Annotated in this window: 51 protein-coding genes and 2 tRNA genes (2 of these 53 only partly in view); 37 read left to right on the top strand and 16 right to left on the bottom strand. The window is 63.7% G+C overall.

Going from position 1 to position 57,387, the window contains the following annotated elements:
* The 8 genes from EP867_RS11610 to mraY all read left to right on the top strand — a co-directional run.
* Nucleotides 1-169: the final stretch of an Mrp/NBP35 family ATP-binding protein gene (locus EP867_RS11610; RefSeq protein WP_128489361.1), read on the top strand. Its footprint begins 899 nt before the window's first position; the window shows 169 of its 1,068 coding nt (coding positions 900-1,068); its start codon lies beyond the left edge, outside the window; the stop codon is at nt 167-169.
* A gap of 666 nt (nt 170-835) precedes the next feature.
* Complete coding sequence (locus EP867_RS11605; protein WP_128489359.1) at nt 836-1,348, top strand: division/cell wall cluster transcriptional repressor MraZ; 513 nt, start codon at nt 836-838, stop codon at nt 1,346-1,348.
* A gap of 51 nt (nt 1,349-1,399) precedes the next feature.
* Entirely contained in the window at nt 1,400-2,401 is a 1,002-nt protein-coding gene (rsmH, locus tag EP867_RS11600; protein WP_128489357.1) for a 16S rRNA (cytosine(1402)-N(4))-methyltransferase RsmH, read from the top strand.
* Nucleotides 2,402-2,405: 4 nt separating this feature from the next.
* Entirely contained in the window at nt 2,406-2,759 is a 354-nt protein-coding gene (gene ftsL / locus EP867_RS11595; RefSeq protein ID WP_128489355.1) for a cell division protein FtsL, read from the top strand.
* Nucleotides 2,756-4,543: a peptidoglycan D,D-transpeptidase FtsI family protein gene (locus tag EP867_RS11590; protein ID WP_128489353.1), complete on the top strand. Its 1,788-nt coding sequence runs from the start codon at nt 2,756-2,758 to the stop codon at nt 4,541-4,543. Before ftsL ends, EP867_RS11590 begins: the two co-directional genes overlap by 4 nt.
* Before the next feature lie 30 nt (nt 4,544-4,573).
* Nucleotides 4,574-6,058: a UDP-N-acetylmuramoyl-L-alanyl-D-glutamate--2,6-diaminopimelate ligase gene (locus EP867_RS11585; RefSeq protein WP_128489351.1), complete on the top strand. Its 1,485-nt coding sequence runs from the start codon at nt 4,574-4,576 to the stop codon at nt 6,056-6,058.
* Nucleotides 6,055-7,497: a UDP-N-acetylmuramoyl-tripeptide--D-alanyl-D-alanine ligase gene (locus tag EP867_RS11580; protein WP_128489348.1), complete on the top strand. Its 1,443-nt coding sequence runs from the start codon at nt 6,055-6,057 to the stop codon at nt 7,495-7,497. Before EP867_RS11585 ends, EP867_RS11580 begins: the two co-directional genes overlap by 4 nt.
* A 2-nt stretch (nt 7,498-7,499) precedes the next feature.
* Nucleotides 7,500-8,582: a phospho-N-acetylmuramoyl-pentapeptide-transferase gene (mraY, locus tag EP867_RS11575; RefSeq protein WP_128489346.1), complete on the top strand. Its 1,083-nt coding sequence runs from the start codon at nt 7,500-7,502 to the stop codon at nt 8,580-8,582.
* A gap of 123 nt (nt 8,583-8,705) precedes the next feature.
* Here mraY and gluQRS read toward each other — a convergent pair whose 3' ends face one another.
* The 3 genes from gluQRS to EP867_RS11560 are packed head-to-tail and all read right to left on the bottom strand — an operon-like array spanning nt 8,706 to nt 11,235.
* Nucleotides 8,706-9,545 carry a tRNA glutamyl-Q(34) synthetase GluQRS gene (gene gluQRS, locus EP867_RS11570; protein ID WP_128489344.1) on the bottom strand — a complete coding sequence of 280 codons (840 nt, stop codon included), beginning with the start codon at nt 9,543-9,545 and terminating at the stop codon, nt 8,706-8,708.
* Nucleotides 9,546-9,551: 6 nt separating this feature from the next.
* A complete protein-coding gene (gene trmFO, locus EP867_RS11565; RefSeq protein ID WP_128489342.1) occupies nt 9,552-10,892 on the bottom strand; it encodes a methylenetetrahydrofolate--tRNA-(uracil(54)-C(5))-methyltransferase (FADH(2)-oxidizing) TrmFO in 1,341 nt (446 codons plus the stop codon).
* A gap of 40 nt (nt 10,893-10,932) precedes the next feature.
* On the bottom strand, nt 10,933-11,235 hold the full coding sequence (locus EP867_RS11560) for a hypothetical protein (RefSeq protein WP_128489340.1): 303 nt from the start codon (nt 11,233-11,235) through the stop codon (nt 10,933-10,935).
* A 236-nt stretch (nt 11,236-11,471) separates the two neighbouring features.
* Here EP867_RS11560 and EP867_RS11555 point away from each other — a divergent pair, with 236 nt between their 5' ends.
* From EP867_RS11555 to EP867_RS11520, 8 genes are all read left to right on the top strand, one after another.
* Nucleotides 11,472-12,635, top strand: coding sequence for an isovaleryl-CoA dehydrogenase (locus tag EP867_RS11555; protein ID WP_128489338.1), 1,164 nt, complete (start codon nt 11,472-11,474; stop codon nt 12,633-12,635).
* A 30-nt stretch (nt 12,636-12,665) separates the two neighbouring features.
* Nucleotides 12,666-13,160, top strand: coding sequence for a lysozyme inhibitor LprI family protein (locus EP867_RS11550; RefSeq protein WP_128489336.1), 495 nt, complete (start codon nt 12,666-12,668; stop codon nt 13,158-13,160).
* Nucleotides 13,161-13,169: 9 nt separating this feature from the next.
* Nucleotides 13,170-14,774, top strand: a complete 1,605-nt coding sequence (locus tag EP867_RS11545; protein ID WP_128489334.1) for a carboxyl transferase domain-containing protein — start codon at nt 13,170-13,172, stop codon at nt 14,772-14,774.
* A 3-nt stretch (nt 14,775-14,777) separates the two neighbouring features.
* Nucleotides 14,778-15,743 carry an NAD(P)H-dependent flavin oxidoreductase gene (locus EP867_RS11540; protein ID WP_128489332.1) on the top strand — a complete coding sequence of 322 codons (966 nt, stop codon included), beginning with the start codon at nt 14,778-14,780 and terminating at the stop codon, nt 15,741-15,743.
* Between the two features lies 1 nt (nt 15,744).
* A complete protein-coding gene (locus EP867_RS11535) occupies nt 15,745-17,688 on the top strand; it encodes an acetyl/propionyl/methylcrotonyl-CoA carboxylase subunit alpha (protein ID WP_128489330.1) in 1,944 nt (647 codons plus the stop codon).
* Between the two features lie 88 nt (nt 17,689-17,776).
* Complete coding sequence (locus EP867_RS11530; RefSeq protein WP_174722322.1) at nt 17,777-18,442, top strand: glutathione S-transferase family protein; 666 nt, start codon at nt 17,777-17,779, stop codon at nt 18,440-18,442.
* A gap of 110 nt (nt 18,443-18,552) precedes the next feature.
* Nucleotides 18,553-19,596: a zinc-dependent alcohol dehydrogenase family protein gene (locus tag EP867_RS11525; RefSeq protein ID WP_128489328.1), complete on the top strand. Its 1,044-nt coding sequence runs from the start codon at nt 18,553-18,555 to the stop codon at nt 19,594-19,596.
* Between the two features lie 11 nt (nt 19,597-19,607).
* Nucleotides 19,608-20,354: a TIM barrel protein gene (locus EP867_RS11520; protein ID WP_128489326.1), complete on the top strand. Its 747-nt coding sequence runs from the start codon at nt 19,608-19,610 to the stop codon at nt 20,352-20,354.
* Here EP867_RS11520 and EP867_RS11515 read toward each other — a convergent pair.
* Entirely contained in the window at nt 20,351-21,259 is a 909-nt protein-coding gene (locus tag EP867_RS11515) for a carbohydrate kinase family protein (RefSeq protein WP_128489324.1), read from the bottom strand. The genes EP867_RS11520 and EP867_RS11515 overlap by 4 nt on opposite strands.
* Before the next feature lie 132 nt (nt 21,260-21,391).
* On the opposite strand from EP867_RS11515, the gene tpiA reads away from it, so the two are divergent.
* Together tpiA and EP867_RS11505 are read left to right on the top strand one after the other, a co-directional pair.
* Nucleotides 21,392-22,135, top strand: coding sequence for a triose-phosphate isomerase (gene tpiA, locus EP867_RS11510; protein WP_128489322.1), 744 nt, complete (start codon nt 21,392-21,394; stop codon nt 22,133-22,135).
* Between the two features lie 203 nt (nt 22,136-22,338).
* Nucleotides 22,339-23,541, top strand: a complete 1,203-nt coding sequence (locus EP867_RS11505) for a pyridoxal-phosphate-dependent aminotransferase family protein (RefSeq protein WP_128489320.1) — start codon at nt 22,339-22,341, stop codon at nt 23,539-23,541.
* Between the two features lie 106 nt (nt 23,542-23,647).
* Here the strand turns inward: EP867_RS11505 and EP867_RS11500 are convergent, their stop codons facing one another.
* Nucleotides 23,648-24,214 (bottom strand): LOG family protein, encoded by a 567-nt coding sequence (locus EP867_RS11500; RefSeq protein ID WP_128489318.1) that lies wholly within the window; start codon nt 24,212-24,214, stop codon nt 23,648-23,650.
* A gap of 94 nt (nt 24,215-24,308) precedes the next feature.
* Here EP867_RS11500 and EP867_RS11495 point away from each other — a divergent pair, with 94 nt between their 5' ends.
* From EP867_RS11495 to der, 5 genes are all read left to right on the top strand, one after another.
* Nucleotides 24,309-25,517, top strand: a complete 1,209-nt coding sequence (locus EP867_RS11495) for a LysM peptidoglycan-binding domain-containing protein (protein ID WP_128489315.1) — start codon at nt 24,309-24,311, stop codon at nt 25,515-25,517.
* 138 nt (nt 25,518-25,655) lie between these two features.
* Complete coding sequence (locus EP867_RS11490; protein ID WP_128489313.1) at nt 25,656-27,497, top strand: ABCB family ABC transporter ATP-binding protein/permease; 1,842 nt, start codon at nt 25,656-25,658, stop codon at nt 27,495-27,497.
* Between the two features lie 82 nt (nt 27,498-27,579).
* Nucleotides 27,580-28,251, top strand: coding sequence for a hypothetical protein (locus EP867_RS11485; protein WP_128489311.1), 672 nt, complete (start codon nt 27,580-27,582; stop codon nt 28,249-28,251).
* Between the two features lie 53 nt (nt 28,252-28,304).
* Nucleotides 28,305-29,651, top strand: a complete 1,347-nt coding sequence (locus EP867_RS11480) for an outer membrane protein assembly factor BamB family protein (RefSeq protein ID WP_128489309.1) — start codon at nt 28,305-28,307, stop codon at nt 29,649-29,651.
* Nucleotides 29,652-29,717: 66 nt separating this feature from the next.
* Nucleotides 29,718-31,208: a ribosome biogenesis GTPase Der gene (der, locus tag EP867_RS11475; protein ID WP_128489307.1), complete on the top strand. Its 1,491-nt coding sequence runs from the start codon at nt 29,718-29,720 to the stop codon at nt 31,206-31,208.
* A gap of 184 nt (nt 31,209-31,392) precedes the next feature.
* Here der and trpB read toward each other — a convergent pair whose 3' ends face one another.
* The 3 genes from trpB to EP867_RS11460 all read right to left on the bottom strand — a co-directional run bounded on the left by trpB (nt 31,393) and on the right by EP867_RS11460 (nt 35,591).
* A complete protein-coding gene (gene trpB, locus EP867_RS11470; protein WP_128489305.1) occupies nt 31,393-32,625 on the bottom strand; it encodes a tryptophan synthase subunit beta in 1,233 nt (410 codons plus the stop codon).
* A gap of 64 nt (nt 32,626-32,689) precedes the next feature.
* The gene (locus EP867_RS11465) at nt 32,690-34,345 is read right to left on the bottom strand and encodes an alpha/beta hydrolase (protein WP_128489303.1); all 1,656 of its coding nucleotides are present in this window, start codon (nt 34,343-34,345) and stop codon (nt 32,690-32,692) included.
* Nucleotides 34,346-34,385: 40 nt separating this feature from the next.
* Complete coding sequence (locus tag EP867_RS11460; RefSeq protein ID WP_128489301.1) at nt 34,386-35,591, bottom strand: MFS transporter; 1,206 nt, start codon at nt 35,589-35,591, stop codon at nt 34,386-34,388.
* A gap of 134 nt (nt 35,592-35,725) precedes the next feature.
* Between EP867_RS11460 and EP867_RS11455 the strand changes: the two genes are divergently transcribed.
* Nucleotides 35,726-37,414 carry a pilus assembly protein TadG-related protein gene (locus tag EP867_RS11455; protein WP_128489299.1) on the top strand — a complete coding sequence of 563 codons (1,689 nt, stop codon included), beginning with the start codon at nt 35,726-35,728 and terminating at the stop codon, nt 37,412-37,414.
* A gap of 5 nt (nt 37,415-37,419) precedes the next feature.
* Here the strand turns inward: EP867_RS11455 and EP867_RS11450 are convergent, their stop codons facing one another.
* Together EP867_RS11450 and EP867_RS11445 are read right to left on the bottom strand one after the other, a co-directional pair.
* Entirely contained in the window at nt 37,420-37,866 is a 447-nt protein-coding gene (locus EP867_RS11450) for a TadE/TadG family type IV pilus assembly protein (protein WP_128489297.1), read from the bottom strand.
* A gap of 13 nt (nt 37,867-37,879) precedes the next feature.
* On the bottom strand, nt 37,880-39,478 hold the full coding sequence (locus EP867_RS11445) for a pilus assembly protein N-terminal domain-containing protein (RefSeq protein ID WP_164888842.1): 1,599 nt from the start codon (nt 39,476-39,478) through the stop codon (nt 37,880-37,882).
* Between the two features lie 255 nt (nt 39,479-39,733).
* On the opposite strand from EP867_RS11445, the gene EP867_RS11440 reads away from it, so the two are divergent.
* The 8 genes from EP867_RS11440 to EP867_RS11405 all read left to right on the top strand — a co-directional run bounded on the left by EP867_RS11440 (nt 39,734) and on the right by EP867_RS11405 (nt 48,570).
* Nucleotides 39,734-40,474 (top strand): tetratricopeptide repeat protein, encoded by a 741-nt coding sequence (locus tag EP867_RS11440; RefSeq protein ID WP_164888841.1) that lies wholly within the window; start codon nt 39,734-39,736, stop codon nt 40,472-40,474.
* Between the two features lie 107 nt (nt 40,475-40,581).
* The gene (locus EP867_RS11435) at nt 40,582-41,445 is read left to right on the top strand and encodes an RcpC/CpaB family pilus assembly protein (protein WP_128489291.1); all 864 of its coding nucleotides are present in this window, start codon (nt 40,582-40,584) and stop codon (nt 41,443-41,445) included.
* Nucleotides 41,442-42,779 carry an AAA family ATPase gene (locus tag EP867_RS11430; protein WP_164888840.1) on the top strand — a complete coding sequence of 446 codons (1,338 nt, stop codon included), beginning with the start codon at nt 41,442-41,444 and terminating at the stop codon, nt 42,777-42,779. Before EP867_RS11435 ends, EP867_RS11430 begins: the two co-directional genes overlap by 4 nt.
* Nucleotides 42,779-44,179 (top strand): CpaF family protein, encoded by a 1,401-nt coding sequence (locus EP867_RS11425; protein WP_128489287.1) that lies wholly within the window; start codon nt 42,779-42,781, stop codon nt 44,177-44,179. The genes EP867_RS11430 and EP867_RS11425 overlap by 1 nt, the downstream gene beginning before the upstream one ends.
* 1 nt (nt 44,180) lies before the next feature.
* Complete coding sequence (locus EP867_RS11420; RefSeq protein ID WP_128489285.1) at nt 44,181-44,411, top strand: hypothetical protein; 231 nt, start codon at nt 44,181-44,183, stop codon at nt 44,409-44,411.
* A 19-nt stretch (nt 44,412-44,430) separates the two neighbouring features.
* Complete coding sequence (locus EP867_RS11415) at nt 44,431-45,117, top strand: type II secretion system F family protein (protein WP_164888839.1); 687 nt, start codon at nt 44,431-44,433, stop codon at nt 45,115-45,117.
* Nucleotides 45,118-45,120: 3 nt separating this feature from the next.
* Complete coding sequence (locus EP867_RS11410; protein ID WP_128489281.1) at nt 45,121-45,999, top strand: type II secretion system F family protein; 879 nt, start codon at nt 45,121-45,123, stop codon at nt 45,997-45,999.
* A gap of 69 nt (nt 46,000-46,068) precedes the next feature.
* A complete protein-coding gene (locus EP867_RS11405) occupies nt 46,069-48,570 on the top strand; it encodes a sensor histidine kinase (RefSeq protein ID WP_164888838.1) in 2,502 nt (833 codons plus the stop codon).
* On the opposite strand, the gene EP867_RS11400 is transcribed toward EP867_RS11405, so the two are convergent.
* From EP867_RS11400 to EP867_RS11390, 3 genes are all read right to left on the bottom strand, one after another.
* Nucleotides 48,554-48,943 carry a DUF1850 domain-containing protein gene (locus tag EP867_RS11400; RefSeq protein WP_128489277.1) on the bottom strand — a complete coding sequence of 130 codons (390 nt, stop codon included), beginning with the start codon at nt 48,941-48,943 and terminating at the stop codon, nt 48,554-48,556. The two genes, EP867_RS11405 and EP867_RS11400, sit on opposite strands and share 17 nt — an antisense overlap.
* Nucleotides 48,940-51,054, bottom strand: coding sequence for a TRAP transporter permease (locus EP867_RS11395; protein WP_128489275.1), 2,115 nt, complete (start codon nt 51,052-51,054; stop codon nt 48,940-48,942). The genes EP867_RS11400 and EP867_RS11395 overlap by 4 nt, the downstream gene beginning before the upstream one ends.
* A gap of 81 nt (nt 51,055-51,135) precedes the next feature.
* The gene (locus EP867_RS11390) at nt 51,136-52,092 is read right to left on the bottom strand and encodes a TAXI family TRAP transporter solute-binding subunit (RefSeq protein WP_128489273.1); all 957 of its coding nucleotides are present in this window, start codon (nt 52,090-52,092) and stop codon (nt 51,136-51,138) included.
* Nucleotides 52,093-52,370: 278 nt separating this feature from the next.
* On the opposite strand from EP867_RS11390, the gene EP867_RS11385 reads away from it, so the two are divergent.
* The 5 genes from EP867_RS11385 to EP867_RS11365 all read left to right on the top strand — a co-directional run bounded on the left by EP867_RS11385 (nt 52,371) and on the right by EP867_RS11365 (nt 54,757).
* A complete protein-coding gene (locus tag EP867_RS11385; RefSeq protein ID WP_128489271.1) occupies nt 52,371-52,808 on the top strand; it encodes a hypothetical protein in 438 nt (145 codons plus the stop codon).
* Between the two features lie 193 nt (nt 52,809-53,001).
* Complete coding sequence (locus tag EP867_RS11380) at nt 53,002-53,571, top strand: sugar transferase (RefSeq protein WP_128489269.1); 570 nt, start codon at nt 53,002-53,004, stop codon at nt 53,569-53,571.
* A 134-nt stretch (nt 53,572-53,705) separates the two neighbouring features.
* A tRNA-Phe gene (locus EP867_RS11375) sits at nt 53,706-53,781 on the top strand.
* Nucleotides 53,782-53,954: 173 nt separating this feature from the next.
* Nucleotides 53,955-54,030, top strand: a tRNA-Phe gene (locus EP867_RS11370).
* A 124-nt stretch (nt 54,031-54,154) separates the two neighbouring features.
* Entirely contained in the window at nt 54,155-54,757 is a 603-nt protein-coding gene (locus EP867_RS11365; protein WP_128489267.1) for a COG3650 family protein, read from the top strand.
* A 3-nt stretch (nt 54,758-54,760) separates the two neighbouring features.
* Here the strand turns inward: EP867_RS11365 and EP867_RS11360 are convergent, their stop codons facing one another.
* The 3 genes from EP867_RS11360 to dnaG form a co-directional block, all read right to left on the bottom strand.
* Entirely contained in the window at nt 54,761-55,072 is a 312-nt protein-coding gene (locus EP867_RS11360; protein ID WP_128489265.1) for a c-type cytochrome, read from the bottom strand.
* A 95-nt stretch (nt 55,073-55,167) separates the two neighbouring features.
* Nucleotides 55,168-57,168, bottom strand: a complete 2,001-nt coding sequence (rpoD, locus tag EP867_RS11355) for an RNA polymerase sigma factor RpoD (protein WP_128489263.1) — start codon at nt 57,166-57,168, stop codon at nt 55,168-55,170.
* Nucleotides 57,169-57,260: 92 nt separating this feature from the next.
* On the bottom strand, nt 57,261-57,387 hold the end of the coding sequence (gene dnaG / locus EP867_RS11350; protein WP_128489261.1) for a DNA primase. Its footprint extends 1,829 nt past the window's final position; the window shows 127 of its 1,956 coding nt (coding positions 1,830-1,956); its start codon lies beyond the right edge, outside the window; it ends in the stop codon at nt 57,261-57,263.

Genomic DNA, 57,387 nt, shown 5'->3' with positions numbered 1-57,387 from the left:
GCGCGCTGAGGCGGAGCGTGAAGGGCTGCCCTTCCTTGGCGAAATTCCGATCAGCCTTGATGTGCGTCTGGCCGGTGATGCCGGAACCCCGATTGCCGCAGGCGACGGGCCGGTGTCGCGTGCCTATGCGCGGCTTGCACAGCGCCTGATCGCGGATGGGGTTGCCTGACTACCGGTTACCCCCGCTCTTGGGATTTCATGGAACTCTGATCTGAATTTGCGCCCGCAGTGCTCTCATGAGCCTGCGGGCGCAGCTCATTCTGCCCGTCAGGTCGGATCACCGCGCCGTGTCCGGGAGTGATTCGGATGTGATCCCCGGCGTGTTCCTGTTCTGATCCGACGCGAGCGCCGCTTGCCTGTGACAGATTTGCAAGTCCGTGGAAATTCTTGGAACTTTTTTATCCACAGGAAGCGCCTGGATATTGTGTTTCTTCAGAGCGGCTTCGCCTGGAAATTCTGAAACGACTCTCTCCCGAGTCGGAATGTCGCGGCAGTTTTCCCCGCATAGTTCCATGCAGGTCCATAATCCCCCTTGTCGGTCCGTGGTGATCCATGGCATCCATAGGTCAACCGGAGACGGGAGCAGTGATTAAGGGGAGCCGAATAACCCCGAACCTGAGGCAGGTTTCACAGGCGCCCCCATTTTCCGGGCAAGAACAAGAACCCGACGGGCCAGCGAGCAGAAGACCCCCCCCAGGTGCGGCCCAGCGGGTCTCCCCGGAAACGGGACAGAAGACGGCGGATCGGGCAGTGGCAGCGGCTCGGTCCGCTGTTTTATTTCCAGGTTGCCAAACGCCCTGAGGCGTGCGGCAGGTGAGGGACGAAGGGACAGCGCGTGCATTTTTCCGGCACGATCACCCAGCGGATTGACGGGAAGGGGCGCGTCTCCATTCCCGCTGATTTTCGCAGGGTGCTGGAAAGCGGCGATCCTGACTTCACCCCGGAAGGTAAACGCGTGCGGATGCGCGTGGTCTATGGCAACCCCGAGCGGCGCTGCCTCGACATCTATCCGATCAAAGCTTTTGATAAACTTCTCAACCGGATCGCGCTGCTGCCTGAGGGCTCGGATGAGCGCGAGATCCTTGAGCTGTTTTATGTTGCAGGCTCTGAGGTTGTGGAAGTGGACGGCGATGGCCGGACCATTCTTGCCCAGCGTCTGCGCGATCACATCGGCCTGCCCCGCGAAGGGGGCGAGGCCGTTTTTGCCGGTTCACTGGATCTGTTTCGCCTCTGGTCACCGGAAGAATTTGAAGCTGAACGGGGCCGCAAGCTGGCCGCCGCACGGGCCCGTATGGCCGGTGGCAGCGGCAATATCCTCAGCATGCTCCCGCCTGCGGCAGAGAGCTGAGCCGATGCGCCCCTCTTGTCCCATCGCAGGCTTGCACCCCGGAGGGGCAGCATGACGGATACGTCACCACATATTCCGGTTCTCATTGAGCCGATCCTGAAACTCTGCGCGCCGATCAAAGGCGTCTGGCTCGACGGCACCTTTGGTGCGGGCGGCTACAGCCGTCGTCTGCTGGAAGCCGGCGCGGATCAGGTGATCGGCGTTGACCGCGATCCGCTGGCCCATGAAATGGCCGCGCCCTGGATCGGCGAATATAACGGCCGTCTGCGGCTGGTGCAGGGCACCTTCTCGGATCTGGATGAACACGCGGGCGAAAAGCTCGACGGTGTGGTGCTCGATCTGGGCGTCTCGTCGATGCAGCTTGATCTGGCGGAGCGCGGATTTTCCTTCCTGCGCGATGGTCCCCTGGACATGCGGATGAGCAGCGAAGGTCAAAGCGCGGCGGATCTGGTCAATGAGGCCGAAGAAGAGATGATCGCCGACATTCTTTATCACTACGGCGAAGAACGTGCCTCGCGCCGTATTGCGCGGGCGATTGTGGCGGAACGCGGCAAGGGGCCGATCACGACGACGGCGCATCTGGCGGCGATCGTCTCCTCCTGCCTGCCGCGCCCGAAGCCGGGGCAAAGCCATCCGGCGACCCGCAGCTTCCAGGCGCTGCGCATTGCGGTGAATACGGAATTTGAGCAGCTGGTCGAAGGGCTGATGGCGGCGGAACGCGCGCTCAAACCCGGTGGCCTTTTGGCGGTGGTGACCTTCCACTCGCTGGAAGACCGCATCGTGAAGCGCTTTTTCCAGGAGCGCTCAGGCCGTGACGGCGGGGGCAACCGCTATGCGCCCGGTGGTCCTTCCGAGGCCGCGCGCTTTGACATTCTGACCCGCAAGGCCGTCGGGGCCGATGACGATGAGCTGGAGATGAACCCGCGCTCGCGTTCGGCGCTTCTGCGCATCGGGCGGCGGACCGAGGCTCCGGCGGGTCCGGTTGATCCGGCAACCATCGGCGTGCCGGGGCTGAAATCGGGTGCAACGGGCGGCAGGCGGAAAGGGCGCTGATCACATGCGGACGCTGGTGGTTATTGTTTCGCTTCTGGCTATGCTTGCTTCCGGCTTCTGGGCCTATCGTGAAAACTACGCCACCAAGCTTTCGGTGCGCGAGGCGAACCGTCTGACCCGCGAAATCCGCCGTCTGCAGGAAGCCATTGCGCTGCAGAACGCGGAATGGGCCTATCAGAACCGCCCCGACCGGCTGGCCGAACTGGTGGCTGCCAATTTCGACCGTCTCGGGCTTTTGCCGATGCAGCCCGAGCAGTTCGCCCGGGCAGCCCAGCTTCCCATGCCGCCCGAGCCGCCGCTTGAAGACACCACGCTCGTCTCTGAACAGCCTGACACTTCCGGGGAGATCCTGCCGTGATCCGCACGCCGCTTCGCCCGCTTGCCCGTATCCTGCGCGCCCGTGAGACGGGCGAAAACCCGGATGTGATTGAGGCCGATAACCTGCGCGCCCGCCATGAGGTGCTGCGCGACAAGGCCCGCAAGCGCGCCGAGGGGCGGCTTTTGCTGCTGGTCATGGCCTTCTGCGCGGCCTTTATGACCGTGGGTATCCGCATGGCCGTGCTGGCGGGCACCGAGCCGGAAGAGCCCCGCGCCTCTGTCGCGGGCAAGGGTATCCAGGCGCAGCGCGCCGATATTGTCGATCGCAACGGCCATGTGCTGGCGACCAATATGGTCACCCATGCGCTTTATTCGCATCCGCGCGATATGGTCGATGCGCCGCGCGCGGCCCGAGAACTGGCAAAGATTTTCCCCGAGATGGATGAGGAGAAACTCCTCAAGCAGTTCACCTCCGGCTCCGCCTTCCTCTGGCTCAAACGCACGCTCTCGCCCGAGCAGGTTCAGGCGGTCCACGACATCGGTGAGCCGGGTCTGCTTTTTGGCCCGCGTGAGATGCGCCTTTACCCCAATGGCAAGCTGGCCGCCCATGTGCTGGGCGGCACCCGTTTTGGCGATGAGGGGGTGCATTCCGCCGAAGTGATCGGGGTTGCCGGCATTGAAAAGACGCTGGATGAGCGCCTGCGCGATCCCGCGCTGCTCGATCAGCCGCTGCAGCTGTCGATTGATCTTTCGGTTCAGGCCGCTTTCGCCGAGGTGCTGCATGCGGGGATGAAGCTTCTCAACGCCAAAGGCGCGGCCGGGATTTTGATGGATGCGAAGAACGGCGAGATCATCTCCATGGTCTCGCTGCCGGATTTCGACCCCAACAACCGTCCGCCGCTGCCGGTCAGCGGGGATCCGGCTGACAGCCCGCTGTTCAACCGGGCGATCCAGGGCGTCTATGAGCTGGGCTCGGTGATGAAAGCCTTTCCGGTGGCGCAGTCGCTGGAGCTGGGGCTGACCAATCCCAATACGATGATCAACACCCAGGGGCCGATGCAGCTTGGCCGCTTCCGCATCCGGGATTTCCGTAACTACGGCCCGGCGCTGTCGGTGACGGACATCATGACCAAATCCTCCAACATCGGCACCACGCGGCTGATCCAGCAGATCGGCGCGACCCGCCAGCAGGCGTTCCTGAAAGAGCTGGGCTTTCTGGATGTAACGGGGGTTGAGGTGTCTGAGGCCGGGCGGGCGCGCCCGCTGGTGCCCAAGCGCTGGTCCGACATCCATTCGGCCACCATTTCCTACGGGCATGGTCTGTCCGCCAGTGCGATCCACCTGGCAGCAGGCTATGCGACCCTCGTCAACGGCGGATATGCCGTGCAGCCGACGCTTTTGAAGCGCGAGGGGCCCGCGCCGCAGATGGCGCAGGTCATATCCGCGCGCACGTCGGATCAGATGCGCGAGATTCTGCGCCAGGTGGTGGTGCGCGGCTCGGCCAAAATGGCGGAGGTGCCGGGCTATCTTCTGGGCGGTAAAACCGGCACGGCAGATAAGCAAAAGCCGACGGGCGGCTATTACAAAGACAAGGTTATGGCGAATTTCGCCGGTGCCTTCCCGATGGATGATCCGCGTTATGTCATCATCATCTCGCTTGATGAGCCGGTGGAAACCAGCGGCACCATTGCGCGCCGCACGGCGGGCTGGACCGCTGTTCCGGTGACCGGCGAAGTTGTGCGCAGAATTGCACCGCTGCTGGGTCTGCGTCCGGCAGAGGTTGAAGCCCCCGCACCAACCGCTGTAACAGCGGTGCGTAACTGAAACTGATCTGCGCGCACGCAGGAGGGCCTTATGACAGCCGAAAGCCGGAGCCTTGCAGATTTAGGTCTTGCGGCCAGGGGCGGGCGCGAGACGCGCATCACCGGGCTGGCGGTTGACAGCCGTCTTGTGAAGCAGGGCTATCTCTTTGCGGCACTTCCCGGCAGCCGTATCCATGGGGCTGAGTTCATTCCGACCGCGCTGCGCATGGGCGCCGGGGCCGTCCTGACCGATGCCGCGGGGGCGAAGCTCGCAGCAGAGGCGCTGGCCGCCTATCCCGAGGCGGCTGTGGTTCTGGCCGAAGACCCCCGCGAAGTGCTGGCCCATGCGGCTGCGCTCTGGTCGGGCAGCCAGCCTGCGACCATGGTGGCGGTGACGGGCACCAATGGCAAAACCTCCGTGGCCTCCTTCACCCGCCAGCTCTGGCAGGCGCTCGGCCATGCGGCGGTCAATATCGGCACCACCGGCGTGGAAGGCGATTTCAGCGCGCCTTCCGGGCACACCACGCCAGAGCCGATCACGCTGCACCGGCTGCTCGCCGAGATCGCGGCAGAGGGCATCGGCTACGGCGCGATGGAAGCCTCATCGCACGGGCTCGATCAGCGCCGCCTGGAAGGGGTGCGCCTTTCGGCTGCGGGCTTTACCAATCTCACGCAGGACCACCTGGATTATCACGGCACGATGGAGGGGTATTTCCAGGCGAAACTGGGCCTCTTCACGCGGCTTTTGCCCGATGAGGGCGTGGCGGTCGTCGATATCGACAGCCCCGAGGGGCGGCGCATGGCCGATGCGGCCGTGGATCGCGGTCTGGCGCTTCTGCGCACCGGCACGCATCCCGACGCCGATCTGCGCATTCTGAACCAGCGTTTTGACGCCACGGGCCAGGAGGTGCGCTTTGCCTGGAACGGCGCCCCGCGCCAGCTGCGGCTGAACCTTGTGGGCGGCTTTCAGGCCGGAAATGTCGCCGTTGCGGCCGGGCTGGCGCTGGCCACCGGCTCGCAGCCCGATGAGGTTTTTGACGCCCTGCCGAAGCTGACCACCGTGCGCGGGCGGATGCAGCTTGTCGCCACGCGCCGCAACGGTGCGGCCGTCTATGTTGATTACGCCCACACGCCCGATGCCGTAGCCACCGCGCTGAAGGCGCTGCGCCCGCATGTCATGGGGCGGATCATTGTGGTCATGGGCGCGGGCGGGGACAGGGATAAAACCAAGCGCCCGCTGATGGGCCGTGCGGCGGGTGAATTTGCCGATGTGGTCTTTGTCACTGACGACAACCCGCGCTCAGAAGATCCGGCAGCCATCCGGGCTCAGGTCCGCGAAGGCTGCCCTGAGGCCACCGAGATCGGCGACCGGGCCGAGGCAATCCTGCTCGGGGTCGACGCCCTGCAACCCGGCGATGCCCTTCTGATCGCCGGAAAAGGCCATGAGACGGGGCAGGAAATCGCCGGACACATCTATCCCTTTGACGATGCAGAACAGGCGAGCGTCGCCGTGGCTGCACTGGACGGTCTTATATGACAGCGCTCTGGACCTCGGATGAGGCCGCCGCCGCCACGGGTGGCACCGCGACCCGTGATTTCTCGATCACCGGCATTTCCATCGACACCCGGACCCTTGTGCCCGGCGATCTTTTTGTTGCGCTGAAAGACCAGCGCGACGGTCATGATTTCGTGGCGCAGGCGCTGGAGAAGGGGGCCGCCGCCGCCCTTGTGTCCCGCCGGCCCGAGGGGGTTGCACCGGATGCACCGCTTCTGATCGTCGGTGATGTGCTGCGAGGCCTTGAAGATCTGGGCCGCGCCGGTCGCGCGCGCAGTCATGCAAAGGTCGCCGCGATCACCGGATCGGTCGGGAAAACCTCGACCAAAGAGATGCTGCGGGTCATGCTGGGGGCTCAGGGGAAGGTACATGTGGCGGAGGCGAGCTACAACAATCACTGGGGCGTGCCGCTGACCCTGGCCCGGATGCCGCGCGAGACCGATCTGGCGGTGCTGGAAATCGGCATGAACCACCCCGGAGAGATCGCGCCCCTGGCACGTCTGGCGCGTCCGCATGTGGTCATGATCACCACCGTCGCCCCCGCGCATCTGGCCGCCTTTGGCGGCATCGAGGGGATTGCCGCAGAAAAGGCCGCGATTTGTGAAGGACTTGAGCCGGGGGGCACCGCCGTTCTGCCCGGCGATCTCGAAGTGACGCCGATCCTGCTTGAGGCTGCGCGCGCTGCCTCTGCCCGCATTGTGACCTTCGGCGAGGGAGAGGCGACCTGGGCGCTGACCTCTGCCATCGTCACCCCGGATGTTACCGTCGGCACCGCCGCCACACCGCCCGGCCCGCTGGACTTCAAAGTCGCAAGCCCGGGGCGGCACTTTGCGGTGAATGCCCTCGGCGCACTCGCTGTGGCTGCGGCCATGGGGGCAGATCCGGCGGTCGCCGCCACGGATCTTGGCACCTGGGCCCCCCCCGCAGGGCGCGGCATGCGCGAAAAGATTGCCCTTGATCCGCTGGATGAGGCACTCAGCTTTGATCTGATCGACGATGCGTTCAACGCCAATCCGGCCTCGGTGGCAGCGGGCCTCGGCCTTTTGCTGGCGGCCACACCGCGCAATGGCATCGGACGCATTGAGAAGGGCCGCCGCATTGCCGTTCTGGGCGATATGCTGGAACTCGGGCCCGATGAACTGGCGCTGCACGCCGAAATCGCCGGGCTGCCGGGGATGGCGCAGGTTGATCTCGTCCATTGTGTGGGCCCGCGGATGCGGGCGCTTTATGAAGCGCTGCCGGTGCGGCAGCGGGGGGAATGGGTGGCCACGGCACCCGAACTGGCCGCGCGCGCCGCGCAGCTGGTCGATGCCGGGGATGTGCTGCTGGTAAAAGGATCCAAAGGGATCAGGGTCTCGCTGGTGGTCGCGGCGCTGCGCGCCCTGCGCAAAGCCCCGGCTCAGGGACAGACGGAAGGTTAAGAATGCTTTACGAACTGACGCGGTTTTCCGAAGGGGGCGACCTCTTTAACCTCTTCCGCTATATCACCTTCCGCGCGGGCGCGGCGTTCTTCACGGCGCTGATCTTCGGCTTCATCTTTGGCCGACCCCTGATCAACTTCCTGCGCCGCAAGCAGAAAAAGGGCCAGCCGATCCGCGATGACGGCCCGGCAAGCCATTTCTCCAAAGCCGGCACCCCCACCATGGGCGGGCTTTTGATCCTCTCGGCCGGTATTGTCTCCACCCTGCTCTGGGCAAGGCTCGACAATCCCTATGTCTGGATCGTTCTCGGCGTCACCCTGGCCTTTGGCCTGATCGGCTTTGCCGATGACTATGCCAAGGTGACCAAAATGAACACCAAAGGCGTCTCGGGTAAAATCCGGATGGGCCTCGGCCTTCTGGTTGCCGCCATCGCGGGCTATGCCGCCGCGGTGAACCACCCCCCGGCCCTGACCGGGCAGCTGGCGGTTCCGGTCCTGAAAGACACGCTGATCAACCTCAGCATCCTCTTTGTACCCTTTGCCATGATTGTTATTGTGGGGGCGGCCAATGCGGTCAACCTCACCGACGGCCTCGACGGTCTCGCCATCATGCCGGTCATGATTGCGGCCGGCACCTTCGGCATCATGTCCTATGTGGTGGGCAACTCCAACCTGACGAGCTATCTTGGAGTTCACTTCGTGCCCGGCACCGGTGAGCTGGTGATCTTCTGCTCGGCGCTGATCGGCGGCGGCCTTGGCTTTTTGTGGTACAACGCCCCTCCGGCTGCGGTCTTCATGGGCGACACCGGCTCGCTGGCTCTCGGCGGCGCATTGGGGGCGATTGCCGTCTGCATCAAACATGAGATTGTGCTCGCCATCGTCGGCGGCCTCTTTGTGGTTGAGGCACTCTCGGTCATCATCCAGGTCGCCTATTTCAAACGCACCGGCCGCCGCGTCTTCCTGATGGCCCCGATCCACCACCACTTTGAGAAGAAAGGCTGGGGCGAGGCACAGATCGTGATCCGCTTCTGGATCATCGCCCTCATCCTCGCGCTCATCGGCCTCGCAACCCTCAAAGTCCGCTGAACCTCCGACAAAAAAGCGCGCGCCCTCACCCGGCGCGCGCTTTTCTTTGGCTTTTCTTAAATACTCATCTTCTTCTTCGCAGGGGCGCATCCCCGGCCTCAAACCCGGCCTCACCCCCCCGCCTCAAAGCCCCAGCATCCGCCGGATGTCCTGCGGGCCCGCCCCTTCGGCGCGGTATTTCGACAGCGCCCGCGCATCGTCGCGCTTGGCCAGGCGACGGCCCGCAGCGTCGCGGATTAGCGCGTGATGATGATAGACCGGCCTCGGCAGATCCAGCAGATCCTGCAGCAAAACATGGATGCGGGTCGCTTCAAAGAGATCTGCCCCCCGCGTCACATGAGTGATGCCCTGGGCCGCGTCATCGAGCACCACGGACAGATGATAAGAGGTTCCGAAATCTTTGCGCGCCAGAACGATATCACCGATGCTCTGCGGATAGTCCTCCGCCTCGGTGCGGATCTCTCCCGCCAGACCCGGCGCCGTTTCCGTAAATCTGGTCTCACGCGCCGCAGCGGCGATATTAAGACGCAGATGCTGATCCTGCGGGCGCGGGCCCTCCGGGCGGCAGCGACAGCGGCCGGGATAGACCGGCCCGTCCGGCCCCTCAGCCAGGGACACGCCTTCCTGCGGTGCCCCAAGCGCCTGCTCTATGTCACGCCGGCTGCAGCGGCAGGGATAGAGCAGGCCGCGTGACCAGAGATCATCAAGCGCAGCCACATAGAGCGCCCGCCGATCAGACTGGCAAAGGGGCGCCTCATCCCAGGTCAGCCCCAGCCAGGTGAGATCCTCAATCAGCTGCGCCCGCCACAGGGGCTTTGAGCGCTGCGGATCAATATCCTCGATCCGCAGCAGAAAGCGTCCCCCGGCCGCGCGGGCCATGTCATGGGCGGTGATGGCCGCGAAGGCATGGCCCAGATGCAAAGGCCCCGTCGGCGAGGGCGCAAAGCGGGTGACGACAGCCACCGCGCCTCACCCCTGGCTGTTCAGCCAGGAGGCAAAGCTCTCCTTCGCCCGGGTGGTATAGGCCAGATAGCGGTCCTTGCGGCCGCGACGGCCGCCCTTCGCGTCTATCGGCGGGAACAGCCCGAAGTTGACGTTCATCGGCTGGAAGGTTTTGGCATCGGCATCGCCGGTGATATGCGCCAGAAGCGCCCCGGTCGCAGTGTCCCGCGGCGGCGGTGCGATGTCGCGGCCAAGGATTTCCGCCGCCGCCATACGGCCCGCCAGCAGGCCCATGGCGGTGCTTTCCACATAGCCCTCAACCCCGGTGATCTGACCGGCGAAGCGGATATTCGGGCGCGATTTCAGGCGCATCTGATGGTCAAGCAGCGTGGGACTGTTGATGAATGTATTGCGGTGAATGCCGCCCAGACGCGCGAAAGAGGCATTCTCAAGGCCCGGGATCATCCGGAAAACCTCGGTCTGCGCGCCATATTTCATCTTCGTCTGGAAGCCGACGATGTTATAAAGCGTGCCAAGCGCGTTATCGCGGCGCAGCTGCACCACGGCATAGGGTTTAACATCCGGCTGATGCGGATTGGTCAGCCCCACAGGCTTCATCGGCCCAAAGCGCAAAGTCTCACGCCCGCGCTCAGCCATGACCTCCACCGGCAGGCAGCCGTCGAAATACCCGGCGGTCTCACCCTCATGGAACTCTGCCTTCTCGGCGGCCAGCATGGCGTCGATGAAGGCTTCATACTGCTCCCGCGTCATCGGGCAGTTGATATAGGCGGTGCGCTCTTCTTCAGTCTCGCCCTTGTCGTAGCGCGACTGACGCCAGGCCTTCGACATATCGATGCTCTCGGCATAGACGATGGGCGCGATGGCATCGAAGAAAGCAAGGGCATCGGCCCCCGTTGCGGCCTGAATGCTTTTGCCCAGCGAATCCGAGGTCAGCGGCCCGGTGGCGATGATCCAGTCGCCCTCCGTGGGAAGCTCGGTCACTTCCTCCTCCGAGACGGTGACCAGCGGATGGGCGCGCAGACGCTCAGTGATATATTCCGCAAAGGGATCGCGATCGACCGCGAGGGCTCCGCCTGCGGGCAGGCGGTGACGCTCTGCCGATTCCAGCACCAGCCCGTTGGCGGCGCGCATTTCCCAATGCAGCAGCCCCACGGCATTGCGCTCTGAATCATCCGAGCGGAAGGAGTTGGAGCAGACCATCTCAGCAAACGAGCCGGTACGGTGTGCAAAGGTGGCGACTTTGGGGCGCATCTCATGCAGCACCACCGGCACACCAAGCGATGCGGCCTGCCAGGCCGCTTCCGAGCCGGCCATGCCGGCGCCTACGATATGAAGAACGCGTGTCATAGGGGGCATGTAGCCCCCGCAGATGCTTTAGGGAAGGGGGTCAGCGTGCGCAGAACGCCTCAGCCATCTCGCCAAAGGCGCGGTAGCGGGCCCAGAATTCATTGTCGCCGTTCGATTTCGACATACGCACCTGTTGCGCGGCATCCGGATCACGGAAGAATTTAGCGGCCCGGCGCTGCTCAGAGCGCGAGAGGGTGCGGTCGGCGGCCTGCTGGATGCAGTTGCACAAAGCGCGGTCACCCCGGGCGCGCGGCGAGTCCGCACAGGCATTCCCGATCGGGCCTGCAAAAGCCGCGAGGGGCGTGGCGAGTAAAAATGTGCCGGCAATCAGAAACTTACGCATATCTGCCTCATGGGTTCACGGGAGCCCTGCCGGCTCTCTCGCGGCGCATCCTGCCGCAGAATCGGTTAACTTTCAATCAAAGGCTCGTGTTTACGGGGAACTCCGCCGTGACGTCGCATCCCTCCGCGCCCGGGCAGCAGGCACCAGTGAGAGAGGCGGAAGGCAGCGAATCCTTGACCGGCTGAGCTTTCGCGGTGTTGAATTGAACGTGCGTTCAATAACGGGGAGGAGCCCGGATGTTTACCGCTGCCATGAGCTTTGCGCTGGATGAAGACACCCATGCCATCCGTGACGTCACTCACCGCTGGGCGCAGGAGCGTCTGAAGCCCCTCGCCGCAGAGATTGACCGCAGCAATCATTTCCCGACCCATTTGTGGCGTGAGATGGGCGATCTGGGCCTTCTGGGTCTCACCGTGCCGGAGGAATATGGCGGCGCGGGGCTTGGCTATCTGGCCCATGCCATTGTGACCGAGGAGATTGCGCGGGCCTCTGCTTCGGTCTCGCTCTCCTACGGGGCGCATTCCAATCTGTGCGTCAATCAGATCAAGCTCAACGGCTCGGAAGAGCAGAAGCGCAGATACCTCCCGAAGCTTCTCTCGGGCGAGCATGTCGGCGCGCTGGCCATGTCTGAGCCGAATGCGGGCTCCGACGTGGTGTCGATGAAGCTCAGGGCGGAAAAGCGCAACGGTTACTATGTGCTGAACGGCAATAAATACTGGATCACCAACGGCCCCGATGCTGATACCCTGGTGGTCTATGCCAAGACCGACCCGGAGGCGGGATCAAAGGGCATGACGGCTTTTATCGTCGAAAGGTCCATGACCGGATTTTCGACCAGCCCGCATTTCGACAAGCTGGGCATGCGCGGATCGAACACCGCCGAGCTGATCTTTGAGAATGTCGAAGTGCCCTTTGAGAATGTCCTCGGCGCTGAGGGCAAGGGCGTTCGGGTCCTGATGTCGGGCCTAGATTATGAGCGCGTGGTGCTTTCGGGCATCGGCACCGGGATTATGGCGGCCTGCCTCGATGAGGTGATGCCCTATGTCGCAGAGCGTCAGCAGTTCGGCCAGCCGATCGGGAACTTCCAGCTGATGCAGGGCAAGATCGCCGATATGTATGTCGGGCTGAACACCGCCCGCGCCTATCTTTATGAGGTGGCCCGCGCCTGTGACCGGGGCGAGGTCACCCGCCAGGATGCGGCGGGCTGCGTGCTTTACTGCTCAGAGCAGGCGATGGTTCAGGCGCATCAGGCGGTCCAGGCACTGGGCGGCGCGGGCTTTTTGAATGACAGCGTGGTCAGCCGGCTTTTCCGCGATGCCAAGCTGATGGAGATCGGCGCAGGCACCAGTGAAATCCGCCGCATGCTGATTGGTCGTGAACTTATGGCCGCAATGACCTGAGACACTTGTAACGATGAAAGATGGTATCCGATGAGACTCTCCGCTTTGCTGATCCCGCTGGTTCTGAGCACCCCGGCTCTGGCGCAGAGCTTTAACAGCGCCCCCACCATGGAGTGTCTGAACGCCGCTGAGCCTGAGGGCAGCCGCGAGGCCGGGCTGTGCATCGGCCGGTCAGCCAGCGCCTGTTTTGAAACCGAAGGCGGTGGCACGACGGTCGGCATGGCGGATTGTCTGGCAGCAGAAGTGAAGCTCTGGGACGATCTGCTGAACGCCGCCTGGACCGAGGCCGTCGCCGTCGCAAAGGCGATGGATAAGGACAACAAAGAGTCCTCGCCCAATGCCCCCGAAAGTGAAAAATCCCTGCGTGAGGCGCAGCGGGCCTGGATCAGTTATCGCGATGCCACCTGCCGTTTTGAGGCCGAGCGCTACTTCGGGGGCTCGGTGGCCACGCTGAGCGCCTCGCATTGCGTGATGGATCTGACCGCGCTGCAGGCGATCCGCCTGCGCAGCATGGACCGGATGTAAGGAGCCGCAATGAAACTCACCTCCCGCGTTCTGACCGGCTCAGAGAGCTTTCGGGCCAATCGTGCGGCGCATCTTGCGCTGCTGGAACAGGTGGCGGCGGCGGCCGCCGCCGCGCGGGCGGGGGGCGGTGAGACAGCACGCGCCCGCCATATCGCGCGCGGCAAACTCCCCCCGCGTGAGCGGGTGGCGGGGCTTCTGGATCCCGGATCGCCCTTCCTTGAGATCGGGGCCACGGCGGCGCATGGCATGTATGACGGCGCCGCCCCCGGCGCGGGCCTCATCTGCGGTATCGGGAGGGTGGAGGGGCGCGAGGTCATGGTGGTCTGCAATGACGCAACCGTGAAGGGCGGCACCTATTATCCGATGACGGTGAAAAAGCATCTTCGCGCACAGGAAATCGCCGCCGAAAACCATCTGCCCTGCGTCTGCCTGGTCGACAGCGGCGGCGCGAACCTGCCGCAGCAGGATGAGGTTTTCCCCGACCGCGACCACTTTGGCCGCATCTTTTACAATCAGGCCCGGATGTCGGCGGCAGGGATCGCGCAGATCGCCGTGGTGATGGGCAGCTGCACTGCAGGCGGCGCCTATGTGCCCGCGATGTCGGATGTGACCATCATCGTCAAAGAGCAGGGCACCATTTTTCTGGCCGGACCGCCCTTGGTGAAAGCCGCCACCGGCGAGGTGGTCTCAGCCGAAGATCTGGGCGGCGGCGATGTGCATACGCGGCTCTCGGGCGTGGCGGATTATCTGGCCGAAGATGACGCCCATGCCCTTGCCCTGGCGCGGCGGGCCGTCAGCAACCTGAATCGCGTTAAGCCTTCAGGCGTTGAGTGGCAGTCGCCTGAGGATCCCGCCTATGATCCCGAAGAAATCCTCGGACTTGTGCCCGCCGATCTGCGCACGCCATACGATATTCGCGAAGTGATCGCGCGGCTGGTCGACGGCTCGCGCTTTGATGAGTTTAAGGCGCGTTTCGGCGAGACGCTGGTGACCGGCTTTGCCCATGTCCGGGGCTGTCCGGTGGGGATTGTGGCCAATAACGGTGTGCTCTTTTCCGACTCCGCCGTCAAAGGCGCGCATTTCGTTGAACTTTGCAGCCAGCGCAATATCCCGCTGGTGTTTCTGCAAAATATCACCGGCTTTATGGTGGGCCGGAAATATGAGACCGAAGGCATCGCGCGGCATGGCGCGAAACTGGTGACGGCGGTGGCCACCACCAATGTGCCAAAGGTGACCATGCTGGTGGGCGGCTCTTTCGGGGCCGGGAATTACGGCATGTCCGGGCGCGCCTATCAGCCGCGCTTCCTCTGGACCTGGCCCAACAGCCGCATCTCGGTCATGGGCGGAGAGCAGGCGGCAGGGGTTCTTGCCACCGTGCGCCGCGAGGGGATTGAACGCGCAGGCGGCTCCTGGAGCGCCGAAGAAGAGGCTGCCTTCAAAGCCCCGACGCTGGCGCAGTTCGAAGAACAAAGCCATCCGCTCTATGCCTCGGCGCGGCTTTGGGATGACGGGATTATTGACCCGCGCCGCTCACGCGATGTGCTGGCGCTGTCGCTGTCCGCCGCGCTGAATGCGCCGATTGAGCCCACACGCTTCGGCATTTTCAGGATGTGAGCCATGGCGATTGAGACGCGGTTTACGAAGGCTTTCGGTTTGCGCCATCCGGTCGCGCTTGCCCCCATGGCGGGGGTGGCAGGCGGGGAGCTGGCCGGGGCAGTGGCGCGCGCCGGGGGGCTGGGGCTTCTGGGGGGCGGTTATGGCGATGCGGACTGGATCCATGCGCAGTGGCCCCTGGCGGGCGGGGCAGAGATCGGGATCGGCTTCATTACCTGGAAGCTGACCGGGGGACTGCTCGCTGAAGCGCTTGAGCGCCGCCCCAAAGCGGTGATGCTCTCATTTGGGGACCTGCAGCCCTTCGCGGCGCAGATCCGTGCGGCAGGCGTCCCGCTGATCGCTCAGGTGCAGGAGCTTGCCGGGGCGAAGGCGGCGGTGGAGGCCGGCGCCGATGTCATTGTGGCCCAAGGCTCTGAGGCGGGGGGGCATGGGGCGACGCGCGCCACCATGACCCTGGTGCCGGAGGTGGCGGATTATCTTGCCGCAAAGGCGCCCGACCGGATTTTGCTGGCAGCGGGCGGCATTGCAGACGGGCGCGGGCTGGCGGCGGCGCTGATGCTCGGGGCCGAGGGTGTGCTGATCGGCAGCCGCTTCTGGGCCGCTCGGGAAGCGCTGGTGCCGGAGGGGTTTCATAAGGCTGCCCTGGCAGCCACGGGCGATCAGACCCTGCGCGGCTCGGTGCCGGATGCGGCGCGGATGCTGCACTGGCCCGCGCCCTATACGATCCGCACGCTGCGCAGCGCGTTCACGGACCAGTGGCAGAGCAACCCGGACGCCCTGCGTGATCCGGCGCAGGAGCCCCTGCGGCAGGCCTGGGCAGAGGCACAGGCCAGGGGCGATGCCCAAATCGGCACGCCGGTGGCGGGGGAGGCGGTCGGGCTGATCGGCGGGATTGCTCCGGCGGCTGAGATATTGGACGGCATCACCACAGAGGCGCTCTCCTGCCTCAATGCGCAGAGAAGGGGCTGAGATGTTTGGCAAAATCCTGATCGCCAACCGCGGCGAAATCGCCTGCCGCATCATGGAAACCGCCCATCGCCTTGGGGTGGCCACAGTGGCGGTCTACTCTGAGGCCGATGCCGCATCGCGCCATGTGGCCCTTGCGGGGGAGGCGGTGCTGATCGGCGGCCCCGCTCCGGCGGAAAGCTATCTGCGCGGTGAACGTCTTATTGAGGCCGCGCTGGCCACCGGGGCAGAGGCCATTCACCCGGGCTATGGCTTCCTCTCGGAAAACCCCGATTTCGTTGAGGCGGTGGAAGCGGCCGGGCTGGTCTTCATCGGCCCCTCTGCGGCGGCGATCCGCGCCATGGGGCTGAAAGATGCCGCCAAGCGGCTGATGGCTCAGGCCGGTGTTTCGGTGGTGCCGGGCTGGCAGGGGGAAGACCAGGACCCGGCGGTCCTGGCCCGTGCCGCCGCAGAGATCGGCTGGCCCGTGCTGATCAAGGCGGTGGCCGGGGGCGGCGGCAAGGGAATGCGCAAAGTCACCCGGGCTGAGGATTTCGCCGATGCGCTGGCCAGTGCCCAGGGCGAGGCACGCACCGCCTTTGGCAATCCGGCCGTGCTGATTGAGAAATATATCACTGCCCCGCGCCATATTGAGGTTCAGGTCTTTGGCGACGGTCAGCGTGCGGTGCATCTCTTTGAGCGCGACTGCTCGCTCCAGCGCCGCCACCAGAAGGTCATTGAAGAGGCCCCGGCCCCCGGGATGACACCTGAGATGCGCGCCGCCATGGGCCAGGCCGCCGTCCGCGCGGCTGAGGCGATCGGCTACAAGGGCGCGGGCACCATTGAGTTCATCGTTGACGGCTCTGAGGGGCTGCGGCCTGACCGCTTCTGGTTCATGGAGATGAACACCCGGCTGCAGGTCGAACATCCGGTCACAGAGGCCATCACCGGGGTTGATCTGGTCGAATGGCAGCTGCGCGTGGCCGCCGGAGAGCCGCTGCCCGCGCGGCAGGAGGATCTGAAGATCACGGGCCATGCCTTTGAGGCGCGGCTCTATGCCGAGGATGTGCCCGCAGGCTTTCTGCCCGCGACGGGAAGGCTCGATCATCTGCGCTTTCCGCCGGGCATCCGTGCCGACAGCGGCGTGCGCGAAGGGGACAGCATCAGCCCCTGGTATGACCCGATGATCGCCAAGATCATCACCCATGGCGCGACCCGCGACATCGCTTTGCGCAAACTCTCCGCCGCGCTGGCGGCGACGGAAGTGGCGGGTTCCGTGACCAACCTCGGGTTTCTGGCCGCACTTGCCGCGCATGAGGGTTTTGGGCGGGGAGAGGTGGATACCGGCCTGATTGAGCGCGACCTGAACCGGCTCATATACCAGGCGGAGCCGCAGCCGGAAGATCTGGCGCTTGCCGCACTGGCGGCTGCGGATCTTCTTCATGAGGCAGCGCCGCTCACCGGCTTTGCGCTGTGGGAGCCGCTCCGGCAGAGCGTTCTGCTTGAGGGCCCGTCAGGCGTGCAGCGGGTCGGCCTGTCGCTGAGCGGGCCGGACCGGGCAGAGATCGACACCGGCTCGGGCGTGTTGATCTGTGAGCGCAGGTCTCAGGGCTGGTGGATCAATGGTCGCCCCGCAGGGCCGCGGGTGGTGCGGCGGGGGCGGGTGGTCGATGTTTTCGGCCAGGGGGCATTTCGCTTTACCCTGCCCGATCCGCTCGACCGGGCCGTTGCCGCAGGGGCAGGGGGCAATGTCACGCTTTCGCCCATGCCGGGCCTGGTCAAGGCGGTCTTTGTGCATCCGGGGCAAAAGGTGGCGCAGGGCGACCGCCTCGCCGTGCTCGAGGCGATGAAGATGGAACATGTGCTGACCTCAGGTCGTGATGGCGAAATCGCGGAAGTCCTGATTGAGGCCGGCGCTCAGGTAGAGGCCGGGGCGGCGCTGATCACCCTGGCTGTGGAGGCGGAATGAGCGGTGCTGTCGTTTTTGTTCCCGGGCGGCCTTTGCGCTGTCCCGCAGATCGGCGGGCGCCCTGGCGCAGACAGAAGGGGCTTTGGAATTGAGCGGGGAAATTGAACTCTGGCATGTGCCGCAGTCGCGCTCTTTCCGGGTGCTGTGGTTTTTGCACGAAGCGGGGCTGCCCTATCGGCTTCACCTGTTGGGCTTTGACGGATCCTCTCTGCGCACGCCTGAGCATCTGGCGCGCTCTCTGGCGGGTCGGGTCCCGGCGGTGACGCTCGGGGGGGCGCCCATGGCCGAAAGCGCCGCGATCATGGAATATCTGGCCGAAACGCGAGCCCCCGCGCTGGGCCGCCCGCCCGGCCATCCCGAACGGATGGCCTATCTGGAGGGGCTGCATTACGGCGAGACCATTGGCCAGCATCTGGCCAATCTCACCCAGCATCACGTCATTCTGCGCGAGCCGCAGATGCGCTCGCCGACGGTCATGCGGCTTGAAGCGGCGCGGCTGGCCAAAACCCTGACCGGGGCGCTGGCCCATATGGCCGAGCGCGACTGGCTGCTGCCCTCGGGCTTTTCTGCAGCGGATATCGCGGTGGGCTATGGCGTCTGGCAAGCGCGGTACTTCCTGCAGCCCGAGGAAGTGCCGGGTCTGAGCGCCTGGCAGAGCCGCATCGCATCGCGCCCGGCCTTTCAGGCCGCGCTTGCGCAGGACGGGCCGCCGGTGATCTACCGCGAGGCCTTTTATCCGCGCCCGGAAGGGTGAACTTTGTGAAAACCTGGTCGCGCGAAGCTGCGGGCGCTTGACCTTGGTCGGGCGCTGAGGCTCCCTGAGGCCGGAACTTCAGTTCCGGAACCTGCAGGGGGGGGGGAAGCATGCGCGCTGCGGTATTACGGGCCTATCGGGCTGATCTGTCGATTGAAACGGTCGCTGACCCGGGCTGTGAAGAGGACGGCGTCGTCCTGAAAACCCTTGCCTGTGGTGTCTGCCGCTCAGACTGGCACGGCTGGGTCGGAGAGCATCCGCGCGTAAAGCCCGGACAGATCCCTGGACATGAGTATTGCGGCGAGGTGGTGGAGGCCGGTCCGCGCTCGGGCTGGAAGGTCGGCGACCGGCTGATCGCGCCCTTTATCCTCGCCTGCGGCTCCTGTCCGGCCTGCCAGTCGGGGCAGTCGAACACCTGCTTTGACCAGCGCCTGCCGGGCTTTGTCGAGCCGGGGGCTTTCGCGGAATATATCTCGGTGCCGCGTTCGGCGCAGAACCTGACGCGGCTGCCGGAAAGCCTCTCACCGGTGATGGCTGCGGGGCTTGGCTGCCGGGTGACCACGGCCTGGCATGCGCTGAGCGGACGGGCGGCGGTTCAGGCGGGCGAATGGCTGGCGGTGCATGGCACCGGGGGCATCGGGCTGTCGTGCCTTCTGCTTGGCCAGGCGCTGGGCGCGCGGGTGATCGTGGTCGATGTGGTGCAGGAAAAGCTCGACCATGCGCTGGCGCTCGGGGCAGAGGCTGCGGTCAATGCCCGTGACGGCGATGTGGCGGCGAAAATCCGTGAAATCACCGGCGGGCCTGGGGCGCATGTCTCGATCGAGGCGCTGGGGCTTGAAGTGACCACCAATGGCTCGATCGACTGTCTGCGCCCGCTGGGCCGCCATGTGCAGGTCGGCATGCCGGTGGGCCATACGGCGACCATGCAGATCAATATGAACACGGTCTATATGAAGAACCTCGCGCTTTATGGCACCCGCGGGATGCCCGCCTGGCGCTACCCCTCGCTTCTGGGGCTGATTGAGGCGGGGCGCGTCGATATCCGCCCGCTCATCGCGCGGGAGATCGGGCTTTCCGGTGCCAGTGCGGAACTGCGCGCCTTTGACGGGCCGACCCCGCCGGGCGTGGCGGTGATCTCAGATTTCCTGAGCTGAGGGCCGGGGGAATGGAGTTTTCCGCCAACCTTGGCTTTCTCTTCACCGATCTGCCGTTTCCGCAGCGGATTACGGCAGCGGCGCGGGCGGGCTTTCGGGCGGTGGAATTTCACGATCAGGCGCAGAGCAGCGATCTGCGCCTGATCGCAGGCCTCTTGCACGACGAGGGGCTGAAGCTCTGCAGCCTCAACTGCGCCATGGGTTCGACCGCCGGATCCGCCGCTCTGCCGGGGGAGGAGGCGCGGTTTCGGGCCGAATTTCTCTCGGCCCTCGAGGTGGCAGAGGCGCTTGACGCCCGGGCCATCCACATCATGACGGGCCGCACCAGCGAGGCCGGGGCTGAGGCGGTTTTGCTGAGAAATCTTGAGTTTGCCCTTGGTTGCACCGACCGCAGGCTGCTTCTGGAGGTGATCTCTCCTGCCGCGATGCCGGGCTATTGGATGAACAGCCCTGAGCGTTTTGAGGCGGTGGTGGCCGCCTTGCCCGACCCGCAGCTTCGGTTGATGGGCGACTGGTATCACTTCAGCAGCCTCTGTGGCGCGGCGGCGCTGTCCCGGCTGTGCGGGCTTGCGCCCCATCTGGGGCATCTGCAACTCGCCCGTGCCGAGGATCGCGGAGATCCCCTGGCAGAGGATCTGCCCGCCTGGCTTGGGCTGCGCGCGCTGGCCATGGAGCGGGATCTGGACATCGGGCTGGAATACCGCGCGAGCCTGCCGCCCGCGGAGGTGCTTTCGTCGCTGCGGGGCCGGGCGCTTTAACCCAGTTCAGCCCGATGTGGCGGATCAGCGCCCTGGCGGCTGCAGGTCAGGGCTGCCACCTTTTGCGCGAAATCTGCGGCTTTGCGCAAATCCGCCTCCGGCAGGGCCCGCAGATCCGCCCCGCTGCGCAGGCCGTTTTCCCACAGAGCCTGCAGCACTCCGGCGCTGAAGCTGTCTCCGGCGCCGATGGTATCGACCGGGGTGATGGCTTCGGCGGGCAGATGAAGATCCAGGCCGGGGCGCAGCAGCCGCAGGCCTTTGCCGCCCAGCGTCAGGCAGATCAGGCCGACCCCGGCGGCGAGCCAGTCCCTGAGCTGCGCTTCAGGATCGTCGCTCAGCCATGCGAGATCTTCGTCCGAGAGTTTGAGGATGTCGGCGCGCGGCAGCATCCGCGCCAGACGGCTGCGGGTCACCTCTCCGCTGCCGATCACGGCGGGGCGGATGTTGGGATCGATGACCATGAGTGCGCCGGACGCCTTCTGCCGCTCAAAAAGCGCCTCATAAACTGTGCCGCAGGGCTCCAGCCCCAGGGAAATGCCGCCAAAAAGTGCAATGGCGGCCCCCGGCGGGGGCGGTGCGTCGGCAAGGGCGTGAAGCGCGGTGCGTTCCGTATAGAAGCTGTAAGCCGCCCGCCCCTCCGGATCGAGCGTGACCACCGCAAGCGGGGTGGGGGCTGCGGTGCGCGGCGCATGCAGCTGCACGCCTTCCGCGTGAAGTCGCGCCGCGATCTTTGCGCCAAAGCCGTCGGTTGAGACTGCGCCGCAAAAGCCCGCCACTGCGCCAAGGCGGGCAAGCGCAATGGCGGTATTGAACGGCCCGCCGCCGGGCAGCGGCAAAAGTGCGCCCCCGCTGCGACCCGGCTCCGGCACCAGATCGATCAGCACTTCTCCGCAACACAGGATCATGGCGCAGCCCCTCAGACACTTGTGCCGTGTTCTGGCAGCAATCCCCCGCCGGGGCCAGTGGGGCGGGGGCCTTTCTTGCTTTGGCGGCGGGCTTGTGGCATCCCGCAGATCGATTGAGCTTAGGAGAGACAGATGGCGCGCAGACTGGCAGCGGGAAACTGGAAAATGCACGGCCTGAGCGCAGATCTGGCCGAGGTTGAGGCGCTTTGCGCCGCGCCGCAGCCCGAGCGCTGCGAGGTGCTTTTGTGCCTGCCCGCCACCCTGATCGACCGCGCCGCCCGCCTGTCGGCCGGGCGCATCGCCATTGGCGGTGAGGATTGCCACGCCAATCCGCAGGGCGCGCATACAGGTGACATTTCTGCTGCCATGCTGAAAGATGCAGGCGCCTCGCATGTGATCCTCGGGCATTCCGAGCGCCGCGCCGATCACGGCGAGAGCGATGCCCTTGTGGCAGCCAAGGTTCTGGCCGCCCAGGCTGCAGGCCTGGTGGCGATCCTTTGTGTGGGTGAAACCCTTGCAGAGCGTGACGCGGGCCGCACGCTTGAGGTGGTCTCCGCGCAGCTTGCGGGCTCTCTCGCGCAGGGGGCAGATCCGGCGAACCTCGTCGTGGCCTATGAGCCGGTCTGGGCCATCGGCACCGGCCGTGTCCCGGTCGAGGGCGATATTCTCGCCGTTCATGCCGCGCTGCGCGCAGACCTTTCGGCACGCTTCGGCGCGGCGGCGGCGGATATTCCGCTGCTCTACGGCGGATCGGTGAAGCCGGAGAATGCCGCGCAGATTTTTGCGCTGAAAGACGTGGACGGTGCGCTGGTCGGGGGCGCTTCGCTGAAGGCTGCGGATTTTGCGCAGATCATTGCCGCACTGAACGCGGCCTGATCTGAGAGGCGCGTCAGCCTCTCGTGTCACGGGATTTCAGGGCAGGCTTTCGGGCCTGCCTTTCCTTTTGGCAGGCCTGCGCTTTGTGGGGCGTGCCCCGGGCTGCGGCGGCAGACTGACGGAACGGCGGGCAGAATGTCGCAGGCCCCGTTGACGCCGCGCGGCGTCCTGATAGCCCTTGGCTGTCTGAACAGGAGAGAACCATGAGCCTTTCTCAGGGCCGCCCGTTGCTGTCGATCCCCGGCCCCTCAGTGATGCCGGACCGGGTGCTCAATGCCATGCACCGTGCGGCGCCGAATATCTATGCCGGAGAGCTGCCTGAGGCCGTGCCGCAGCTGCGTGCCGATCTCAAAGCGGTGGCCCGCACCAGCCAGAACGTGGCCATCTATATGGGCAATGGCCATGCGGCCTGGGAGGCGGCGAATACCAATCTCTTCAGCCGGGGCGATAAGGCCCTCTCGCTGGTGACCGGGCATTTCGGCGAGGGCTGGGCGCGTCACGCCCGCGACCTCGGGATCGAAGTGGAGACGATCGATTTTGGCCGCCGTGCCGCCGTTGATCCCAACCGCGTTGAAGCGGCGCTGAGGGCTGACAAAGACCATAAGATCAAAGCCGTTCTGCTGACCCAGGTGGATACCGCAAGCTCGGTTCTGAACGACGTTGAGGCCGTGCGCAAAGCTATCGACGCCGCCGGCCATCCGGCGCTGCTGGCGGTGGATTGCATTGCCTCCATGGGCTGTGACCGCTTTGAGTTTGACGCCTGGGGTGTCGATGTGGCGGTGGCGGCCAGCCAGAAAGGGCTGATGGTGCCCCCGGGTCTCGGCTTTGTCTGGGTCTCGGATAAGGCCATGGAGGCCTGCAAAGCCGCCGATCTGCGCACGCCCTATTGGGACTGGACGCTGCGGGCTCGCGCCAAAGAGTTCTGGGAGAATTTCTTCGGCACCGCGCCCACTCATCATCTTTTCGGGCTGCAGGAAGCGCTGAAGATGCTGGTCCATGAAGAGGGGATGGAGGCCGCCTGGGCGCGCCACGACACCCTTGCCCGCGCGGTCTGGGCGGCTTTTGATGCCTGGGGGCAGGGCGGCTCGGGGATCCATCTGAACATGGCGGATCCGGCTTCCCGTGCGCGGTCGGTGACCACGGCGATCATCCCCTCGCCCGATGCCACCCGTCTGCGCGGCTGGTGTGAGAAAGAGGGCGGCGTGACCCTGGGGATCGGCCTTGGCATGGCCGCGCCGGGAGAGCGGATGTCGGATGGTCACCTGCGCGTGGGCCACATGGGCCATCTCAACCCGCATATGATCCTTGGCACCCTGGCGGTGATGGAGGCGGGGATGATCGCGCTGGATATCCCGCATGGCTCGGGCGGCGTGACGGCGGCTGCGCGTCTGATCGCGGGGAAATAAGCGAAGGGGCTGCCGTGGCGCGCAAAGCGGCAGCTTCCGTTCTTTGAGGACTGAAACAGGGGGCCGAAAGGCCCCCTGTTCTCACGTCAGCCGAGGGAGCGCGGGCTCAGGCCAGCGCGGTGCGGAGTGCGGCTTCCAGGACCTCAGCATCCGGTACCACGGTCAGGAAGTCGCGCACGAAGGGCTCGGCAAAGCCCTGCGAGATGATGTGATCCATCAGCGTCAGAAGCGGGTCCCAGTAGCCTTCGGTATTGACCAGATAGATCGGTTTTTCATGCAGGCCGATCTGACGCCAGGTGAGCACCTCAAAGAGTTCGTCGAGCGAGCCGGCCCCGCCCGGCAGCACAACCACCACATCCGAGTTCATGAACATGACCTTTTTGCGCTCATGCATGTCCTGGGTGATGATCATGGTCGTCAGCTCCTGACGGCCGCGTTCGCGCTTCATCAGATGCTGCGGGATGATGCCAAGCGCTTCGCCGCCCGCGCCCTGGGCTGCGCTGGCCACTTCGCCCATCAGGCCGACATCGCCTGCGCCATAGACCAGCCGCCAGCCGTTCTCTGCGATCATGCGACCGGTGGCCTGTGCCGCCTGGGCAAAGATCTCACGATTGCCGTTGCGTGCGCCGCAGAAGACGCAGACAGAACGGGGGGTCAGGCGGGCGGGGCTCATGGGGCGTTCTCCTGCACTCGGGCTTTGACCTCTGGTATAAGCCTTCTTATGCTCACTCAAGCAGGACCCCCGAAGAATGGGGCCGCAGGGGGAAATGATGGGACAAAAGGTCGCGCCCTGGATCGGGGTTGCCGTCGCTGTGGCTGCTGCGGGTGTGGCCGCAGTTCTTTGGATGCGCGGCTCTTCCCCGCAGGGGACGGTCGTCTCTCACCCTGCACCTCTGGCGCAGCCCTCCGGTGGCGGGGCCCCGGTTGCGTCGCCGCCCGAGGCGGTCACTCAAGCCCCATCGGCCCCGGATCAGCCCGCTGCTACAGCTTCTCCCGATGGAGAGGTGGCGCAGGCGGCACTGCCCGCCGCGCCGCAGATTGATACCTTCAGCCACTCCCGCGACGGCAGTGCGGTTCTGGCCGGTCGCGCCCCGGGCAGCACGGAGGTGCGCCTTTCGCTCGGAGAGGAGGTGCTGGCCTCGGCAAAGCCGGATGCGGGCGGACGCTTTGCCATGCTCTTTGACCTGGCCCCCGCGGCTCAGGCGCGCAGCCTGATCCTTCGCGGGCAGGCTGCGGACGGGCGGCAGAGTGAGGCCGTTGAACTGCTGCTCGCCCCCGCCCCGGAAGAGATCGTGACAACTGCCGCCGCCGCAGATCCCGCGCCCCTGGCAGCAGAGGTTGCCGCAGCGCCGGGGCAGGACACTGCGGCCGTGCCGGCCAGCGCGCCTGCCGCAGAGGCTCTCGCGGCGCCATCTTTGCCCGAGGCCGTTGAGGCAGCGGTCGTCGCAGTCCCTTTGACCCCGCCTGCAAGTCTGGTGGTGTCCGACCAGGGCGTCAGTGTGCTGCGCGCGCCTTTGCCTGAGGGGCTGAGCATTGATGCCATCGCCTATGGCGCGGGTGGGGGTGTTGAGGTCTCGGGGCGGGGCCAGCCTGAGAGTGATCTGCGGATCTATCTCGACAATGAAAAGCATCTGGATGTGAAAACCGATGCCCGGGGCGGCTGGAGCGCCGGTCTGCCCGAGGTGCCGCCGGGGCTTTACATGCTGCGCGCCGATCAGACCGCCACCGATGGTCGTGTCATGGCCCGCGCGGAGACGCCCTTCCTGCGCGAAGATCCCGCCAGCCTGCAGGCCGCGGCCGAGCCTGAGCGCTCCGGCGTGATCACCGTGCAGCCGGGCTTCACCCTCTGGGGCATCGCGCGCGAGAGGTTCGGAGACGGCGTTCATTATGTGAAGGTCTTTGAGGCCAACCGCGATCAGATCCGCAATCCGGATCTGATCTACCCCGGCCAGATCTTCGCGCTCCCGCAGGAATGATGTAAGGGCCTGCGGCTGCGGCGCCAAAGCGGCGCATCTGCCGGAAGTTCTCCTCAGACCCTCCGGCAAAACCTTCCCGGGGCTGGAAACCCGCGCCCCACCGGCCTATCTCTCCGCGACCTCAAGGAACGGACAGCCATGCGGCATCTCGCACAAGCCAAACCGGAGCCTGCCTCCGCTGATACCCCCCGTGCTTCGGCACGCGACACGCTGCGGCGCGTCATTCCCTTCGTCTGGCCGAAAGATCAGGCCTGGGTGCGCCAGCGCGTCTCAGCGGCTCTGGTGGTGCTTTTGCTGGCGAAGTTCATCTCGGTCTCGGTGCCGTGGTTCTTCAAAGGCGCGGTGGACGCGCTGGCGGGCGAACTGCCGGCGGATCATGGTCTCTCCGCCCTGGGGCTGGGTGCGATCGGGCTGACGCTGGCCTATGGGGTCGCGCGTCTGCTGACCGCAGGCTTTACGGAACTGCGCGATGTGATCTTCGTCAAAGTCGGCCAGCGGGCGCTGCGCGAGCTTGCGCGCCAGAGCTTCAGCCATATTCACCGCCTTTCGCTGCGCTATCACATCACCCGCCGCACCGGGGGGCTGTCGCGCATCATTGAGCGCGGGGTGAAGGGCGTCGACTTCCTGCTGCGCTTTCTGATCTTCTCGATCGGGCCGCTGATTCTGGAACTGCTGCTGGTCTCGGTCATCTTCGCCACGCTCTTTGGTTTTGCCTATGTGGCGACCGTCGTGGTTGTGGTGGCGGTCTATGTTCTCTGGACGCTGCGGGTGACCGAATGGCGGGTGAACCTGCGCCGCCGGATGAACGATCTTGATACTGAGGCGAACCAGAAGGCTGTCGACAGCCTGCTGAACTATGAAACGGTGAAATACTTCGGCGCGGAAGCGCGCGAAGCGGCACGCTACGATGCGGCCATGGCAGGCTATGAAAAGGCTGCGATTCAGACCGGTCAGTCGCTGTCGATGCTGAACTTCGGTCAGGCCTTTATCATCACCCTGGGGCTGATCATCGTCATGGTTCTGGCCGCCATGGGGGTGCAGAGCGGTGATCTGACCGTCGGCGACTTCGTCATGGTCAACGCCTATATGATTCAGATCACCATGCCGCTGGGCTTTCTGGGCACCGTTTACCGCGAAATCCGTCAGGCGCTGGTCGATATGGGCGAGATGTTCGGCCTGCTGAACCAGCCTGCTGAAATCACCGATAAGGCTGAGGCGCCGAAACTGGCCGTCGCGGGCGGGGCGATCCGCTTCGAGGATGTGAAATTCGGCTACGACCCGTCGCGCCCCATTCTCAAAGGCGTCAGCTTTGAGGTGCCGGCCGGCAAAACCCTTGCGCTGGTCGGACCGTCCGGTTCGGGTAAATCCACCATCGGGCGGCTGCTCTTCCGCTTCTATGATGTGGTGGAAGGCGCGGTGAAAATCGATGGCCAGGACATCCGCGACATCACCCAGCATTCGCTGCATCAGGCGATCGGTGTGGTGCCGCAGGATACGGTTCTCTTCAACGACACCGTCCTTTACAACATCGCCTACGGGCGCGCAGATGCCACCCGCGAAGAGATCGAAGCCGCTGCAAAAGCTGCGAAAATTCACGATTTCATCATCTCGCTGCCGGAAGGCTATGAAACGAAAGTGGGTGAGCGCGGGCTGAAACTCTCGGGCGGGGAAAAGCAGCGCGTCGGTATCGCGCGGACCATTCTGAAAAACCCGCCGATCCTGCTGCTCGATGAGGCGACCTCAGCCCTCGATACGCAGACCGAGCGCGATATCCAGGACTCTTTGCGTGAAATGGGGCAGGGCCGCACGGTGATTTCCATCGCGCACCGGCTTTCGACCATCGCGGATGCGGATGAAATCCTGGTGCTCGACGCCGGTGAAGTGGTTGAGCGGGGCCGCCATGAGGAACTGCTGGCCAAAGGCGGGCGCTATGCCGCCATGTGGGCGCGGCAGGCCTCGGATATGCAGACGGGCGCGTAAGCGCCCGCCTCTCCCCTCACGGGGCTTGGCAAGCGAGAGCGCATAAGTGTAAGACGGATCGAGCGAAAAGAGGCCTGATCCCGTGTCAAACAACGAGAGTTTCATCGACGAAGTGACCGAAGAGGTTCGCCGCGAGCGGCTCTTTGGTTATCTCAAGCGCTATGGCTGGATCGGCATTGCGGGCATTATCGCGCTCGTGGGCGGTGCGGCCTATTTCGAGTGGGATAAATCGGTCAAACGTGCCGATGCTGAGGTTTATGGCGACGCGCTTCTGGCGGCCATGGATGCGCCCGATGCAGTTGCCCGCCAGAAAGCGCTGGCGGCTGTTGATGGCACCGGCGACCGTGCGGCTTTGAAAATGCTGCTGGCTGCGGGAGAGGCTTTCGCCTCTGAAGATGCGGCTGCGCGCAGCGAAGCGCTGGCCGGGCTGAAAGCCGTGGCCGAAGATGGCTCGGTCTCGCCGGTCTGGCGGGATCTGGCCTCGCTGCGCTGGCTGATCGCACCGGGCGCAGGCCATGAGCCTGCGGCACGTCAGGCGGGCCTTGAAGCGCTTGCCGCTCCGGGCCGGGCCTTCCGTCCGCTGGCGCTGGAGCAGCTGGCCTTCGACAAAGTCGCCGCAGGCGAGCGCGAGGCAGCCCTGGCGGATTTCCGCGCGCTTCAGGCGTCAACCGAAGCGCCGACGGGCTTGCGCAGCCGCGCCGGGCAGATGATTGTGATCCTCGGTGGCGAAGCGCCGCCGTCCGCACAGAACTGACATCCTGAAGGGGCCACCGCGCCCCGTCAGTGAAGGTAAGGGGAAGAGGCTTCGTGGCAAAACTCGGCGCAGTCCTTGGGGCAGTGGCAGTTTCGGTGGTTCTCGCCGGATGTGAAAAAGATGTGATCCTCAGCGGTCAGCGGTTTGACACCCGCACGCCTGTTGATGAGATACAGGCCGCCGCTGCCGGGGGCTTCGTCGCTGATCCCGCCGCGCCGCAGAACCGCACCGCCCCCTTCAGCGCAGGCCCCGCGCAGACCAATGCGGAATGGAGCCATCGTGCCGGTTCCGCAACCCGCTCGATGCCGCATCTGGCGCTCTCGGCCCAGCCGCAGATGATCTGGGCCGCGACGATCGGATCGGGGGCAGGCAAGCGCAACCGTCTCTCCGCCGCGCCGATCGTGGCCGCAGGCCGCGCCTTTACCATCGACAGCCGCAACCAGCTGGTGGCCACTTCCACGGCCAATGGCGGCACGCTCTACAGCGTGAACCTCGCGCCTGCGGGTGAAAATATCGACGCCGCCAATGGCGGTGGAATGGCCTATGGCGACGGGCGGCTTTATGTCACCACGGGCTTCGGAGAGCTGCTGGCGCTGGACCCGGCTTCGGGCGGTATCCTCTGGCGGCAGAAGTTCTCGGCGCCCGTCTCGGGCGCGCCTGTGGTGCAGGGCGGCACGGTCTATGTCACCGGCCGCGATGCCGGGGCCTGGGCTGTCAACGGCGCCAATGGCACAGTGAAATGGGCCCATACCGGCGTCCGGCAGGGCACCGGTCTTCTGGGCGGCACTGCGCCCGCCCTGAACGGCTCCACCGTGGTGGTGCCCTATTCCTCGGGTCAGGTTGTGGCAATCGACCGCAACAAAGGCGAGATCACCTGGCAGGGGGCCGTGGCCGGCCAGCGCCGTGGTGCAGCCGTTGCCTATCTGCAGGAGATCACCGGTGATCCGGTGGTTTCGGGCGGCAAGGTCTACGTCGGCTCCTCTTCGGGTCGCACCGTTGCTTTCAATGCCGGCAATGGCCAGATGCTCTGGGATGCCAAAGAAGGCAGCATGAATGCGGTCTGGGCGGCCGGTGGCTCGGTCTTCCTGGTTTCTGATCAGGGCCGTCTTGTGCGGCTGAACGCCGAAACCGGCGAGACCATCTGGTCGGTGCCGATGGGGCAATACACCCGCACCCCGGCCCGCAAACAGCTTGAGGTTTATGGCCATTATGGCCCGGTTCTTGCCGGTGGTCGTCTGGTCGTCGTCTCCTCTGACGGGCAGATGCGCTTCTTCTCGCCCGAAAGCGGGGCCTCGCTTGGGGCCATCGCGATGGGCGACGGCGCGGTCGCACCGCCGGCAGTGGCTGGTGGCACGATTTACGTTCTGACTTCAAAAGGGCAGCTTCGGGCTTTCCGCTGAGGCCAAAAGCGTGTAAGCCCCCTTTCTTCGCGTGCTGCCTTCCCGCACGCTGACGGAGAATCACGCATGAGCTTCACGCTGGCCATCGTCGGGCGCCCGAATGTGGGCAAGTCGACGCTTTTTAACCGCCTTGTCGGCAAACGTCTGGCGCTGGTTGACGACCAGCCCGGGGTGACCCGTGACCTGCGCGAGGGCGATGCGAAGCTCATGGATATGCGCTTCACGGTCATCGACACCGCCGGTCTCGAAGAAGTGACCGACGATTCGCTTCAGGGGCGGATGCGCCGCCTGACCGAGCGCGCTGTGGATATGGCCGATATCTGCCTCTTCCTGGTGGATGGCCGTGTCGGCATCACGCCCTCGGATGAAACCTTTGCGGATATCCTGCGCAAAAAGAACGCCCGCGTGATTCTGGGCGTGAACAAAGCCGAAGGCAAAGCCGGTGAGGCTGAAGCGCTCGAAGCCTGGAGCCTCGGCCTGGGAGAGCCGCTGCGCCTTTCCGCCGAGCATGGCGAGGGCATGGATGACCTCTATTATATGCTGCGCCCGCTCGCGACGGAGTTCAAAGAGCGTGCAGAAGCTGACGCACCGGAAGTCGACGTTGATATCCCCGAGGACAGCGAAGAGGATTTTGACGGCGAGCCGCTGATCACCCAGGCCAAACCGCTTCAGATCGCCGTCATCGGCCGTCCGAACGCAGGCAAATCGACCCTGGTGAACCAGATCCTCGGCGAAGACCGCATGCTGACCGGCCCGGAAGCTGGCATCACCCGCGATGCGATCTCGATCCGTACCGAGTGGGAAGACACCCCGATCCGGATCTGGGACACGGCAGGCATGCGAAAAAAAGGCCGGGTCGACGAGAAGCTTGAAAAGCTCTCGGTGGCGGACGGTCTGCGCGCCGTGCGTTTCTCGGAAGTGGTCGTCGTTCTGCTCGACGCTCAGATCCCGTTTGAAGTGCAGGACCTCCGCATCGCAGGCTTTGCTGAGCGTGAAGGCCGCGCGGTCGTGGTTGCGGTCAACAAATGGGATCTGATCGAAGACAAGAACGAGAAGCTCGCAGAGCTCAAAGAGATGTTCGAGCGTCTTCTGCCGGAACTGCGCGGTGCACCTCTGGTCACCATCTGCGCGCGCACCGGTCGCGGACTTGATCGTCTGCGCGGGGCAATCCTGAAAGCGCATGCTGTCTGGAACCGCCGCATTGCGACGAACAAGCTGAACCTCTGGCTGAAGACGATGACCGAGGCGCACCCGCCGCCGGCGCCGGGCGGTCACCGCATCAAGCTGCGCTACATTACTCAGGCGAAAACCCGTCCGCCGGGCTTCGTCATCAAGTGCTCGCGCCCCGAGGATATTCCGGAAAGCTACAAGCGCTACCTGATCAATGGCCTGCGCGCGGATTTCAATATGCCAGGTACGCCGATCCGGATTTTCCTGCGCGGACAGGGGAATGAGAACCCTTACCGCGAGAAGAAATTCCATACGCCATCTCGCCTGCGCAAGCATATGGACGGTAAGGCGGGTAAGACGGGCAAAGAACGCGCCGGTCGCACCTGAGGCACCCCCGGGAGGTTTTGCACCTCCCGGACCCTCCGCAGAGTATTTTTTAAAACCCAAAAACCAAAAAGGCGCCCGATCCGGAGCGCCTTTTGTTTTGGCTTTTATGAAATACTCTCGGGTGGGGTCCGGGGAGGGCAGACAGCCCTCCCTGGGGGTGCCGAAGCACAATCCGGTCTGATCGTCAGATCTTCATGTCAAATCCGAGATGCTTTGCGACCGTGAAGATGTCCTTATCGCCGCGGCCTGAGAGGTTGACCACGATGATCTGTTCTTTCGGCAGCGTCGGTGCAAGCTTCATGACGTGCGCAATGGCATGTGACGATTCAAGCGCGGGGATAATCCCCTCAAGGGCACAAAGCTCCTGGAAGGCCTCGAGCGCCTCGGCGTCGGTGATTGACACATATTCGGCGCGGCCGATGTCGTGCAGCCATGAGTGCTCAGGTCCGATGCCGGGGTAATCCAGTCCGGCAGAGATCGAATAGCCCTCAAGGATCTGACCGTCTTCATCCTGCAGCAGATAGGTCCGGTTACCATGAAGAACGCCGGGTCGGCCGCCGGCGAGCGAGGCGCAATGCTCCATCCGGTCATCTACGCCTTTGCCGCCGGCCTCGACGCCAATGATGCGCACGGAAGAATCGTCGAGGAAGGGATAGAAGAGGCCCATGGCATTAGAGCCACCGCCGACCGCGGCGACCACGACGTCCGGCAGCCGTCCTTCGCCTTCCTGTTCCTGCAATTGCTGACGGGTTTCCTCACCGATCACGGCCTGGAAGTCGCGGACCATGGCGGGGTAGGGGTGCGGCCCGGCGACGGTTCCGATGCAGTAGAAGGTATCGGCGACATTCGTCACCCAGTCGCGCAGCGCGTCATTCATCGCGTCTTTCAGCGTGCCGCGGCCAGAGGTGACCGGGATCACTTCGGCACCGAGGAGGCGCATGCGGAAGACGTTGGGGGCCTGACGTTCAACGTCATGGGCGCCCATATAGACGACGCATTTCAGACCGAATTTCGCGCAGACCGTGGCGGTGGCCACACCGTGCTGACCGGCACCGGTTTCGGCGATGATGCGGGTTTTACCCATCCGGCGCGCCAGGATGATCTGGCCGAGCACGTTGTTGATCTTATGGGCGCCGGTGTGATTCAGCTCTTCACGCTTGAGGTAAACTTTTGCGCCGCCGAGCTTTTCCGTCAATCGCGGCGCGTAATAGAGCGGCGAGGGACGCCCGACGTAGTTCTTCCACAGATCTTCCATCTCTGCGCGGAAGGCGGGGTCGGTCTTGGCGAAATTATATTGCTTCTCAAGCTCGAGAATCAGCGGCATCAGGGTTTCCGACACGAAGCGGCCGCCGAAGATCCCGAAGCGTCCCTGCTCGTCGGGACCGGTCATGAAGCTGTTTTTGGTGGTCTCGGACATGACGCATCCCCCTGCACTGGCTGTCGGCCCCATATAACAGGCCCTGCGGCAGAGGGAACAGGTCTCACAGGTTGCGGGCGCGAAAGAGCGCGTTCAGACGGGCCATTGCCTCTGTGCTCAGCGGCGGGTCGTTAAGAAGCGACTGCCAGCCGTAGAGGTAATCCCGCGCGGCATAAACATGGCCGTAGCCTGCCGGAGTGGTGGTGGCGGTCAGCAGATCGAAACCTACCTGGAAAAAGGTGACAAGCGGCAGCCAGCGCAGATTCGGGCTGACATCATGCGGTGCCGGGCCGCTGAGCCAGGCAGGGCGGCGCCACAGCAGGTTGGGAGAGAAAAAGGTAATTCCGTCAGAGGGATATTGAAGGTAGAGAATCCTGACCGGGCCCCAGTCCGGCGCCGCGGGCGGCGGTGTGCTGCCGGAGGTCTGGTTGATGAAGCGAACGACCCGGCCGTCGCCGTAGAGGGGTCTCCAGGCGGGGCTCTCCGGGGCGCGGTCGGCGGTCAGATGCTGCCAGCTTTGTCCGGCGAAGGGCGGGCCTGCACGGAAGGCGCCTGTGTAGGGCGCGGCGATCACATCATAGAGATCGGCGGACAGATCGGAATGCAGGGCACCGAGGCTCAGCCCGAAGAGCCAGAATTCGGGGCGGCTGTCTTCGGGGAGGCTTTGCCAGTAGCGGTGAAAGGCGCTGAATGTCGCCTGAGCGGTCTGCACGCCATAGCTTTGCACGGTGAGCAGCGAGAGCCAGCTTGGCAGATAGGAATATTGCACCGAGACCGTCGCGACATCGCCGCCGGTCACCACCTCCAGCGGGACCATGGCGGCCGGATCCACCCAGCCGGTGCCGGTGGGCGTGGCAAGGACAAGGCGGCGGCGCTCAAATGCACCTATGCGGATCGCCTCACGCAGGGCCAGATCGGCGCGCTCCTCAGGGGTTGAGGCGGATCCGAGGCCCACATAGAGGCGCAAAGGTTCCAGCGCCGGGGCGCCGGTGATCTCTGCGATGGTCGCAGCATCCAGCGGATCGGCTACCCGATTGCGCCCCTCTGCACCCAGATCGCCCCATGAGAGCAGAGAGCCGGGACCGCCGCTGCGCAGACCGTCGAGGGGCGGCGGCTGATCTTCGGGCAGGGCGCGGTCAATCAGGGCGTAGCTTTTGTCCAGCGCCGTGTAGATCCGGCTCAGCAGCACATCATTGCCGAGGAGGTTAAAGACAAAGACCGCCCCGATCAGCCCGGTGACAAAGGCGAGGCGGGGCGGAAGATGACGGCTCAGCCGCCGCTCAATCACCCCGACTGCGAGGCGGAAAAGACGCCCCAGCCAGATCAGCACAAAGGCCAGCACAGCAGCGGTCAGCGCGATGGTGAGCGGGCGGACCGTCTCAACCGGCTCCAGCTCCATCAGCAGGCGGATTTCATTCTGCCAGGCAGAGGCCTGGGCCAGCGCCGCCACCATCACCACAGCGCCCAGGGCCTTTAGACTGGCCCCCGCGCGCTCTGCCCCGCGTCCGCGTGGCACCGGCAGCCCCAGCGTCTGCCAGATCAGCAGAAGCAGCACCACCAGCAGATAGGCGGCTGCAAAGGCCAGCCCGGCCAGTCCACCCTGCAGCATGCCGCTTCGCGGCACCAGCGAGGGGGTAAGGGCCGCGGAAAATGCCAGCGCCCCGGCGAAGGCAGCCGGGGCGGAGAGGTGAAAGAGCGAACTGAGGGCGGCTTTTGACATGCGCTCAGACTGCCTGCGGCGCAGAGGTCTGTCCAGTTTCTCAGTCAGAAATCTCAGAGCGCCGTGGCAGAAACAGCGTCAGAAGCCCGATGGCGGGCAGGACGGAGCAGAGCTGATAGACGAAGAAAATTCCCTTCGCATCGGCAATCTCACCCAGGACCGCAGCACCGATGCCGCCCATGCCAAAGGCAAAGCCGAAGAAAATCCCCGCGATCAGACCCACACGTCCGGGCACAAGCTCCTGAGCATAGACCACAATTGCCGGAAAGGCTGAAGCCAGCAGCACACCGATGATCACCGAAAGCACCCCGGTCCAGAAGAGATCGGCATAGGGCAGCATCAGGGTGAAGGGCAGCACGCCCAGGATTGAGATCCAGATCACGCTGAGCGTGCCGAAGCGGTCCCCAAACGGCCCGCCGAGCATGACGCCGACCGCCATGGCGGCGAGAAACAGAAACAACATCATCTGCGACTGCTGCGTGGTCAGATCAAAGCGCTCGATCAGGAAAAAGGTGTAATAGCTGTTAATGCCTGCGGTGTAGAAGTTCTTTGAGAAGGTCAGCAGCGCCAGGATGACGATGGCTGTCATCACCCGTCTGCGGCTGAGTTTCACGACGGCCCTGGTGGCCTTTTTCCCGGCGTTGCGCGCCATGGCGCGGATATACCAGCTGCCGATCTGCCACAGGATCACCATCGCGCAAAGCGCGATCAGCCCAAACCAGCCGATCGTCGGGCGCCCGAAGGGCACTACAATGAAGGCCGCAAGCAGCGGGCCGATGGCCGTCCCGAAATTACCGCCCACCTGGAAGAAACTCTGGGCCGTGCCGAAGCGCCCGCCAGAGGCCATTCGCGAGACCCGCGATGCTTCAGGGTGAAAGATTGCCGATCCAAGGCCGATCAGCATCGCTCCGGCAAAAAGCATGGCGTAAGACTGCGCCCAGGCCAGCATCAGAATGCCCGCAAGGCTTGCCGCGCTCGACAGCGGCAGCGAGCGCGGGAAGGGATGTTTGTCGGTCACCAGCCCCACCACCGGCTGCAGCAGCGAAGCGGTGATCTGAAAGGCAAAGGTCAGAAGGCCGATCTGCCCGAAGCTGAGGCTGAATTCGTCGCGCAGCAGCGGGTAAAGCGCAGAGAGCAGCGACTGCAGCACATCATTGCAAAGATGGCACAGGCTGACCCCGAAGATGATGATCCAGGCGGTGGCGCTGCGGGGCGGAGTGGCGGCAGGGGAAGAGGGAGCAGACATGCGGGCCTTTCGCTGCGGCCGGATGCCGCGCAGACTTTGTGTCCCCATGACCGGAAGGTTGCAAGAGGCGGCGGCTTAACCTTTCCTTCAATGAGCTTTGCGACACTGCCTTCGGGTGTGACTGAAGGTGTGTGATGATGTTTTACGCTCTGCTGCGTCGCTTTTGCGGCGACCGCTCCGGTGCTGTGCTGCCGTTCATTGTGGTCCTCATCCCGGCGCTGCTGCTGGTGGGGGGCGCAGCCACCGATATCAGTCAGCTGAATGCACAGCGGCGCTACACCCAGTCACAGGCCGATCTGGCTGCGCAGAGTGCTGCGCGCCATCTGCCGGATCCGGTCGCCGTGCGGGCGGCGGTGCGCAGGGTCGTTGCGGCCAATCCGCGCTTTGGGGATCTGACGCTTGCCGACGGCGATATCCGTCTGGGCAGCTATTCGCCGGAGGGGGGCTTTGTCCCGGTTGCGGATCAGTATTCGCCTGACGGGGTCACAGCGGTAGAGGTGGATGTCCCCTCGCCTTTCGATCCGATCCTGCTGGGTCCGGTCCTGTCGGACGATGCGATTTTGGTGCGCCGTCAGGCGGTTGCGGCGCAAAGCAGTGGTATAGCCCTCTTCATGCTGCGAAATCGTCTGGCGGGGCTCGATCTGCAGCATTCGGGGCTGAGCGGACTTCTGACGCCGCTCGGGCTTGGTGTGACCGCGAATGTGCTGAGTTATGAAGGGCTTTTGAATACCAGGCTGCGGGTGAGCGATCTTCTGGGGCTGGTGACTGCGGGCCTCGCGGCTGAGACGCTGACCTTTGATGATGTTCTTCGCCTCCCCATTGCCGTTCCGGAACTTCTGGGTGGGCTGGTGCGGCTCGGGGCGCTGCCGCCGCAGGTGATCCCTGAGGCATACCCCTCGCTGAATACGATTACTTTTCAGGATATTATGATGATGTCCCCCGCGCTCGCGCGTTTGCGGGCGGGCGATATTCTGCCCGATCTTTCCATATCTGCCCTCGATTTTCTGGGCGTGCTGGCGCAGTTGCAGGCGCGTCCTGAAGAACGCCTCGGGGTCGGCGTGGGGCTGGATGTGAATGAGCTGCTGCCCGGAATTGCTGCGGTAAATCGTCTGGTGGATGTCTCCGCGACGGTCGGCCTGATCCGTCCGCCGGTCTGGGTGCTTGCGCGGATGGATGACACCCCCCCGCAGGTCGCGCGGGTCAGTCAGACGGGGGCTGAGATCTCCGCCTCAACCCTGAGCCTGCTGGATCTGACGGTTACGACCGGGGCCTCAAATGCCGAGGCGCGGTTGAAATCGCTGAATTGTGCGGCCTCACGCCCGACCGATGTTGCCGCCGTCTTTGATGTCACCACAAGCCCGGTCACTCTCGATCTGCGCCTCTCCCTTTTGCAGCTGGCCGATGACCTGTCAGAGCGCGACATGGCCCCGCTGCCGCTCAGCGGCAGCACCCGCAGTGTGCCGATTACCTATGGCCAGATCGGCACCGCCGTGAAGGTCAGCAGCCCCCTCTCGCTCTCAGGTCTGACGACAGGGCTGAAAGACGTGCTTGGCCGCGTGAAGACGGATGTGACGGACCGGCAGAAAAAATGCAGTGGCGTGCTGGGGGCGCTGCTGTGCCCGGTCACGCTGCTGGCTTCCGGGATCACCGCCGCCCTGACCACGCTTTTGGGCGATGTGCTCACGACCGTGAATAACCTTCTGATCCAACCCCTTCTTCTGGATAATCTGGTGGCACAGCTGCAGGCTTTCCTGGGCCTGACCATCGCCGAGGCCGAGATCGTACTTGCAGGGACTGCCTGCAGCGGCGGTCTTGTGCAGTGACGCGCTCAGAGAAAAGTGACCGAACTGCGGGTGATCGTGCCCAGGTCCACACCGAAGCTGCGGGCGAGGCCCTGCACAAAATCCCCGCCAAAGTTGTAATCGACAATGATGGTGACGCGCCCCTGGGCATCCGGCTGCCCGGGGCAGGGTCTGAGGGTCAGTTTGTCGGCGCGGACCAGAAGTGTCTCCCGCACAATGCCCGCCAGATCCTCCTGTCTGAGTTTGTCGCAGACATCACTCGGAGGGTTGGAACCGTTGAGATGCCGAAAGCTTTTTCGTGCCAGTTCATGGGCCACCTGCTGCACATCGCTGGTGGTTGAGATCATCAGGCTGATCAGCACCAGAAAGCCGATCAAGGCCACGACAATCGGGAAGATAATGACGAATTCTGCCGTGACCGCCCCGCTTTCGGAGCGGAGCGGGCCTGAATAAAGGCGGACGAGGCGTTTCATGATGGCGTCTCCGTCACTGCAGCATGAAGCCACCCGCAGATCCCGTGGCGCTGAGCGGCGCGCCGGGACGGCGGGTCCGGGTGAACCGACCGGTGATTGCCTGCTCGATCCCGCTTTGAACGAGCGGGATATCGGAGACAGGATCGCGCGGACGGGAATTTTGTGGCTTCACAAGATAGGGCGTGACGATGATCACCAGTTCACTTTCCCCCCGTGCAAAGCGTGATGAGCGAAAGAGCGCACCGATCACCGGCAGGCGCGAAAGGCCCGGCAGACCGTTGAACCCCTGCTGCGAACTCGCCTGGAACATGCCGGCGATCGCAAAGCTTTGCCCGTTTCCGAGTTCGACCGTTGTGGTCGCACTGCGCTCTGTCAGGGCGGGGGCCTCTGCCGTCGACGAATTCATCCGGTCGATATCGCGCACGCGGGTGTTCAGCATGATTTCGATTCGGTTTGAGGATTTGACCGTCGGTGTGAACTCAAGCTCAACGCCGATGGCCTCCATTTGAAGACTGGTGTCATCGCCGCTGCCATAGACGTAAGGCACGCGCCCACCGGCAAGAAAATTCGCGGTTTCACCGGAGCGGGTTGTCAGATTGGGCTCTGACAGAATGGTCACGAGACCGTTTCGGGCCAGGGCATCAAGAACAAGGTTTATGTTGCGCGAACCATTGGCGACACTGACGGTGAAGGGGCCGTTAACTCCGGTATCGGCTGAGTTGAAGGTATTCCGCCCGTTATAGCGGGAGGCGCTCAGTCGGATCCCCAGATCCTCACTGATCGAACGTGAGACCTCTGCGATGCGAACCTGCAGGTTAATCTGCGCGCGGTTTCCCGTTTCCAGGCGGTTCACCACAATCACGCCCGATCCGGCCAGCCCTGCGACCACCGCGCGGGCGGCCTCTGCATCCTCAGGGCTGGCGACGGCGCCGGTCAGAAAAACGGCGCCATCTACTGCTGAGACGTTTACCGAGCCGCTGCCCGCTGCCCGGCGCGCGGCCGCTGTCAGCCTGGCCGCATCGATGCGCACATTGACCGATAACCGCATAATCTCTTCGTCGTTTTTGCCCAGCACAAAGAGACTGGTCTCACCGATCGAACGGCCGACGATATAGAGGTAGCGGGCGGATTGCAGATCAATATCTGCCACACCGGGGTTGGACAGGAAGACAGATTTCGCCGGATGATCGAGCCGGATGAACCGGGCCTCGTTCACATTCAGCGCCACCGGCGCTGTCATTGTCAGCACCGGAACGGGATCCTGCGTCTGTTCACTTTCCGCCTGCGTCTCGTCAGCAGCGGAGGGATCATCGGAGAACTCCGGGACGGTCAGGATGAGCGGCCCCTCTGCCTGCATCGTGCTTTGTGCAAGGGGCGTGGCGGTGATGAGAGCTTCCGCGGAGGCCGGTTCCGGCGTTGGAACAGGCACTTCGACCGCCATTGGGGGCGGGGATGGCGCGACCGTTTCAGTGACCGGGGCGGGTGCCGTTGGGGGAAGCGTCACCATAGCGGGCGGCTCTCCCGGCCCGTCCTGAGCCCAGGGTGCGGTTGCGCTGAAGACGATGGCCGCGCCAAGGAGCGGCATCCAGGAGTAAGAAACCAGGCGGGTCATAGGCTTTGCCTCAATTTGTATGAGAGAACACCTCCGGTCGCGCCTGTGACGGACCGGCTGATATTCAGAAGACTTCGGCCCCGGCCGGCGCATCCGGCAGGAACCACAGCACGACGTTCTTGAATTACTCGCCTTAAGGTTGCGATTTCTCTCGACCGCATGCCTTTCCGGGCGTAGCCTTGGCTTCAGGTCTAATCTGACGGAGTTAATGGCGTGTTTAGCCCAACCCCCGCCGCGACTGTTTTGAGTGTGTCTTTGTTTGTTCTGTCCGGCTGTGCTTTGAGCGGCAGTGAAGAGGCTGAGCGTCTGAGCGAGACGGCGCAGGTGGCCCAGGCCTCTTTTGCCGTTGGCGATTATCCCGAAGCAGCGCAGCTTTATGAAAAAGTCTCACAAACTGAGCCGGGCTCAGTGTCGGCGCTGATCGGTCTGGGGCGCAGCTATGCCGCCATGGGACAGATCGCCCGCGCGCAATCCGCGCTGGACCGCGCGAGGCAGCTGTCGCCGCGCAATCCGCAGGTTCTCAATGAGCTGGGGCGACTGGCGCTTGGCCAGGGGAATGCCGCCCAGGCGCTTGATTTCTATGAGGCCTCTCTCGGCTATGATCGGAAAAATCTGGCGGCTCTGACGGGGAAGGCGGTCACGCTGGACTATCTTTCGCGCCATAAGGAGGCCCGCGCTGTCTATGAGACGGGTCTTGCGATTTACCCGACGAATTTTGTGTTGCTGAGCAATCATGCGCTGTCGCGCGTGTTGTCGGGGGATGGTGCAGGGGGAATCGCTCTGATGGAGGAGCTGCGCCGCGATCCGGTGCAGGGCAGCCAGGTCGTGCCGAATCTGGCGATTGCACAGGTCCTTGAGGGGCGCAGTGCCGAAGCGCGTAAGGTGCTGAAAGGACAAATGAGTGAGGCGCAGATCGCAGCCCTTTTGCGCCGTGCGGAAGAGGCGCGCCGCATTCGTGCTGAGGGACAGCCGATCGGGCATCTCGTTTTTCAATAAAACTGCAGACAGATTTCCCGGAGTGATTCGCCCGGGCGTAAGGCTCTGTTGTCAGTCTCACGCTCTTATACCCCCGAACCCGGCGCAACCGGCTGTGGGAGAGGGTGATGAGATTTCGGATTTTTGCCTTGCTGATAATGGGCGTGGCCCTGGCGCTGGTCGCAGGTTTTGCGAGTTTTAGCTACACGCGCGGACTTGAGGCCAGGCTGGCCGCAGCAGAGGCGGCATTGATCGCCTATGGCGAAACCCTGATTATCCCGGTCCCTGCGCGAGATATTTCCCGCGGGGCAACGCTCAGTCGTGCGGATTTTACAGAGATTGCGATCCCTGCGCGGCATCTGCCGGCAAATCTGCTGACGAAATTTCCTGAGACTTCGTCTGAGACTAAGATCACCGCGCTGAGTGATCTGAGCGCGGGTGCGCTGGTGGCCGAGGGGCAGATCGGCGTCGCCGAGGGGCCGGATCATGACCTTGCGCTCTCCCCGGGGGGGCGGGCGGTAAGGGTCATTGCGGAGAATCTGGCTGACTTCGATGGGAAACTCGTCCCCGGTGGCCGGATGGATTTGTTCTGGACCCGCCAGATCGGCGGCGGCAGCACAGAGACCCGCCTGATTGGCCATGCATTGCGGGTTCTGGAGCTCGACGCTGTCACCACCAGCGGACGCGGCTCCGGATCCGCGGGCGCCGTTACGCTGGAGGCGGGCCTTGAAGACGCCGCGCGCCTGCTGGAGGCCCGTGGTGGCGGGCGCTTTCACGTTTTACCGCTCGGGCGGCTTAAAGTTCTGCCCGACAGCCCCCCGGTTGTCGCAGTGAACGGTCAGGATCTGGCCGCTCTGCCACTCCTTGTGCGGCAGGCCGAAGGCGCGGGAACCGGCCTGAGTGGCAGCGCTGCGCTTGCCGCTCCTCTGCGCGGTTGCCACACGGCAGTCGTGCGTGGATCTGCCCGCTCTGTTGTGGAGGTGCCCTGTTGAACCGGATGACATCCCCTTCCAGAGACAGCCTCCTCACCTCTGCAGGCAGCAGCCTGCCACTGCGGGTCTGTACCATTTGCGATGGCGTCGATGCGGTGATCCGGCTTGCCTCCTGGCTCGCGCATCTGCCCGCCAATGCTGAGCGTGTGGACCTGGAGCTGACCGATGCCGTCTCCTGGCTGACCAGCCAAAGCGCGGAAACATTTGATATGCTGGTCATCGCGCCGAATGCTGCGCGCAGCGAGGCGACACCGCGTATATTGCGCGCCGTCCTGTCCGAAATGGGGCGCCGGGCGGCTATGCAGGTTATTCTCCTGCCCGCGGGTGCGCGCCTCTCGCTCCCGGATCTGCCGGATGTTCATATCCTCAACGGCCCGCCCTTTCCCGCTCCGTCATCCCTGACACAGCGTCGGGAGATCGCAGAGCAACCGCCGATAACGCCCGAGGCCGTGGTGCAAAGCAGCCTTGCCCGCCGCTTTGCCGGATGGATACCCGCAGCCCTGCGCCCGATGGCGCCGGTTGTGCGGCCATCTTCTGCAGGACCAACCGGGGGCCCATTGCGCGTCATTGCGGTGCAGCCGCTCTGTGGCGGAGCGGGTGGCACCACCTTCTCCGCAGGTCTGGCAATTGAACTTGCTGAGGCAAATCCGGCTTTGACGGTCTGTCTCATGGACCTCGATCTGCAGTTTGGCTCCCTGGCGGCGGGGCTCGCTCTGGTGCATGAACCCAGAGTTCTGGAAACCTACCGCAATCCGCGCGCCGTAGACGGCGATATGTTTCGCCAAAGTCTTCAAAGTCTTCGCCCAAATCTGAGCGTTTTCTCCGCTCCGCCTGAGGTTTTACCTCTTGATGCGCTCAGCGGGGCGGACCTGCAGTATCTTCTGGGGCTTGCCCGGGACTCAGCGGATCTGGTCATTCTGGATCTGTCGGGCAGTGTGACGGACTGGACTGAAGCAGCCTATCTCGCTGCAGACCGGATTTGCATGATCGCGCGGCTGGACGTCCGCTCCGCAGGCAACCTCAAGAGGCTGCGCAGTCTGGTCAGCCCACAGGTTCTCCCTAATGAAAAACTATGCCCGGTCGTGAATTTTCGTCCAAAGCGGCCTCCGCGGGAATGGGCCGCCCGCATTCACAGCCTGGAATCCGGGATGGGGCTGCCTGTTCATCTGCAGCTTCCCGACGGCGGGCCGGTGGTCAGCGAGGCGGCGGACAGTGGCATCGCATTAATTCAGGCTGATCCCTCCAGCCCGCTGCGCCTCGCTCTGCAGGCCTATGCAGGCGAAGTTGCGGCATTGGTTCCGAAACAGCAGCGCCTGCAGGGGAGCGGCTTTTGATGTTCAACAAATTTCGAGACAGCCGCCCCGGAGCGGTGATGGTTCAGCCCTCGGATACTGAAGAGATTGCCCAGAGCCCGCTGTCCCCTTCGGAGATTGAGGGACCGCCGATCAGCGATCCCGAGGGGCAGCGCAACCGGCATCGTAAACTGACAGAGATACGCCAGCTCGCGCACCAGGAAATTCTGGAAACACTTAACCTCGCAGCGCTCCTGCGGGCCAGCGAAACAGAGATCAAAAGCGAAATTGCCCAGATCCTGCGCGATCTTCTGCCGCATCAGGCGGTGGCACTCAGCAGGGCGGACCGGGACGGGCTGATTGATGAGCTGTTTCATGAGGTTATGGGGCATGGCCCCCTGGAGATCCTGATCCGCGACGACAGTGTGTCAGATATTCTGATCAACGGCCCGGAGCAGGTCTATGTCGAACAGGGCGGCCTTTTGGAACTGACCGATGTGCAGTTCCAGGATGAGGCGCATTTGCGGCGGATTTTGCAAAAGATCGTCTCCTCGGTCGGGAGACGGCTTGATGAATCAACCCCCTATGTGGATGCGCGTCTGTCAGACGGCTCCCGGGTCAATGCCGTCATTGCGCCGGTTGCCGTGGACGGCACGCTCGTCTCTATCCGCAAATTCCGCCGCGACAAGCTCAGTCTTGAGCAGCTCGTGACCCTCGGAGCCCTGAATGAAAAGATGGCCCTCTATCTGCGTGCCGCCGTATCGGCCCGCCTGAATGTGATCGTTTCGGGCGGCACAGGCTCTGGCAAAACCACACTCCTGAACGCCCTTTCGGCTTTCATTTCAAGGCGCGAGCGGATCATCACCGTCGAGGATACGGCCGAGTTGCAGCTGCAGCAGAGCCATGTCGGCCGCATGGAAAGCCGTCCGCCCAATGTCGAGGGAAAGGGTGAGGTGACGCAGCGCGACTGCCTGCGAAACGCGCTGCGGATGCGTCCTGACCGCATCATCATTGGTGAGACCCGCGGGGATGAGGTGATCGACATGCTTCAGGCCATGAACACCGGGCATGACGGTTCGATGACGACGATCCACGCCAACTCCGCGCGTGAGGCTGCAAGCCGGATTGAAAATATGGTGGCGATGGCGGGGATTGAGATCCCGCTCTCCGCGCTCAGACGCCAGATTGCGGGCGCGGTGCATCTGATCGTTCAGGTGAACCGGCTTCAGGATGGCAGCCGTAAGGTGACCTCTGTCACAGAAATCACGGGCTGCGAAGGCGATGTGATCTCGATGCAGGAGCTTTTCTGGTTCGAGCAGACGGGCCTCGGGGCGGACAACCGGGTTGAGGGGCAGTTCCGATCTGCGGGCGTACGTTCGTTCTACACTGATCTTTTCCGCCGTAGAGGTATCACCCTGCCCGCAGAGATTTACGGAGCCTGAGATGAGCTTTCCTTTGCTTCTCACCCTCGCCCTGATGTCGGGCATTCTGTTGATCAGCGCAAGTCTGGCGCTTCCGCTGCTTGGTCGGCGACAGGTCATGCGCCGGCAAATCCTGCTGCGTCTTGCGGCAGCGGGGGATATGGAGGCAGAGGCCGCGCGCGGACCGGCGCTGCGCCTGGATGAGGGGGGGGGGGCGCAGGAAATTTTCCATCTTCGGGGACACTTCGGCTGAGGGTCTGCGCGAGCGGCCGATGATTGCATGGTTCCTCTCCGCGCTTTGTGCGGTGGCGCTGAGCGCCATGGTGGTGCTCATCACGGGATCATGGGGAGGAATGCTGGCGGGGCTGCTGGCGCCGCCGGCGGTCTGGCTGATGTGGCGAAACTACCGGGAAGCACGATATCGCGCGGCTGTGGACGATTCGGTTCCCGAGGCCATGCAGATGATCGTGCGGGCATTGCGCATTGGCCAGCCGGTCGGTTTTGCGATCCATGGTGCCGGGCGCGATCTTACCGGCCCCCTGGCCGCTGAGTTTACCCTGACGGCCGACCGCATCAGCTATGGTCAAAGTGTGGCCAGTGCGCTTCGCGACCTTGCAGAACGGTGTGACAATCAGAATTTGCGGTTTCTGGCAGCGGCCGTCTCCATTCAATCCGCCACGGGGGGAAATCTGGCGGATGTCCTTGACCGGCTTGCAGATATCGCGCGGGGCCGTCAGCAGATGCGCCGCAAAATCTCTGCCATCATTGCAGAGGCGCGCTGGTCCGGACGTTTTCTCTCAGCCTTTCCGATGATGGCCACCGGCCTCGTGCTGATGATCAATCCTGCGCATTTTGAAGACATTCAGGACCTCGATTTCTTCAAACCCCTGCTGGCGATCGTCGGCATTCTGCTGGTGCTGAACCTGATTTACATGCGCTGGCTGGTCCGGGTGGAGTAGGTGATGAGCACCCTGATCCCGCAATCCGCCTCATTCTGGCTCATGATCCTCTTCTTAGGGGGCGCAGCTGCTGTCGCCACAGCTGCAGCTTTAACTTTGCGCAAAGCCCCTGAAGAGGGGGGGGATGCCGACCCCGAGGAGGGGGAACTGCGTAATGGCAACAGATCGGCTGCCGGGCGGGATCAGAGAGCTGAAGCGCGTATCCTCGCGCAGGCCGGTTTCGATCATCCGCTGGCTGTGACCACTTTCTATGCAGTCAAACTGGCTGCCGCAGCGGTTTTTGCGGTGACGGGCTTCTGGTTCAGTGTCATGAGCGGGCTGCCTCCCAGCCAGCCTTTTCTTTTCAACACCCTTGCAGCAGGGGTCGCAGGCGGGCTTGGGTTCTGGCTTCCGAGCTTTGTCGTGGATAAGCGCCGGGCGGCCTGGAGGCGCAGGATCGAAATTGCCATCCCGGATGCGCTGGATTTCATGCTCGTTTGCGTCGAGGCGGGGCAGTCACTGGATCTTGCCGCCCAGCGCGTCGCCCTCGAGCTTGAGGCGGTTCACCCGGATCTGGCCCTTCGCTTTCAGGTTCTGACCAAATCGCTCGCTGCGGGGGCTGAACGTCAGGATGCCTTTAACCATCTCGCGCAATCGACGGAAAACGATGACCTGCGCCAGTTCGCAACCCTTGTGGTGCAATCGGCCACTATGGGGACCCCGGTTGCGCATAGCCTACGGGTTTTCGCGGCAGATCTGCGTGACCGAAGGGTCAGGAAAGTCGAGGAAAAAGCCGCAGTCCTTCCAACCAAGATGAGCCTGGGAACCATGATGTTCACGGTGCCGCCGCTGCTGATCCTGCTGCTTGCCCCCTCGGTCTACCGGATCACCCAACTGATGTAACGCCCCCCGCAGAAAGAAAGCGCTATGCAAAAGCAGCTGAAGACCGCGGCCCCCGGAGGGGCACATGGATTGGCCCTGTGGCTTCTGACTCTGGCAGCTCTGCCGCTTCTCGGGCTGGTGCTGGCCGGGCGGCTGACGGATCTGCCGGCACGGCCTGAACTGCTGGTCATTGTGACCTCGGCCTGTGCGCATGGGGTGCTGCTCGCCCTTCTCCGCTCGCGCCGCGAGGGTGACGGGCCGCGCCTGATAGCCGGTTCCGCTCTGGGCCTGCTGTTTTTGCTTGGGACGGGGAGCTTTCTCAGGATCGGCGGGGTGCCGGAACTGCCGGTGATCCCCACCGTGGTTGCATGGTTTGCCGGCGCAGTCTTGATGCTTTTCCTTCAGGCCATGGCCCGTGGGATGCCGGAAATCGGCGATCAGGGTGGCAGTATGAACGTGAAGGTGATCGGTGCGGTCATGGGGATAGTCATTCTGACGGCAGGCTTCTGGGTCGTTGGCGGCATGGCGGATCTGATGGAGCGGCGTTTGCCCGGGCTTGGCCTTCTCGGTCTTTGTGCGGGGCTGTCTTTATTTCCGCTGGCGGCCGCAGGACCGGCGCGGCGCGCTTTGGGGCGCATCCACCGGGAAGGGATGGGGCGTGGCGCGCAGGCCCTGATAATCCCCATCGGGCTGCCTGTTCTGCTGCTCTCTGTGCAGGCATTGCCCGATATTTCCTTTCTGTCCCCGGGCAGCCTCGCCGTGCTTGCCCTTCTGGGGGCTGCGGTTTTGCTTCTGTTGCTGGGAAACTCCCCGGTTCCGGATATGGCCGCGGCGCTCATCCTGCCGGCGGCGGCCCCTCTTGCGGTTGCCTGCCTGATCCCGGCCCAGATGCCGGTCCGCGCCATGGCGGTCGTGCTGCTGATGGCGAATCTGGCAGCTCTTTTTATGCGCGAGCGGGTGAAGCCGGAGGGTGAGCCGCGTGCGATCGGACTGCCGCAGCCAAAGATTCTGGTGGCTTTGCAGGAGCGGCTTAACATTCTGGTCCTGCGGGTCAATTTCGACACCGGTTCGGTGCATTTCCCCTATGGCGGCGGAGAGCCTTTCGGCGGCGGCTACAGCCTGCCTCTGACGGATTTTCTGCGCCTGACGGAGATGAAGGTGGCGCTGGAGCTGATGCAGAAGCTACAGCGTGGCGAACAGCCTTCGGATTTTCCGATGCGGTTCCGGCTGCGCGCGCCGGGCACCCCCGGAGAGGCGCGGCAGGAGTGGACGCGGCAGCTTTTTTCGGTGCGGGTGCTGGAAAACCGCTACCCTCAGTGCTGGATGGTTCTGGAGCGGCAAAGTCAGGAAGCTGATGTTCAGCGTGAGCGTGCTGAGCAGTCGGAATTGCTGCTTTATTCAGCGCTGTCGCGTAAAGAGCGTCTTCGGATCGCCGTAGCGCGTGATCTGCGTGCGCCGGTCAGCGTCCTGCAGGAAGAGGTTGAGCATCTCGACGCCGGCCGTCCCTGGGCCGACTCTGCGCGGGCGATTGCTCTGTCGCTGCGCCTTCTTTCCGACAGTCTGGACCAGTTGCGAAGCGGCGCGGGCACCAGTCGCGGGCTGACGGGAACCGGACCCTACGACATAGGCGAGATGCTTGGCTGGCTGTCTGAAACCTTTGCCTCACAGGCGAAATATGCCGGTGTGGCGCTCCATTTTGTGCCGGCGCGGCAGGGCGATCTGCGGCTGCACGGCGATCACGGCAGGGTCTTTCTGGCGCTCTGCCGTCTGATCGACAATGCGATCGCCCATGCCCGCGCCACAGAGATATCCGTCAGCGGCTTTCTGACCCGCGGTCAGGGGCAGGAGGCGACGGTGACCTGGCTTGTGCGCGACAATGGTGTGGGCATTGATCAGCTGCGTCAGGCCAGCCTCTTTGAACCCTTCGGACTGATCTCGGGGGGCATAGACGGGCAGGCGCGGCTGGGCCTTTTTGCCGTGCGCAGATCGCTTCGCCAGCTTGGGGGCGATGTGGTTCTGGAGGAGCCCTCTCCGGACCGGGACGGCAGCTGCTTCATAGTCACTCATCCCGCGAGAGTGCTTCACATCAGCGAGCGGGAGGAGGAGCCTGCGGGAACCCCACCGCTTATGCCTATGCGCCGCGCCCTTTTGCTTGAGGATGATCCGGTGGCCGCTGAAGTGCTTTCGGCCCGGCTTGGAGCGCTTTTCGGGCGGGTGGACGTGCTGGAAGATCGCGATGCCCTGGTGACGCGGCTGCGTACGGAGCGACCGGATGTTCTGTTCATCGGGCGGGGGACCGGCAGCATTGGGCAGGGCGATCTGATCCGGGCGCTGCGCCGTGAAGATCCTGCGCTTCCGGTCATCGGCGTCGTGTCGCCCGCGATGCCAGAGTTGCGCGATGCGATGGAGCAGGGCGGGGCAACGCGGGTTCTGACCAAGCCGGTGGGGCTGACACAATTGCGCGATCTGGTGATCGATCTTTTCGCAAGCGGAGCGGTCGAGCCGGAGGTGCTGCACCTTGCCGATGAACAGGAGGAAGCGGAGATGAAAAGCTTCCTCGATGATTTTCAGCGCGTTATTGGTCAGGGCTGAGGGGGCAGGGCAGCGGATCCGCGGTCGCGCTTAAGCGGATGGCCCCTCCCGCGGATCCGCCGATCTCAAGGCAGTGTCCATCGGCGCAAATCTGCCAGCCGCTGCCTGTGGCGCCGGAGGCCGCAAGGAAGAGCTCGGGCAGGGGGGGCAGTTGCGGGTGCCAGACCCAGGTGCTGCCCTCGCGTTTTGCACCCTCCGGCGCCTCCATCCCGGCGCCCGGGCCTTCGACCCGGGCAAGCTCGAGGTGCAAAGCGCCCTCTTTCGCAGCCCATGTTTCGGTCCAGAGGGTTCGGGCCGTTGAATGCTGCCAGGAAAGGGTGAAGCTCTCAGCCGCGAGAGAGATGACCCCCGCGGCTGTCAGGATACAGATCACCCTGCGACCAGCCCGGCCTGGCCACGATTGCGCAGCAGATGCTGTGCCAGGAACAGGGCCACCAGCGCAAGGCCTGCCACATCATAGCTAAGCTCCGGAAGCACAAGGAAAATGCCAAGGCCAAGGGCTAATGCGCGCTCCCACCAGGGGGCGACGGCTTTCAGATAACCGACCACGGCCACACCCCACAGACCCACGGCCAGGACGGTCTGCAGGGTGATCCAGATGACCTCTGCCGGAAAGCCCAGTGTTTCGGCAATGACCGATCCGGGGTGGGGCGGCTGCAGCATCAGCGCCGGGGAATAGACCGCAACAAAGGGCACCACGAAACCGGCAATGGCGAGCTTGGTGGCATCAATCGAGATCCGCAGCCCTGAAACCTTTGCCATTGGCGCCGCTGCAAAGCAGGCCAGTGCCACCGGGGGGGTCAGATCCGCCAGAATGCCGAAATAGAAGACGAACATATGGCTGACGAGCAGGGGAACGCCCAGTTGCTCCAGCGCGGGACCGGCCAGCGAGGAGGTGATGATGTAATTCGGGATTGTGGGGATCCCCATCCCAAGGACGAGGCAGGTAATCATCACCAGGATTAGTGACAAAAACAGGCTTTCTTCCCCGATGCGCAGAACGGCACCGATGAAGGTTGAGGCGATCCCGGTCAGGGTCAGCGTGCCGATGACAACGCCGACGATGGCACAGGCCGCCGCCACCGGAAGCGCATTGCGCGCGCCCAGAGCCAGCGAGTCGCGCACGATCACCAGGGCCTCACGGGCGCCCCTGATCACGAAACACAGCACCAGCATGCCACCGATCACGAGGGCCAGCAGATTGACGCCGAATTTCAGAAAGGCCGCTGAGGCGAGGCCGAGCGCGATCCAGAAGGCAAAGCGGAACGCCCGTGGCCCGATCTGCGCTGCGACCGCCGTGCCAAGGATCAGCACCACCACCAGGGCCAGCCCCATGGATCCGGCGAAAATCGGCGTATAATTGGCGAACAGCAGATAAATCAGCGCGCCCAGTGGGATCAGCAGCATCCACTGCTTTCTCAGCGCCTCAAGCGGGCTGGGCAGTTGCTCCTTCGGCAGGCCCAGCAGGTTCAGCTTGCCCGATTCCAGATACACCACCCAAAAGCAGACACCGAAATAGAGAAACGCCGGGATCAGCGCCGCACGCACCACATCGCCGTAGGGAATGTTCAGCGTTTCAGCCATGATGAAGGCCACAGCCCCCATGATCGGCGGCATGATCTGCCCCCCCATCGAAGAGGTCGCCTCAACCCCGCCGGCAAAGGCCGCGCGGAAGCCGGATTTTTTCATCAGCGGAATGGTAAACTGCCCCGAGGCGACCACATTGGCGACCCCTGAGCCCGAGACCGTTCCCATCAGGGCCGAGGACAGGGTGCAGACCTGGGCGGCACCGCCGCGCCAGTGGCCGACCAGTCCGAGGGCCACATCGTTAAACAGCTCCAGCATGCCCGCGCGCTCAAGGAAGGCCGCAAAAACGACGAAGATGAAGATATAGGCCGAGGAGACATAGATCGGAGAGCCATAGATCCCTTCTGTGCCATAAGCGAAATGCTCAATCAGCATTTCCCAGTCATAGCCGCGGTGCTGCAAAATCCCGCTGAGATGCTCGCCAAAGGCGGAATAGGCCAGAAAACAGCCCGATATAATGACCAGCGGCCAGCCCATCAGGCGACGCCCCAGCCAGAACACCAGCCCGACCATGATCGCGCCCATGACCAGATCGGTCGTGGTGAGATAATTCGAGCGCAGCAGAAGTTCTTTGTAGAAGACCCAGTTATAAAGCCCCGTGCTGAAGCCCAGAACACCAAGTCCCCAGAACAACGCCCTGGTGTGACGTGTCTTGGCCACAAGATTGGCGATCAGCGCAAAGCCCAGCAGCAGCACGAAGCCGACATGCATGGCCCGGACGATCTGGCTTGCCAGCAGGCCATAGGCGGCGACCCAGATCTGAAACAGGGAAAAGCAAAAGGCGATGCCATAGGCAATCTGGCCGGTCAGGCCGCTGCCGAAGCCCGGGGGAAGGCCCTCGATGGCTTCTTCGGCAGTGGGCTGGCTGTCGGAAAGGGGGATCTGGCTCACCGTCATTCTCTTTCGGAATAGAAGGGCAGAAGGCAGCGGCGGGCCCTGTGAGGGGGCTCGCCGCTGCGGCAGACCGCAGGTTGCGGCTTACTTCAGAACACCGATTTCGCGGTAATATTTCTCAGCACCCGGATGCAGCGGGATCGGCAGGGAATTGACCGCTTTGGTGGCATCGATTGCGGCTGCCGCCGAATGGGCTGACTTCAGCGCTTCGACGTTCTCAAACATCAGCTTCGTCATCTGATAGACGGTCTCCTCTGAGACCTTCTCGCTGGTTACCAGGATATTGGTGATCGCCGCCGTCGGGACATCAGCGTCCTGGCCTTTATAGGTCCCGGCCGGAATAACATCGGCCACATAGGGGGCACCGATCGAGTTGACGATTTCGGCGGGCACGGCGACGACGGTGATCTCATGGGTGGTTGCGAGGTCTTTGATGAAGGCCGCCCCCAGACCTGCCGAGGAAAGGGTCGATTGAATCTGGCGGTTCTTGATCAATTCTGCCGATTCCCCGAACGGCAGATATTCGACCTTCGACATATCCTCATAGCTCATCCCGGCGGCTTTGAAGATCGCCCGGGCGTTCAGCTCGGTCCCGGACGCCGGTGCACCGACCGAGATCGATTTGCCTTTCAGATCCGTGATCGTCGTCACCCCCGCAGCGGCTTCGGCCACGACCTGAACGTAGTTGTTATAAATACCGCCGATGGCGCGCAGATTGGTCAGCGGGGCTTTGAACCCGGCTTCGGTATCTCCCGCCCAGGCCGATTGCACCGAATCCCCCAGGGCGAAAGCCACCTCTCCCTTGCCGCTTGCCAGCAGGTTCAGGTTCTCAACCGAGGCTTTCGTCGCCTGGACCTGGGTGCGCGAGCCTTCAATCCCCTTGGCGTAGATCTCAGACAGCGCCACGCCCAGCGGGTAATAGACCCCCGAGGTGCCGCCGGTGAGGATATTAATGAACTCGGCGCGTGCGGCGGTGGTGGCAGTGGCAAGTGCGGCAACGGACACAAGACTGCCGGCGAGGATGGTTCTGATCTTCGACATCGTTGTTCTCCTCCCTGAGTAACATGGGATGAGCCTGGAGACAGGAAGCGCGTCTGTTAAGACGTTTTTTGCCTCTCGCAGCGCTATTCTCGTCCTGCAGACGGGATTGCTGCGGGTGACGCAGGCGAACAGGCGCGCCCCTTGCCCGGATTTGCAGCGAAGGGAGCCGGCTCGCGCCTCAGGCGTTGTGATCTGCGAAGGCCCTTGCGGGCGTCGCGGGGTGCAGACTGGCCCTGTGTTCGGTCATTGTCAGTAAATTACCAGTAAGGAGACAGGCTTTGCGTATTCTTCCAGCCCTTATCACCTCCGCCGTTCTGGCGCTGCCTGCCGCAGGCTTTGCTGACCAGAAAGCCGCCTCGGCGGGGGAACAGTTCTCGGTCGCCGTCTGCGCGCAGCGCCTGGGCTATGTTCCTGCTGAGACGGATGTTGTGGTCGTTACCCCCTCGGGTGCAGGCGATGTCGGCCTTGGCCGGTTCGACGCCGCTGCCGGTGGCACCGGTGGCCAGGATCTTGAGGTAATCGCGGTCGATCTTTCCAGCTGTGCGCTTGTGGAGGTGCCGGTCTGGGTGCAGGACCAGTTGGGAAAGCAGCTGCAGGCGGGTGAGGGCCCGGTGACCCGCTTCAGCGCAGAGCTGTTCAAAGAGGGCGTCCAATACGTGCGCGCCAATCAGGCTTTGAACCGCGATATCGGCTTCCTGCTGCGCCGCGCGGGCTGATTTTGCTGTCGGCCGCGCCCTTGTCTTAGTGACGCTGGCGCGGCTAACACACTGGGAATAAAACGCTTAAATATTAACATCCGGTATTCCTCACCTGTGTCCCTGCGGCTTTCCCGGTAGGGATGATCCATACCGCCTGCAAGTTGCAGCGGTTCGGTGATCCTCCCCCTTTGGGGAAAACGGGGAAGGCGGAATGCAGCTATCGGCGTTGCTCTATCAGCGGGTTCTCCGCCGGGTCTTTGACCTTCTCCTTCTGGTGCCCGCGCTGCCGATCCTCCTTCCGCTGATCTTCCTTCTCGCTGTAATGATCCGCATCGACAGCCCTGGTCCGGCCTTTTTGCGCCTGACCCGTCGCGGGCGTGACGGGGTGCCTTTTCGGCAGTTCCGCTTTCGCTGCGTCTGGATGGATGCGCCCATGCGGGCCTTCAGAGCGACAGCGGTAACCCCTGACGATCCGCGACTGACGCGGATCGGTGCATTTGCATTGCGCACGCGTCTGAATACCCTGCCGATGATCTTTAACGTCCTGGCCGGATCAATGTCTCTGGTCGGTCCCCGCGCGCTTCCGCCGCGGGTTGACGGCATCGAGCCTGAGGTGTTGCGCCTGGTCTCGCAGCTTCGGCCCGGTATTTTCACGCCCGATGGTGCAGACCAGGGCGGGGTGGACGAGCGTGCCCGGAATTCGGCGGGCCTCGTCTGGCTGCGCCGGGCCGGTCCTCTGCGGGATCTGCGGATCGTTCTGCGCGGCGTCACCGGGATCTGAAAGGCTAAGTCCCGGAATTTGCGGCCTAATCGGGATTTTTTCTTTTTGCGGCGTTTTTTCTGCCGCGACCTCTGGACAGCGCGGATGGGCTTCGGTATTACCCCGCTACAGACAGAGAAACACTGTCACAAAGTGCCCGGATAGCTCAGTTGGTAGAGCAGCGGATTGAAAATCCGCGTGTCGGCGGTTCGAATCCGTCTCCGGGCACCATTTCTTACCCATGCATTACAGATCGTAACGACACCCTGAAGGGACGCTTTTCCTTTCTGTCTCGTCGCGCAGATTTTTCAATCTGACCCGACACTTAGATGCATTCTGCGCTGGACAGCCCGCCGCCCTTTGGCTATGTAGAGCGCAGACAGTGGCTCAGGCTGCTGCAGAGTGCCCGGATAGCTCAGTTGGTAGAGCAGCGGATTGAAAATCCGCGTGTCGGCGGTTCGAATCCGTCTCCGGGCACCACTTCTTGCCCAAAATCTACGGTCTGATCGTCACGCAGATGTGTGTGGGGCAGGGCTATTGCCGGCGCTGTGTTTCTTGCGCTTTGCTCCGGCAGATTGTCTGATGCTTCCCGACGGAGGCTGCGATGAAATCCTTAGCTCTACTTCTGGCGCTGATGCCCGCGGCTGCGATCGCGGCAGACCCTGTTGTCCTGCCCGAGCTTTATGCGGTTTCAGGCGTTGAGGCGGGCGATATGCTGAACATCCGCGCTGAGCCTTCGGCACGTGCCCCCATCCTTGGAAAACTGGCCCCCGACGCGGTCAGTGTCGAGGTGACCGGTCACAGCGCAGACGGTGCCTGGGCGCAGATCAATGCCGGTGAGGGCAGCGGCTGGGTCGCCACCCGCTATCTGAGCTTCTCCGGCAGCAGTTGGGAAAACGGGCGCCTTCCCGAGGGTCTGAGCTGTTTCGGAACCGAGCCCTTCTGGGACCTGCGCGTTGCCGAAGGGGCACTGCAGTTGCAAAGCCCTGATCAGGGCAGGCAGAGGTTTGCGATTTCTTCGATCAGCGACCGGGGCTTTCGGGAGGACCGTCTGCGCGCGGTTGAGGCCGGTGATGCAACGGTGGTGATCTTCCCCCAGGACTGCTCGGATGGCATGTCAGAGCGCAGCTATGCGCTTCAGGTGGTGGTGTCGCTGCGGACGGGAGATCGGCCAATGCTCTCGGGCTGCTGCTCCATCGCACGCTGAGGCTCAGCGGACCTGAATGGAGTCGAGATAGAGCAACAACGGCTCTACCTGATCCGCCTCCAGCACGAACTCGGGCATCTCATGGCTGACGGCAATGCCCTCCGCCAAGGCCTCTGCCAGATAATCGATGGGATAGAGCCGGCCTACGAAGCGGAAGGGGATCGAGCGCGGATTGGGGCTGTGGTCGGTCGTGCCGACCGCATGGCAGCGCGCGCAATTGGCCTCCGCAAAGGCCTGACCCTTCGCGATCTGCGCTTCATTGGCAAGAAGCGGCGTGGCAAGGAATGGCAAAAGCAGAAGGGGCAGGGCGCGCATGGGGTGTCTCCGTTCCCGCTCTCTTTGCCACAGCCAGAGCAAAAGCAAAACGCCGGCTCTGAGGACAGAGCCGGCGTTGTTGCATTTTCAACATCTTACTGGTCGAGGAAGCTGCGCAGCTTACGCGAACGCGAGGGGTGCTTCAGCTTGCGCAGTGCCTTCGCTTCGATCTGACGGATCCGCTCACGCGTCACGCTGAACTGCTGGCCCACTTCCTCAAGGGTGTGGTCGGTGTTCATGCCGATGCCAAAGCGCATGCGCAGCACACGCTCTTCGCGCGGGGTCAGCGAGGCGAGCACACGGGTCGTGGTCTCTTTCAGGTTTTCCTGAATCGCCGAATCCAGCGGCAGAACCGCGTTCTTGTCCTCGATGAAGTCGCCGAGCTGGCTGTCTTCCTCGTCCCCGATCGGGGTTTCGAGCGAGATCGGCTCCTTGGCGATCTTCATCACCTTGCGAACCTTCTCCAGCGGCATCTGCAGCTTTTCGGCCAGTTCTTCCGGCGTCGGCTCGCGGCCGATCTCATGCAGCATCTGACGGCCGGTGCGGACCAGCTTGTTGATCGTCTCGATCATATGGACCGGGATACGGATGGTCCGTGCCTGATCCGCGATCGAGCGGGTGATCGCCTGACGGATCCACCAGGTCGCATAGGTCGAGAACTTATAGCCGCGGCGGTATTCGAACTTATCCACGGCCTTCATCAGGCCGATGTTGCCTTCCTGGATGAGGTCGAGGAACTGCAGACCGCGGTTGGTGTATTTCTTCGCGATCGAGATCACCAGACGAAGGTTGGCTTCCACCATTTCCTTCTTAGCCTGACGGGCTTCTTTCTCGCCCTTCTGGACCTGGTTCACGATGCGGCGGAATTCCGAGATATCGACGCCGATATACTGACCCACCTGGGCCATATCTGCGCGCAGCTCTTCCACCTGGGTGCGGAATTTCTCGATCAGCGTGGTCCAGCCGCGACCGCCCTTGGCGGACATACGGTCGATCCAGGTCGGGTCGAGTTCATAGCCCTGGTATTCCTGGATGAACTCCTGGCGGTTGATGCGGGCCTGGTCAGCCAGCTTCACCATGCCCGAGTTTATCGACATGATTCGGCGGTTGATGCCGTAGATCTGGTCGACCAGAGCTTCGATCCGGTTGTTGTGCAGGTGCAGTTCATTGACCAGCACAACGATTTCCGAGCGGAGCTTCTGATAGGCAGCCTCATCGGCAGCCGAATATTTGCTCTTCTCAGACATCGCAGCCGACATCCGCAGATCCTGCATCTCTGCCAGGGTCTCATAGTCGCGCGCAATGATCTCCAGGGTCTCAAGGACCTTGGGCTTCAGCGCGGCTTCCATGGCAGCAAGCGACATGTTCGACGCATCATCGTCGTCGTCGTCATCATCGCCGCGCGACAGCAGATTGCCGTCCGCATCATATTCCGGCTCAGAGGACGAGCGGCGCGGGGCTGCGGCAGCCGAGGTGGTGCCCGGCTCCATGCCTTCGATCTCGGCGCCTTCAAGACCTTCTTCGCCCTCGACCGAGCGCCCGAAGGTCGCTTCAAGGTCGATGACGTCGCGCAGAAGAATGTCTTCCGACAGAAGTTCGTCGCGCCAGATCGTAATCGCCTGGAAGGTCAGCGGGCTTTCGCAAAGCCCGGCGATCATGGTGTTGCGGCCGGCCTCGATGCGCTTGGCGATGGCGATCTCGCCCTCGCGCGACAGCAGTTCCACCGAGCCCATCTCACGCAGGTACATCCGCACCGGATCGTCGGTGCGATCCAGCGTTTCGGACTGTACACCGGCAATCGCGATCTCACGCGAGCCCGAGCCGGTTTCCATCAGCTCGCCGGCGGTCTCGGTCTCTTCGACCTCTTCTTCCTCGATGACGTTGATGCCCATTTCCGAGAGCATCGACATGACGTCTTCGATCTGTTCCGATGACACCTGTTCGGGCGGCAGAACCGAGTTCAGCTGCTCATAGGTGATAAAGCCCCGCTCACGCGCATCGGCGATCATCTTCCGGACAGCAGCCTGGCTCATGTCCAGGGTGATTTCGGCGTCCTGTTCGGCCGGCTTGACGTCGTCGGTGTCCTTCATCGCCATGGATGCTCCTTACGCGCGTATGGCCCGGTGAGTCGCGAATCACCCGGGCCCGATCTTTCACTCAATACCGCGAATCGCGGCGAGGGGAAGCCTCAGCTCCGCTTCTTTACCCAAACCTGCGAATCAATGAGGCTTTGCAGGTAGCCTGAGAGGGCAGAACGGTCTTCACCAAGGTCACTCGAATCCTCATTACTCACTCGTCCGGCCCGGTTGACGGCT

The sequence above is a fragment of the Falsigemmobacter intermedius genome (assembly GCF_004054105.1).
In the GTDB taxonomy this organism is placed as follows: Bacteria; Pseudomonadota; Alphaproteobacteria; order Rhodobacterales; family Rhodobacteraceae; genus Wagnerdoeblera; species Wagnerdoeblera intermedia.
This window is presented reverse-complemented; position numbering and strand designations above follow the sequence as displayed.

Coding starts and splice junctions, on each gene's coding strand:
- EP867_RS11455 (WP_128489299.1), top strand. CDS start 35,726: ATGATGTTTTACGCTCTGCTGCGTCGCTTTTGCGGCGACCGCTCCGGT.
- rpoD (WP_128489263.1), bottom strand. CDS start 57,168: ATGGCGATGAAGGACACCGACGACGTCAAGCCGGCCGAACAGGACGCC.
- EP867_RS11395 (WP_128489275.1), bottom strand. CDS start 51,054: ATGACGGTGAGCCAGATCCCCCTTTCCGACAGCCAGCCCACTGCCGAA.
- EP867_RS11535 (WP_128489330.1), top strand. CDS start 15,745: ATGTTTGGCAAAATCCTGATCGCCAACCGCGGCGAAATCGCCTGCCGC.
- EP867_RS11465 (WP_128489303.1), bottom strand. CDS start 34,345: ATGTCAAAAGCCGCCCTCAGTTCGCTCTTTCACCTCTCCGCCCCGGCT.
- tpiA (WP_128489322.1), top strand. CDS start 21,392: ATGGCGCGCAGACTGGCAGCGGGAAACTGGAAAATGCACGGCCTGAGC.
- der (WP_128489307.1), top strand. CDS start 29,718: ATGAGCTTCACGCTGGCCATCGTCGGGCGCCCGAATGTGGGCAAGTCG.
- EP867_RS11580 (WP_128489348.1), top strand. CDS start 6,055: ATGACAGCGCTCTGGACCTCGGATGAGGCCGCCGCCGCCACGGGTGGC.
- EP867_RS11435 (WP_128489291.1), top strand. CDS start 40,582: ATGAGATTTCGGATTTTTGCCTTGCTGATAATGGGCGTGGCCCTGGCG.
- EP867_RS11500 (WP_128489318.1), bottom strand. CDS start 24,214: ATGAGCCCCGCCCGCCTGACCCCCCGTTCTGTCTGCGTCTTCTGCGGC.
- EP867_RS11415 (WP_164888839.1), top strand. CDS start 44,431: ATGATTGCATGGTTCCTCTCCGCGCTTTGTGCGGTGGCGCTGAGCGCC.
- EP867_RS11450 (WP_128489297.1), bottom strand. CDS start 37,866: ATGAAACGCCTCGTCCGCCTTTATTCAGGCCCGCTCCGCTCCGAAAGC.
- EP867_RS11380 (WP_128489269.1), top strand. CDS start 53,002: ATGCAGCTATCGGCGTTGCTCTATCAGCGGGTTCTCCGCCGGGTCTTT.
- EP867_RS11490 (WP_128489313.1), top strand. CDS start 25,656: ATGCGGCATCTCGCACAAGCCAAACCGGAGCCTGCCTCCGCTGATACC.
- EP867_RS11365 (WP_128489267.1), top strand. CDS start 54,155: ATGAAATCCTTAGCTCTACTTCTGGCGCTGATGCCCGCGGCTGCGATC.
- EP867_RS11555 (WP_128489338.1), top strand. CDS start 11,472: ATGTTTACCGCTGCCATGAGCTTTGCGCTGGATGAAGACACCCATGCC.
- ftsL (WP_128489355.1), top strand. CDS start 2,406: ATGCGGACGCTGGTGGTTATTGTTTCGCTTCTGGCTATGCTTGCTTCC.
- EP867_RS11495 (WP_128489315.1), top strand. CDS start 24,309: ATGATGGGACAAAAGGTCGCGCCCTGGATCGGGGTTGCCGTCGCTGTG.
- EP867_RS11550 (WP_128489336.1), top strand. CDS start 12,666: ATGAGACTCTCCGCTTTGCTGATCCCGCTGGTTCTGAGCACCCCGGCT.
- EP867_RS11445 (WP_164888842.1), bottom strand. CDS start 39,478: ATGACCCGCCTGGTTTCTTACTCCTGGATGCCGCTCCTTGGCGCGGCC.
- trmFO (WP_128489342.1), bottom strand. CDS start 10,892: ATGACACGCGTTCTTCATATCGTAGGCGCCGGCATGGCCGGCTCGGAA.
- EP867_RS11390 (WP_128489273.1), bottom strand. CDS start 52,092: ATGTCGAAGATCAGAACCATCCTCGCCGGCAGTCTTGTGTCCGTTGCC.
- EP867_RS11515 (WP_128489324.1), bottom strand. CDS start 21,259: ATGATCCTGTGTTGCGGAGAAGTGCTGATCGATCTGGTGCCGGAGCCG.
- EP867_RS11505 (WP_128489320.1), top strand. CDS start 22,339: ATGAGCCTTTCTCAGGGCCGCCCGTTGCTGTCGATCCCCGGCCCCTCA.
- EP867_RS11585 (WP_128489351.1), top strand. CDS start 4,574: ATGACAGCCGAAAGCCGGAGCCTTGCAGATTTAGGTCTTGCGGCCAGG.
- EP867_RS11460 (WP_128489301.1), bottom strand. CDS start 35,591: ATGTCTGCTCCCTCTTCCCCTGCCGCCACTCCGCCCCGCAGCGCCACC.
- EP867_RS11560 (WP_128489340.1), bottom strand. CDS start 11,235: ATGCGTAAGTTTCTGATTGCCGGCACATTTTTACTCGCCACGCCCCTC.
- EP867_RS11420 (WP_128489285.1), top strand. CDS start 44,181: ATGAGCTTTCCTTTGCTTCTCACCCTCGCCCTGATGTCGGGCATTCTG.
- EP867_RS11525 (WP_128489328.1), top strand. CDS start 18,553: ATGCGCGCTGCGGTATTACGGGCCTATCGGGCTGATCTGTCGATTGAA.
- EP867_RS11425 (WP_128489287.1), top strand. CDS start 42,779: ATGTTCAACAAATTTCGAGACAGCCGCCCCGGAGCGGTGATGGTTCAG.
- mraY (WP_128489346.1), top strand. CDS start 7,500: ATGCTTTACGAACTGACGCGGTTTTCCGAAGGGGGCGACCTCTTTAAC.
- EP867_RS11410 (WP_128489281.1), top strand. CDS start 45,121: ATGAGCACCCTGATCCCGCAATCCGCCTCATTCTGGCTCATGATCCTC.
- EP867_RS11540 (WP_128489332.1), top strand. CDS start 14,778: ATGGCGATTGAGACGCGGTTTACGAAGGCTTTCGGTTTGCGCCATCCG.
- rsmH (WP_128489357.1), top strand. CDS start 1,400: ATGACGGATACGTCACCACATATTCCGGTTCTCATTGAGCCGATCCTG.
- trpB (WP_128489305.1), bottom strand. CDS start 32,625: ATGTCCGAGACCACCAAAAACAGCTTCATGACCGGTCCCGACGAGCAG.
- EP867_RS11360 (WP_128489265.1), bottom strand. CDS start 55,072: ATGCGCGCCCTGCCCCTTCTGCTTTTGCCATTCCTTGCCACGCCGCTT.
- EP867_RS11545 (WP_128489334.1), top strand. CDS start 13,170: ATGAAACTCACCTCCCGCGTTCTGACCGGCTCAGAGAGCTTTCGGGCC.
- EP867_RS11520 (WP_128489326.1), top strand. CDS start 19,608: ATGGAGTTTTCCGCCAACCTTGGCTTTCTCTTCACCGATCTGCCGTTT.